Source organism: Tenacibaculum agarivorans (assembly GCF_001936575.1).
Lineage (GTDB): Bacteria > Bacteroidota > Bacteroidia > Flavobacteriales > Flavobacteriaceae > Polaribacter > Polaribacter agarivorans.
On record NZ_MSMP01000001.1, the window covers coordinates 288358 to 346028 of the forward strand.

General features: G+C 30.5%; 55 protein-coding genes and 1 tRNA gene (2 of these 56 only partly in view). 31 read left to right on the top strand and 25 right to left on the bottom strand.

The genetic code is table 11. The features are described 5' to 3' along the window. Positions 1-1090, top strand: the 3' portion of a protein-coding gene (locus BVC87_RS01300; RefSeq protein ID WP_075340530.1) for a deoxyguanosinetriphosphate triphosphohydrolase. It extends 245 nt beyond the left edge of the window; the window shows 1090 of its 1335 coding nt (coding positions 246-1335); its start codon lies off the left edge, out of view; its stop codon occupies positions 1088-1090. Here BVC87_RS01300 and BVC87_RS01305 read toward each other — a convergent pair. Continuing rightward, a complete protein-coding gene (locus BVC87_RS01305) occupies positions 1083-1652 on the bottom strand; it encodes a DUF3109 family protein (RefSeq protein WP_075340531.1) in 570 nt (189 codons plus the stop codon). The genes BVC87_RS01300 and BVC87_RS01305 overlap by 8 nt on opposite strands. Positions 1653-1728: 76 nt before the next feature. Here BVC87_RS01305 and BVC87_RS01310 point away from each other — a divergent pair, with 76 nt between their 5' ends. From BVC87_RS01310 to BVC87_RS01320, 3 genes are all read left to right on the top strand, one after another. Then, positions 1729-2310 (top strand): MarC family protein, encoded by a 582-nt coding sequence (locus BVC87_RS01310; RefSeq protein ID WP_075340532.1) that lies wholly within the window; start codon positions 1729-1731, stop codon positions 2308-2310. Positions 2311-2312: 2 nt separating this feature from the next. Beyond that, positions 2313-2921 (top strand): FAD-dependent oxidoreductase, encoded by a 609-nt coding sequence (locus tag BVC87_RS01315; protein WP_075340533.1) that lies wholly within the window; start codon positions 2313-2315, stop codon positions 2919-2921. Between the two features lie 92 nt (positions 2922-3013). Then, complete coding sequence (locus BVC87_RS01320) at positions 3014-3379, top strand: T9SS type A sorting domain-containing protein (protein WP_075340534.1); 366 nt, start codon at positions 3014-3016, stop codon at positions 3377-3379. A gap of 1340 nt (positions 3380-4719) precedes the next feature. Here BVC87_RS01320 and BVC87_RS01325 read toward each other — a convergent pair. Continuing rightward, a complete protein-coding gene (locus BVC87_RS01325) occupies positions 4720-5898 on the bottom strand; it encodes an acyl-CoA dehydrogenase family protein (RefSeq protein WP_075340535.1) in 1179 nt (392 codons plus the stop codon). Positions 5899-5967: 69 nt separating this feature from the next. Between BVC87_RS01325 and rnpA the strand changes: the two genes are divergently transcribed. The 12 genes from rnpA to BVC87_RS01385 all read left to right on the top strand — a co-directional run bounded on the left by rnpA (position 5968) and on the right by BVC87_RS01385 (position 19366). Next, positions 5968-6351, top strand: a complete 384-nt coding sequence (gene rnpA / locus BVC87_RS01330) for a ribonuclease P protein component (protein WP_075340634.1) — start codon at positions 5968-5970, stop codon at positions 6349-6351. Beyond that, the gene (locus BVC87_RS01335) at positions 6341-7963 is read left to right on the top strand and encodes a S41 family peptidase (protein WP_099098822.1); all 1623 of its coding nucleotides are present in this window, start codon (positions 6341-6343) and stop codon (positions 7961-7963) included. Before rnpA ends, BVC87_RS01335 begins: the two co-directional genes overlap by 11 nt. A gap of 8 nt (positions 7964-7971) precedes the next feature. Next, positions 7972-9651, top strand: coding sequence for a DUF6909 family protein (locus BVC87_RS01340; protein WP_075340536.1), 1680 nt, complete (start codon positions 7972-7974; stop codon positions 9649-9651). Between the two features lie 9 nt (positions 9652-9660). Next, positions 9661-10710 (top strand): hypothetical protein, encoded by a 1050-nt coding sequence (locus BVC87_RS01345; RefSeq protein WP_075340537.1) that lies wholly within the window; start codon positions 9661-9663, stop codon positions 10708-10710. 2 nt (positions 10711-10712) lie between these two features. After that, positions 10713-11441: a class I SAM-dependent methyltransferase gene (locus BVC87_RS01350; protein WP_075340538.1), complete on the top strand. Its 729-nt coding sequence runs from the start codon at positions 10713-10715 to the stop codon at positions 11439-11441. A 28-nt stretch (positions 11442-11469) separates the two neighbouring features. Continuing rightward, positions 11470-12699 (top strand): oligosaccharide flippase family protein, encoded by a 1230-nt coding sequence (locus BVC87_RS01355; RefSeq protein ID WP_075340539.1) that lies wholly within the window; start codon positions 11470-11472, stop codon positions 12697-12699. Then, complete coding sequence (locus BVC87_RS01360) at positions 12686-13753, top strand: hypothetical protein (RefSeq protein ID WP_075340540.1); 1068 nt, start codon at positions 12686-12688, stop codon at positions 13751-13753. The genes BVC87_RS01355 and BVC87_RS01360 overlap by 14 nt, the downstream gene beginning before the upstream one ends. Beyond that, on the top strand, positions 13750-14838 hold the full coding sequence (locus tag BVC87_RS01365; RefSeq protein WP_075340541.1) for a glycosyltransferase family 4 protein: 1089 nt from the start codon (positions 13750-13752) through the stop codon (positions 14836-14838). The genes BVC87_RS01360 and BVC87_RS01365 overlap by 4 nt, the downstream gene beginning before the upstream one ends. Further along, positions 14801-16156: an O-antigen ligase family protein gene (locus BVC87_RS01370; protein WP_075340542.1), complete on the top strand. Its 1356-nt coding sequence runs from the start codon at positions 14801-14803 to the stop codon at positions 16154-16156. Before BVC87_RS01365 ends, BVC87_RS01370 begins: the two co-directional genes overlap by 38 nt. Further along, on the top strand, positions 16131-17243 hold the full coding sequence (locus BVC87_RS01375; protein WP_075340543.1) for a glycosyltransferase: 1113 nt from the start codon (positions 16131-16133) through the stop codon (positions 17241-17243). Before BVC87_RS01370 ends, BVC87_RS01375 begins: the two co-directional genes overlap by 26 nt. A 3-nt stretch (positions 17244-17246) precedes the next feature. Then, positions 17247-18605: an undecaprenyl-phosphate glucose phosphotransferase gene (locus BVC87_RS01380; protein ID WP_075340635.1), complete on the top strand. Its 1359-nt coding sequence runs from the start codon at positions 17247-17249 to the stop codon at positions 18603-18605. Positions 18606-18745: 140 nt separating this feature from the next. Continuing rightward, positions 18746-19366 carry a glycosyltransferase family protein gene (locus BVC87_RS01385; RefSeq protein WP_394331623.1) on the top strand — a complete coding sequence of 207 codons (621 nt, stop codon included), beginning with the start codon at positions 18746-18748 and terminating at the stop codon, positions 19364-19366. Between the two features lie 787 nt (positions 19367-20153). Here the strand turns inward: BVC87_RS01385 and BVC87_RS01395 are convergent. Both BVC87_RS01395 and BVC87_RS01400 read right to left on the bottom strand, forming a co-directional pair. Beyond that, positions 20154-20762, bottom strand: a complete 609-nt coding sequence (locus BVC87_RS01395) for a response regulator transcription factor (RefSeq protein ID WP_075340546.1) — start codon at positions 20760-20762, stop codon at positions 20154-20156. Then, positions 20755-22641, bottom strand: a complete 1887-nt coding sequence (locus BVC87_RS01400; RefSeq protein WP_075340547.1) for a tetratricopeptide repeat-containing sensor histidine kinase — start codon at positions 22639-22641, stop codon at positions 20755-20757. The genes BVC87_RS01395 and BVC87_RS01400 overlap by 8 nt, the downstream gene beginning before the upstream one ends. Before the next feature lie 88 nt (positions 22642-22729). On the opposite strand from BVC87_RS01400, the gene BVC87_RS01405 reads away from it, so the two are divergent. The 5 genes from BVC87_RS01405 (at position 22730) to purD (ending at position 30292) form a co-directional block, all read left to right on the top strand. After that, positions 22730-23314 (top strand): T9SS type A sorting domain-containing protein, encoded by a 585-nt coding sequence (locus BVC87_RS01405; protein WP_075340548.1) that lies wholly within the window; start codon positions 22730-22732, stop codon positions 23312-23314. 13 nt (positions 23315-23327) lie between these two features. Further along, positions 23328-24179, top strand: a complete 852-nt coding sequence (locus tag BVC87_RS01410; RefSeq protein ID WP_075340549.1) for a tail fiber protein — start codon at positions 23328-23330, stop codon at positions 24177-24179. 217 nt (positions 24180-24396) lie between these two features. Beyond that, complete coding sequence (locus tag BVC87_RS01415; RefSeq protein WP_075340550.1) at positions 24397-27084, top strand: zinc-dependent metalloprotease; 2688 nt, start codon at positions 24397-24399, stop codon at positions 27082-27084. Continuing rightward, positions 27081-28058, top strand: a complete 978-nt coding sequence (locus BVC87_RS01420) for a hypothetical protein (protein WP_075340551.1) — start codon at positions 27081-27083, stop codon at positions 28056-28058. Before BVC87_RS01415 ends, BVC87_RS01420 begins: the two co-directional genes overlap by 4 nt. A gap of 959 nt (positions 28059-29017) precedes the next feature. Beyond that, positions 29018-30292 carry a phosphoribosylamine--glycine ligase gene (gene purD / locus BVC87_RS01425; RefSeq protein ID WP_075340552.1) on the top strand — a complete coding sequence of 425 codons (1275 nt, stop codon included), beginning with the start codon at positions 29018-29020 and terminating at the stop codon, positions 30290-30292. A 10-nt stretch (positions 30293-30302) separates the two neighbouring features. Here purD and BVC87_RS01430 read toward each other — a convergent pair. Next, positions 30303-30386: transfer RNA gene (locus BVC87_RS01430), tRNA-Leu, on the bottom strand. Positions 30387-30497: 111 nt separating this feature from the next. On the opposite strand from BVC87_RS01430, the gene BVC87_RS01435 reads away from it, so the two are divergent. Further along, positions 30498-31439, top strand: a complete 942-nt coding sequence (locus BVC87_RS01435; RefSeq protein WP_075340553.1) for a ribose-phosphate pyrophosphokinase — start codon at positions 30498-30500, stop codon at positions 31437-31439. Between the two features lie 64 nt (positions 31440-31503). Then, positions 31504-32079 (top strand): 50S ribosomal protein L25/general stress protein Ctc, encoded by a 576-nt coding sequence (locus tag BVC87_RS01440; protein WP_075340554.1) that lies wholly within the window; start codon positions 31504-31506, stop codon positions 32077-32079. Positions 32080-32156: 77 nt separating this feature from the next. Here BVC87_RS01440 and BVC87_RS01445 read toward each other — a convergent pair whose 3' ends face one another. Next, a complete protein-coding gene (locus tag BVC87_RS01445) occupies positions 32157-32543 on the bottom strand; it encodes an ankyrin repeat domain-containing protein (protein WP_075340555.1) in 387 nt (128 codons plus the stop codon). Positions 32544-32880: 337 nt separating this feature from the next. On the opposite strand from BVC87_RS01445, the gene BVC87_RS01450 reads away from it, so the two are divergent. Then, the gene (locus tag BVC87_RS01450; protein ID WP_234974609.1) at positions 32881-33717 is read left to right on the top strand and encodes an OmpA family protein; all 837 of its coding nucleotides are present in this window, start codon (positions 32881-32883) and stop codon (positions 33715-33717) included. 11 nt (positions 33718-33728) lie between these two features. Beyond that, positions 33729-34457, top strand: a complete 729-nt coding sequence (locus BVC87_RS23910) for a hypothetical protein (RefSeq protein ID WP_075340557.1) — start codon at positions 33729-33731, stop codon at positions 34455-34457. A 51-nt stretch (positions 34458-34508) separates the two neighbouring features. Here the strand turns inward: BVC87_RS23910 and BVC87_RS01460 are convergent, their stop codons facing one another. The 6 genes from BVC87_RS01460 to BVC87_RS23285 form a co-directional block, all read right to left on the bottom strand. Beyond that, entirely contained in the window at positions 34509-34871 is a 363-nt protein-coding gene (locus BVC87_RS01460; RefSeq protein ID WP_075340558.1) for a cupredoxin domain-containing protein, read from the bottom strand. A gap of 41 nt (positions 34872-34912) precedes the next feature. Further along, complete coding sequence (locus tag BVC87_RS01465; RefSeq protein ID WP_075340559.1) at positions 34913-35470, bottom strand: carboxymuconolactone decarboxylase family protein; 558 nt, start codon at positions 35468-35470, stop codon at positions 34913-34915. A 644-nt stretch (positions 35471-36114) separates the two neighbouring features. Beyond that, positions 36115-36279 carry a hypothetical protein gene (locus BVC87_RS23270; RefSeq protein WP_159439293.1) on the bottom strand — a complete coding sequence of 55 codons (165 nt, stop codon included), beginning with the start codon at positions 36277-36279 and terminating at the stop codon, positions 36115-36117. Positions 36280-36454: 175 nt separating this feature from the next. Beyond that, positions 36455-36619: a hypothetical protein gene (locus tag BVC87_RS23275; RefSeq protein ID WP_159439294.1), complete on the bottom strand. Its 165-nt coding sequence runs from the start codon at positions 36617-36619 to the stop codon at positions 36455-36457. Between the two features lie 65 nt (positions 36620-36684). Then, entirely contained in the window at positions 36685-36837 is a 153-nt protein-coding gene (locus BVC87_RS23280; RefSeq protein WP_159439295.1) for a hypothetical protein, read from the bottom strand. Positions 36838-36877: 40 nt separating this feature from the next. Next, entirely contained in the window at positions 36878-37033 is a 156-nt protein-coding gene (locus BVC87_RS23285; RefSeq protein ID WP_159439296.1) for a hypothetical protein, read from the bottom strand. Between the two features lie 646 nt (positions 37034-37679). On the opposite strand from BVC87_RS23285, the gene BVC87_RS23290 reads away from it, so the two are divergent. Further along, positions 37680-37952, top strand: a complete 273-nt coding sequence (locus BVC87_RS23290; protein WP_075340561.1) for a hypothetical protein — start codon at positions 37680-37682, stop codon at positions 37950-37952. Positions 37953-38528: 576 nt separating this feature from the next. Here BVC87_RS23290 and BVC87_RS01480 read toward each other — a convergent pair. The 4 genes from BVC87_RS01480 to BVC87_RS01495 form a co-directional block, all read right to left on the bottom strand. Next, entirely contained in the window at positions 38529-38855 is a 327-nt protein-coding gene (locus tag BVC87_RS01480; protein ID WP_075340562.1) for a hypothetical protein, read from the bottom strand. 164 nt (positions 38856-39019) lie between these two features. Next, a complete protein-coding gene (locus tag BVC87_RS01485) occupies positions 39020-39865 on the bottom strand; it encodes a helix-turn-helix domain-containing protein (protein WP_075340563.1) in 846 nt (281 codons plus the stop codon). A gap of 181 nt (positions 39866-40046) precedes the next feature. Then, the gene (locus BVC87_RS01490) at positions 40047-40454 is read right to left on the bottom strand and encodes a phage holin family protein (protein WP_234974616.1); all 408 of its coding nucleotides are present in this window, start codon (positions 40452-40454) and stop codon (positions 40047-40049) included. Positions 40455-40458: 4 nt separating this feature from the next. Continuing rightward, positions 40459-40890: a TIGR02594 family protein gene (locus BVC87_RS01495; protein WP_075340565.1), complete on the bottom strand. Its 432-nt coding sequence runs from the start codon at positions 40888-40890 to the stop codon at positions 40459-40461. 321 nt (positions 40891-41211) lie between these two features. On the opposite strand from BVC87_RS01495, the gene BVC87_RS01500 reads away from it, so the two are divergent. Continuing rightward, positions 41212-41850 carry a peptidase associated/transthyretin-like domain-containing protein gene (locus tag BVC87_RS01500; protein WP_075340566.1) on the top strand — a complete coding sequence of 213 codons (639 nt, stop codon included), beginning with the start codon at positions 41212-41214 and terminating at the stop codon, positions 41848-41850. An 82-nt stretch (positions 41851-41932) separates the two neighbouring features. On the opposite strand, the gene BVC87_RS01505 is transcribed toward BVC87_RS01500, so the two are convergent. The 8 genes from BVC87_RS01505 to BVC87_RS23150 all read right to left on the bottom strand — a co-directional run bounded on the left by BVC87_RS01505 (position 41933) and on the right by BVC87_RS23150 (position 52203). Continuing rightward, the gene (locus BVC87_RS01505; RefSeq protein ID WP_075340567.1) at positions 41933-42865 is read right to left on the bottom strand and encodes a hypothetical protein; all 933 of its coding nucleotides are present in this window, start codon (positions 42863-42865) and stop codon (positions 41933-41935) included. A 2-nt stretch (positions 42866-42867) separates the two neighbouring features. Then, positions 42868-43539 (bottom strand): hypothetical protein, encoded by a 672-nt coding sequence (locus BVC87_RS01510; protein ID WP_075340568.1) that lies wholly within the window; start codon positions 43537-43539, stop codon positions 42868-42870. A gap of 373 nt (positions 43540-43912) precedes the next feature. Beyond that, on the bottom strand, positions 43913-44308 hold the full coding sequence (locus tag BVC87_RS01515) for a hypothetical protein (RefSeq protein ID WP_075340569.1): 396 nt from the start codon (positions 44306-44308) through the stop codon (positions 43913-43915). Positions 44309-44586: 278 nt separating this feature from the next. Next, positions 44587-44949, bottom strand: a complete 363-nt coding sequence (locus BVC87_RS01520) for an immunity 22 family protein (protein ID WP_075340570.1) — start codon at positions 44947-44949, stop codon at positions 44587-44589. Positions 44950-44957: 8 nt separating this feature from the next. After that, positions 44958-45275, bottom strand: a complete 318-nt coding sequence (locus BVC87_RS01525; protein WP_075340571.1) for a hypothetical protein — start codon at positions 45273-45275, stop codon at positions 44958-44960. Between the two features lie 52 nt (positions 45276-45327). Further along, a complete protein-coding gene (locus tag BVC87_RS01530; RefSeq protein WP_075340572.1) occupies positions 45328-45570 on the bottom strand; it encodes a hypothetical protein in 243 nt (80 codons plus the stop codon). Positions 45571-45577: 7 nt separating this feature from the next. Then, on the bottom strand, positions 45578-48253 hold the full coding sequence (locus BVC87_RS23745; protein ID WP_234974610.1) for an ADP-ribosyltransferase: 2676 nt from the start codon (positions 48251-48253) through the stop codon (positions 45578-45580). Between the two features lie 146 nt (positions 48254-48399). After that, on the bottom strand, positions 48400-52203 hold the full coding sequence (locus BVC87_RS23150; protein ID WP_099098823.1) for a hypothetical protein: 3804 nt from the start codon (positions 52201-52203) through the stop codon (positions 48400-48402). Positions 52204-52499: 296 nt separating this feature from the next. Between BVC87_RS23150 and BVC87_RS01545 the strand changes: the two genes are divergently transcribed. Beyond that, positions 52500-53297, top strand: coding sequence for a LexA family transcriptional regulator (locus BVC87_RS01545; RefSeq protein ID WP_075340573.1), 798 nt, complete (start codon positions 52500-52502; stop codon positions 53295-53297). Positions 53298-53329: 32 nt separating this feature from the next. On the opposite strand, the gene BVC87_RS01550 is transcribed toward BVC87_RS01545, so the two are convergent. Continuing rightward, positions 53330-54409 carry an aromatic ring-hydroxylating oxygenase subunit alpha gene (locus tag BVC87_RS01550; protein WP_075340574.1) on the bottom strand — a complete coding sequence of 360 codons (1080 nt, stop codon included), beginning with the start codon at positions 54407-54409 and terminating at the stop codon, positions 53330-53332. 217 nt (positions 54410-54626) lie between these two features. Between BVC87_RS01550 and BVC87_RS01555 the strand changes: the two genes are divergently transcribed. The 3 genes in view from BVC87_RS01555 to BVC87_RS01565 are tightly spaced (at most 12 nt apart) and all read left to right on the top strand, a layout consistent with a single transcriptional unit that may run on beyond the window. After that, positions 54627-55301: a succinate dehydrogenase cytochrome b subunit gene (locus BVC87_RS01555; RefSeq protein ID WP_075340575.1), complete on the top strand. Its 675-nt coding sequence runs from the start codon at positions 54627-54629 to the stop codon at positions 55299-55301. Between the two features lie 12 nt (positions 55302-55313). Then, positions 55314-57329, top strand: a complete 2016-nt coding sequence (locus BVC87_RS01560) for a fumarate reductase/succinate dehydrogenase flavoprotein subunit (RefSeq protein WP_075340576.1) — start codon at positions 55314-55316, stop codon at positions 57327-57329. Between the two features lie 10 nt (positions 57330-57339). Continuing rightward, positions 57340-57671, top strand: the start of a protein-coding gene (locus BVC87_RS01565; RefSeq protein WP_075340577.1) for a succinate dehydrogenase/fumarate reductase iron-sulfur subunit. 415 nt of this gene lie beyond the right edge of the window; the window shows 332 of its 747 coding nt (coding positions 1-332); the start codon lies at positions 57340-57342; its stop codon lies off the right edge, out of view.

A 57671-nucleotide genomic window follows, 5' to 3' on the forward strand; every position in this document is an offset into this window, starting at 1 on the left:
AGGTAAAATACTATTAGAACGCCACGCTAAACTAAGAGAACTAGGATATACTTTTAATGATTTTGGAGCTATTGTGGCTGCTGCTTCTGTGATGCACGACATAGGAAACCCTCCTTTCGGTCATTCTGGTGAAAAAGCTATTGGTGAATACTTTAAAAATGGAAAAGGCGCTCATTTTAAAACGTTACTTACCAGTACTCAATATCAAGATTTAGTTGACTTTGAAGGAAACGCAAACGGATTCAAGATAGTAACTGAAGACAAAGGTGGAACACCGGGTGGTTTACGCTTATCTTATGCCACTCTAGGAGCTTTTATAAAATACCCTAAAGAGAGTATTCCTAAAAAACCAACTAAAGATGTTTCTGATAAAAAATACGGTTTTTTTCAATCTGAAAAAGACGCTTTTTTAGACGTTGCCTCAGAACTTGGTATGCTTGATAAAAAAAGAGATGAAATTGCTTACTATCGTCATCCCTTAGCTTATCTAGTTGAAGCAGCAGATGACATTTGTTATACAATTATAGATTTCGAAGATGGTATTAATTTAGGGGTAATTGATGAAAGCTATGCATTAGAATATATGTCTAAATTAGTATCTAATATCAATCGAGAAAAATATTACTCTTTACAATTTAAGAAAGATAGAACAGCTTATTTAAGAGCAATTGCTATAAACACATTAGTAGGTGAAGCTGTAGATATCTTCTTAACACATGAAAATGATATCCTCGAAGGTAAATTTAACAGGCCACTATTAGATAAATGTAAGTTTGAAGCTCAAATTAATGATATTATCAATATTAGTATTGAAAAAATTTACAAGAGTAAAGAGGTGATCGAAAAAGAAGTATCTGGTTATCGAATTATTGCAGATTTATTAGACGTATTTGTTACCGCGTTAAATAATACCTATACTAATTCTGGATCTAACTACGATAAACTTGTCTTGAATTTACTTCCAGAAGAGTATCAAACTCCCAAAGATGATCTATATGAAAGACTAATGCAAATTTGCAGTTATGTAGCAAGTATGTCAGATGGTTATGCTACTCGATTACATAAAAAAATAACAGGTAATATTATATAGTTTTTTCTTTGGCTACTTTTTCAAGTTCATCATACCAGTGTTGACCAAATTTTCTTACTAGTGCTTCTTTTACAAACTTATAAATTGGCACTTGTAATTCTTTTCCTAAGGAACAGGCATCATCACAAATTTCCCATTTGTGATAGTTCACTGCTGAAAATTCAGCATAATCCTTAACTCTAACTGGATATAAATGACAAGAAATAGGTTTTTTCCAAGGAATTAAGTCCTTATTATAGGCTTCTTCAATAGCACATAAAGCTGTTCCTTTACTATCAAAAATAACATAAGCACACTCCTTTCCGTCAATAAGAGGCGTTTCTAACTCTCCAAAATCACTTGTAACCCAAGTTCCTTGCTTTTCTATAGATTCCACCCCTTCTTTTCTTAAAAAAGGTTTTACTTTCGGATAAATTTCTTCTAAAATTTTTGTTTCGTCTTCATCCAAAGGCGCACCTGCTTCACCTTCAACACAACAGGTTCCTTTACATGCTGAAAGGTTACATACAAACTCCTTTTGTACAATATCTTCTGAAACGATTGTTTTACCTAATTGAAACATACTGCAAAAATAAAGTTATTTTTATTACATTACATCTAATTAATTCTACTTTTGACAAACATAAAACTATAGCAAAATGAATTTTAATTTAAATGAAATTTTTACAGCTTTTATGGTATTATTCGCTGTAATAGATATTGTTGGTAACATTCCTATTATTATAGATTTAAGAAAAAAAGTAGGTCATATTCAATCCGAAAAAGCATCTATCATTGCTGGGTTGATTATGATTTTATTTTTATTTGTTGGTCAACGTTTACTTGGATTCATTGGTATTGACGTGAACTCTTTTGCCGTTGCAGGTTCATTCATTTTATTCTTCATTGCTTTAGAAATGATACTTGGGATCACGCTCTACAAAGAGGAAGAAGATCAAGCACTTAATGCTACTGTTTTTCCTTTAGCTTTCCCTTTAATTGCTGGCCCAGGAAGTTTAACTACATTGTTATCTTTAAGAGCTGAGTTTCAATTAATGAATATAATTATAGCAGTACTTTTAAATGTTCTTGTAATTTATGCAGTATTAAAAACCTCTTCACGTATTGAACGTATGATTGGTAAAAACGGTATTGCCATTATCAGAAAAATATTTGGTGTAATTTTATTAGCAATAGCAGTGAAACTTTTTGCCGCTAATATTAAAATGTTACTTGCTTAATTATGCTTTTTGATGTTTTAATTATAGGTGGTGGTGTAGCTGGTATGCAATGCGCTTTAGTCTTAGGTTCTGCAGAACACAAACCTTATGCTAAAGGAAAAGAAATTGGAATTATAATGCACCAAAGAAATTCTCATTTACAAGATGCTCTTTTTAATAACGTATTAGGTCTACCTCCTAAAACATTAGGAAAAGATATTTTAGTTGAAGGAAAAACACAGTTAAAAGAATTATACCCGCATGTAAAACAGATTGAGACAGAAAAAGTGGAAGCAGTATTAGACGCTAATGAAGGATATAAAATAATCACCAATAAAGGTGAGTATTTTACTAAATGTGTTGTAGTTGCATTAAATTATGCAAAACCTTTTTCTATTACAGGATTAGAACAATATGTTGAAAAACACTCTCGTGCTAACCCTATGAAAGACAGAATACAGCTTAGAAACTTTAATCATCTCATTAAAGATGGATTGTATGTTTGTGGAACCATAGCAGGTTGGAGAAGTCAATTTTCTATTGCTGCAGGAAGTGGCGCTTCGGTTGCTACAGATATCCTTACATTATGGAATGATAACATTTCTACAAAAGTGCATGATAAAGCTACGTAGATTTTCTTTTGTAGCATTAAAGTTTTAATACTACAAAAATTCTTATTATATTCGTAATGAGGGGTGAACGTTAAAATTTTAAATATTATTTTATGAAAAAACTATTACTCTTCTTATGCCTTATCACCACCTTATCATTTACTTGTTTTGGTCAAACGCATCAAGAAAGTAATGAAAAAAGTCCAACTAGTACATCTATTAAAAGTACTGATCTATCCAAAAATGTAAGGATTTATCCCAACCCTATTGTTGATAGAAAAATCCGTTTACGAATAACAGGTCACCAAAAAATCACTGTCATAAGAGTTTATAATATCTTAGGAAAAGAATTATTTTTTGGCAATTACAGAGATCGATCTTTAGAAGAGATAGATTTGTCAGGTTTCAAATCTGGAATTTATTTAGTAAAAATAGAATCTGATAAAACATCTGTAGTTAAGAAAATTATTGTAAAATAAATCTCCATCCATTCGTCCTTCCACAAAAGAAACTGAATACAAGTTACTTAGTAATGATTTTGTGTTTTCAAATTCTACTTTTCGGAAAATCACATTTTTATCTGCGGACATCCCTTTTGGTACATTAAGAATCCTATATACATTTGTAGTGTAACTATTTATTAAGGGATTATTTAAATTACAAATTATGGGACGTATTATTACTTTAAGAGCAAACAAAATTTTAAAAGAGTTTTTACATACACTTGCTGAGTGTGCTAAGGGAGCAAGTTATGCTATTCATAACTAAAAAATAAGGAAACAAACTTTCATAAAAAAGCTGTCAGATTCTGACAGCTTTTTTTGTTTTAAATCACTGTAAGACATTCGCTTACAGGAAAAACACCCGAGCCAAATCACGGAAAACCACATTTTAAAATGCGGAAATCCCCTTTTTAAAATTGAACATCCACCTTACCTTTACAGTGTAACTGCTTAGAACATAAATAACTAGGGATTAGATTATAAAAATATATTTGTGTTCCCCCGAGAGACTGTCAAAAACACACCTTTTTGGCAGTTTTTTTATTTAAAAAGAGAAAGATTACGGAAAATTACATTTTAAGATGCGGCAATCCCTTTGCTAATACTCCTTTCCTGAAATACCTTTGCGGTGTTATTCTTTAATAACAAACACGGGATTATTTTAAACTTTTTTACACATGGGGAAATTACTTACACAAAAAGTTAGTATTGCTATTAGAAAATTTCTAGTAGCTTTAAAAGAATGGGGTAAAGCAGCTAGCTATGCTATACAACACTAAAAACTAACTAACCAAACTCGAAAAGCTATCAAAATTGATAGCTTTTTTTAAAAAATTTACTTTTTCTGTAGGGTATTTATAATCTGAAATGTATTACTAACAGATTACAAATATTAAACAATTTAACCATGAGATTATTTGAAGGGAAATTAAAAGAGTTAATTAGCGGGTTAAAAAACATTGCTAACCTACTTAGTGAACTAGGTAAAGGGGCAGGTTATGCAATCCACCATTAATTAAACTTTTTGATAAGAGGCTGTTTTTTGGGATTAAACGGCCTCTTATTTATTTTATTGATATCATTCACTTAAGAGATAAAATTAGTATCAATAAACTTTTACACTATTCGGTTGTACCATATAAACTACTAAAAGCCATTTTCTGGGGAGAAATAGCGATTTTAACTATACCGAATAGTTCTTATAAACTGATTCTACAATAAGGATCAGTTTTTTTATATTACTTTTTAACTTATAGTTCCATAGAAGTACAAACTACCGAAAACTATAGTATATATATACTTTTAATACCTCTTTTTTATTTAAATGCATTCAAACCTGTTATATCTAAACCGGTTATTAATAAATGTACATCATGTGTCCCCTCATACGTAATTACACTTTCCAAGTTCATTGCATGTCTCATAATAGAGTATTCACCAGAAATCCCCATAGCTCCTAATACTTGTCTCGCTTCTCTTGCAATCTTTAAAGCCATATCTACATTATTTCTTTTTGCCATCGATATTTGTGCAGAAGTTGCTTTTTCTTCATTTTTAAGAACACCTAATCTCCAAGACAATAACTGAGCTTTAGTTATTTCTGTGATCATTTCCGCAAGTTTCTTTTGTTGTAATTGAAATTGACCTATAGGTCTACCAAATTGTGTTCTTTCCTTAGCATAACGAAGTGCCGTATCATAACAATCCATTGCCGCACCAATAGCACCCCAAGCAATTCCATAACGCGCATGATCTAAACACTTCAACGGTGCTCCTAAACCTGATTTGTTGGGTAACAGATTTTCTTTAGGCACCTTAACATTATCAAAAATTAATTCTCCGGTAATTGATGCTCTTAGTGACCATTTATTTTTTGTTTCTGGTGTAGAAAAACCTTCCATACCTCTTTCCACAAGTAACCCATGTACTCTTCCTGTTTCATCTTTCGCCCACACTACAGCTACATTACAAATTGGAGCATTAGAAATCCACATTTTTGATCCATTTAAAAGATAATGATCGCCCATATCTTTAAATTTTGTCTCCATTCCTCCAGGATTAGAGCCATGATTCGGCTCAGTCAACCCAAAACTACCTATCCATTCTCCAGAAGCTAACTTTGGTAAATATTTCTTTCGTTGTGCTTCAGTTCCATAATTGTAAATTGGTCCCATAACCAAAGAGGTTTGCACAGAAGCTGTAGAACGAATTCCACTATCTCCTCTCTCCAACTCTTGCATTATTAATCCATATGAAATTTGATCTAATCCAGCTCCTCCATATTCAGTTGGAATATACGATCCAAAAGCACCAACCTCAGCTAAACCCTGAACCAATTGAGTTGGAAATTCAGATTTTTGTGCGTATTCTTCAATAACTGGAGACAATGATCTTTTTACCCAATCTCGAGCTGCATTTCTAACGAGCTTGTGTTCCTCAGATAATAAATCGTCCACTGAATAATAATCTGGTGCTTGAAATAAGTCAGTTTTCATATGTTAATGCTTTCTTCAAAAATAGCTAAAAAAACAATTATTCATCTTTGATTTACTATGTTTGTTGTAATGAAATTGACCTTAGGAAAACAAGAACGACTTAAAAGCAGAAAGTTAATAGAGCAACTATATACACAGGGAAACTCGGTAAAAAAATTTCCATTGCGTATGGTATACCTACAAACAGAACATGATTCTAATTATCCTGTTCAGTTTGGTGTTTCTGTTCCTAAAAGAAAATTTAAAAGAGCTGTAGACAGAAATAGGATCAAACGTCTTATTCGAGAAAGTTATCGTTTGCAAAAAAAAATAGTCTATTCATCAGTAGATAAACCGTATGTATTTATGATTTCTTATCTTGCAAAAGAAGAGTGGGACTATGCTAAAATAGAACATTCTATGCAGAAGTTACTACAACTGTTTATTGATAAAGTTTCTGAACATGAGAAATAAAAAAATTATATTCCTTTTCTTAGGTGTACTCATTGTTACCTTTTTTTCTTTTCAAGATCGTTTTTTCGAAATCGCTAAGCAAATAGAAATATACAATCACGTATACAAAACTCTCAATATAAATTATATTGATGAAATTAATCCGGGAGATGTTACTACCAAAGCAATCAACAATACGCTTAAAAATTTAGATCCATATACTAGATTCTATAATGAGCAACAGGTAGAAGATGCAAAAATCAGGCGTGAAGGTGAATATGGAGGTATTGGAATTACATCTTGGTATGCTAAACAAGGGATTATAATTACCACAATTAAAGAAGGTTTTTCCGCTGATGATGCCGGACTAAAATCTGGTGATGTCATTACGGTAGTAAATGACCAAAAATTAGAAGGTTTAGAAAACGATAATTTATCACAAGTATTAAAAGGAATTCCTGGCTCTCCTATTAAATTAACCGTAATAAGAGGAAATAAAACTTTAAATTTTAATTTAAAATTAGATAAAATAATAGACAATCCAGTTCCTTTTTTCGACATGATTAATGAAGAAACAGGTTATGTTGTATTAACACGTTTTACGGTTAGAAAATCTACCGACGAACTTAGAAATGCTATTAATGTGTTGAAAGAAAAAGGGATGAAAAAATTAGTCTTTGACCTAAGAAGTAATCCTGGTGGTTCCTTATTTGATGCTGTTAACATTACCAATTTATTTATTCCAAAAGGAAAAAAAGTGGTAGATACCAGAGGAAAAACCAGAAAAAACTCTAGAACTTATACCACAAGTCAACAACCATTAGATACTGTTATGCCAGTAGTTGTCTTAATTAATGGTAGATCTGCTTCTGCTTCTGAAATTGTTTCTGGCGCACTTCAAGATTATGATAGAGCTGTTGTGTTAGGTGAACGTTCTTTTGGAAAAGGTTTAGTACAACGCTATTTTGATTTAACCTACGGAACCCAAATGAAGGCTACCATTTCTAAATACTATACACCTAGTGGACGATGTATTCAGGAGTTAGATTATGCTAATCGTGATTGGAAAACTGGTAAAGTCCCTAAATTTTCTGATGGACCTATAAATACATTTAAAACTGAAAATGGAAGAACTGTATACGACGGTGGTGGTGTAACTCCAGATGTAGCTATTAAACTTTCTAAAAAAACAGAGGAAACCAAAAAGTTATTAGCTTCTAAAGCTATCTTCAATTTCGCTACTGAATATGTAAGAAAAACCCCTAATGCAGAACTAAATTCTTTTACGTTTAATGGGTTTGAAGATTTTAAAAACTACATTAAAACCAAAGACACTGCTTTTGTAACTGAACAAGAAAAATTATTTAAGAACGCATATAAAACTGTTGAAAACGCTAAAGCTATTTCTTCAGATTACAACAATATTCTTAACAAATTGAAAAATTATAAAGTTCAGGAAATAGAAAAAAATAAAGATATCATTACATTAAAAATTGAGGATGCAATTTTAGAACAATACTTTTACAAAAAAGGAGTTTATCAATATCGTCTACAGAACGATAATACTATAAAACAAGCTGTTGATTTATTAAACAACTCAACAAAATACAATAAGATACTAGGAAATAGTTAAATTATACTATGTCAAAAATATATAAAGAACGTACCAGAGCTCAACAATCTACAAACGCTATAGAGAAACTATACATTTCTATGCGACATCTATTTAGTAGAGGTTTTTATAAACCTATGGGTGTGTCTGGTGAAACACTTCGTAAATCTCTCTTATTACTTAGACCAGAAATTTACGGATCTATCGCCGAAGACAAAACAGAGCTGAATGGTTTACAATATGTTATAGAAAGGTTGCCTGAAGGTATAGAAGAATGCCAGTTTATTAATTTGACTGCAGACGAAGGATATAGAAATTCGCATTTTAAAGCTATTGTACCTCCAAAAAGGAGAAGAAACTGTTACAGAATAGATAAAGATCAGATGAATATTGAAATTACAAGAGGTAGATCTGATATCTATGATATTTTAACACACCTGACTTTTTTATTCATCGAATCTCATAAAATTAAAGAGCGAGTTCTAATAAGCGACGGTAAAAAAACTACACGAGAATGGCAAAATCTTGAAAGTATTGTACTTTATAACAAAACACTTTCTCAAAAAGAAAAGGATGTTTTAATGGTGCATTTAGGTAGTATATTGGGTAGAACTTATGACGAAATTTGTCAATCCTATAATTACTTTGCTGCTGAAGAAAATCCAAATCGTTTTTTCCATTTAATTTATTGGTTAGGAAAATTAGCTATTAATGAAGAATTATATGACCACAAAAGATCTGTACGATTTAGTTCTGTATTATCAGAAGAAATCGGTAGGCATTTTCATGGTGAAAAGTGGGCTAATGATATTAAACAAGCTTTATTAGAAAACAACCTAATCGATAGACCTATCCATATTATTAGTGCAAATATGCACAGTGTAATGAATAGCTTATACGCTAAAAATGCTTTACCTGATGAAAATAAGCAAAATGAAGGTTTTGGTTTATATGAAGTATTAAGTAATGCTGACAGTAAAGAAATACAGGTAAAAGTAAAAAATTATGCTTCTGAAAATGGCCTGATTTATTTAAAAGATGAATCTGGAACCAATATCAATGTTCAAATTATAGATACTGATAAAGTACAATTTAATGGCACTGATTTTACACCTAATAGTTCATTTGATAAACCTGTTATTATTGTTATGGATTACGCTTTTGGTGAGCAGGCTTATGAAACTATGGACGAGCTTTTAAAGCCTTATATAACACCAAGTCAAACCATTCATTTAGATGTAAGTTCTGTTTCTATTATGGGTAAAGCAGGAATTTTAGAAGGTGGTAAAGGAGACATTATGATTCCATCAGCACATATTTTTGAAGGTACTGCTGATAATTATCCTTTTGAAAATGAATTACAAAAGGAAGACTTACAAGGTTTTGGGGTAGAAGTTTTTGATGGCGCTATGATCACAGTTTTAGGAACTTCTCTTCAAAATAAAGATCTTTTAAAGTTTTTCCACGATTCAACTTGGAACGTAATAGGTTTAGAAATGGAGGGAGCACATTACCAAAAAGCCATTCAATCCGCTTCTAAAATCAGAAGAACTATTAGTGAAAATGTAAAAGTACGTTATGCCTACTATGCTTCTGATAATCCATTAGAAACTGGTGCTACTCTAGCTTCAGGTGGATTAGGAATGAGTGGTGTAACACCAACTTACGCCATTACACAAAAAATACTGGAACAAATAATAACTCAATAAATCGGAAAGATGTCGAATCAAAAAAATGAGAACGAAGAAGTAGATTTAGGCTCTTTATTTGTTATTATTGGTCAAGGGTTTACAAAGCTCTTTAATTTTATTGGTCGTATTTTTAAAGGTATTTTCAATTTTATAATTGAAATTCTACTTTTTCTACGTGCTAACCTTCTTAAGTTAGGTATAGCAACGCTTATCGGTATTCTTTTAGGTGTTCTTGTAGAGCATAAATCTGGAGATCGATTTGAAGGAACACTTCATGTAAAACCTAATTTTAATAGTTCAAGACAGCTCTATAATAACATTCAATTTTATAATGATTTGGTAAAACAAAAAAACTCACGTTTACTGAGTCATATTTTTACTATTAATCCTAATGAAGCAGAATCGTTAAAAGGGTTTAAAATTAAACCTGTGATTAATGAAAATGATATTTTAACTTCTTATGATGAATTAATTCAGGCTATAGACACCTCTACTGTAAAAAGTTATTCTTATGAAAAGTTTAAAGATGCATTTACCAAATTTGATTATCAGATTCATGAAATCTCGGTAACTTCTAGTACAAATGATGTGTTTGCTAAACTAAGCAATGCTATTATTGCCTCAATTGTAAATAACGATTACTTTAAAAATCTAAAACGAATCAATAAGCAAAACCTATTAAGAACTGATTCACTACTAAGAAAAAATTTAAAAAAGGCAGATTCACTACACTTTATATACAAAAAAGTATTATTAGAAGAAGCTAAAAATGCCAATGCTGGAACAAGAATAGATTTAGGCGGACAGAGGCAACCTTCTAATAAAGAATTACAGCTTTTTGAAACAGATCTTGAGCTTAATAAAAGCTTAGTAGAAATTAATGAAGATTTATCTCAAAAGTCAGAGATCATAAACATTGTCTCTAACTTTCAACCTGTAGGCCATAAAGTTAAAGAAATTGAAAAGAACAAAGCTTTTCAGTTTGGTGTTTTAGGGTTTGTGGCTATGGTATTGTTTTTATTATTGATACAATTAAATAATTATTTAAGAGCATATTCTAATAAAGCCAAATTATAGATATGTTAACAAAGCAAAATATTAGTTTTCCTAATTTTTTAGAAGATGAATTTACATATGAATGGCATATGAGCAGAAATGAACGCTATGCTTTCATAAAATTATTAGAAAAGACACGTCCTAAAGTTGCCATTGAAATAGGTTGTTTTAAAGGAGGAAGCTTAGAAATATTAAGTAAATTTTCGGAAAAGGTTTACTCTATCGATATTGACCCTAAGGTAAAAGAAAATTTACATGAAAAATTTGACAATGTAGATATTAGAATAGGACCATCTTCAGAATTAATCCCCAAAATTTTAAAAGAAATAGATAAGAAAGGGGAAGTTTTAGAATTTGTCTTAATAGATGGCGAACATACAGTAAATGGAGTGAAAAATGATATTACACATTTTTTAAATTATATACCTAAAAGAAATGTTCATATTGTATTTCATGATAGTTTTAATCCTCTTTGTAGAAAAGGAATAAAAAAGGCAAACTATAACTCTTCACCTTATGTCCATTATGTAGAATTAGATTTTATTAGTGGTGTTTTTAACCCTGGAAAATTATATCGACAGATGTGGGGTGGTTTAGCATTAGTATTGTTAAAGCCAGAAAAAAGAAGAGGATCAATAAAAATTAATGAATGTCAGAAAAAAATTTTTAACACAGTATACTGGAAGTCTATCCATCCTTTAAGAGATAGACTAATATTTTTAAAACCTCTCGTTAAAAAATTAATTAAATAAAATTATTATTTAAACACAAAGAATCTTTATGAATTCACTATCAAGTAATTTTATATGGTTGTCTTTAATTCGCTTTTTTAATATTTTATCTAAATTCATTATTACCGCATTTTTAATACGTGTTTTAGGAGAATTAAACTATGGTATAATTACTTGGTCAGACGCTGTTTTACAATACTTTATTGTCTTCATTAATTTTGGATTTAATATATATGGTATTAAAACTATAGCAGATTCGAAGGGTGATGTTAAATTACTACAGAAAAATATAACATCAATTTACGTAATAAAAATTCTTCTATTTTTTTTTAGCTTTTTTATTCTAGGTTTATTACAAGTTAGTAATCTTTTAAAAGCTGACTATTTAATCTTGTTTTTGCTTTTAACATCAACTATTGGTGATGTTTTGTTTCCTATATGGTATTTTCAAGGTATTGAAAAGATTAAACCTATTGGTAAAATAGTACTAATTACAAAAACCTTTTTAATTGTATGTGTTTTGCTATTAATAAATAATATAAACGATATATATAAATATATTTTCATTTATACTATGAGTCAAATTATTTTAGGGGCATTAGGATATATACAATTAAAAAAAGAAATTGGGTTTAATCTAAGAAAAACTAACAAAGAACATACTCTTAAAATATTTTCATCAGGAAAGTATTTTCTTTTAGGTAATTTTTCAATGCTTGTATTTAATGCTTTGACTATTTTTCTTATTGGAATATTTAGTTCAATGGAAGATGTTTCTGGATTTGATATTTCATTAAAACTAGTAATGTTTTCTATTATTCCTATAGAAATTCTCCAAGCAATTTCGCTACCAATACTATCTAAAAATAAAAGTTTAGTTTTTTTAAAAAAGATTATACTAATAACCATAAGTTACTCTTTAATAACTTTTATTCTTGTTAGAATTTTTAGTTCCCAATTAATGTTAATCCTAGGAGGCGAAGATATAATCAAGTATAGCTACCTAATAAAGGAATTATCTTACCTTGTTCTATTTGTACCAATGGGCTATATTATAGGACAATGTACTTTAGTGGCTTTTAATGCTCATAAGAGCTATAATTTTTCCTTAGTTCTTGTTGCTATAGTTTACATTATTACGATAGTTTTGCTTTTTTACTTTAAAGCTATTTCATTTCAAATTCTAATACGACTTAGAATTTTTTCTGATTTATTCTTATTTGCAATTCTGGTTCTATTTATTTTTAAACATAAAATATTTGCAAATGCCAAGTTTTAAAATAAGTAGCTCTGAATTTACTTTTTTATTATTATCTTCTATAGGATTATTAATTGCTATGTTGGGTGGTCTAATTTTGCCATTGCGTTTTTTAGCTGATGTTCCTACTATTCTTAAACAAACCCCTGGACTTAAAGGCAGCTATGCATTTACTTCATGGTTTTATAATGTTTTAACCCCTTTAGGTAAATTACCTTTAATAATTGTTGGTTTTATTCAGTTTTTAACTGCTATTTTTATTTTAAAAAAAATAGGAATTCCTAAAAAGTTCCACATTATAAACTTAAAAAATAGCATAACTTATTTCTCATTTTTTATTCTTGGAATTTTTTTATGCATGCCCACAAAAGAGTATATAAACTTCATATACATATATATTATTATTATTTTGTATTTAAAATCAAAAAAAACTCTTCTTAAAAAAAAAATATCGTCATTATGTCTAATTCTTTTCTTTGGTTTCTTTTTTAGGCCTTATTATTTATTGATTGGCTTTTTAATGATTTTCTTTTCATTTTTTAATAAGCTAAAATTAAAGAACAAAAGATTTAACTCCCTTTCTTTTGCTTTGGTTATTATGATTGGAATATCATTAAGCTATGGAGTAATTAAAGGTAAATATATGACTGTTGAAACGAGAGAAGAAGTGAATATAGAGAGAATGAAAAGAGAAAACGTAAATACTGTTATACTATCTCCTGTTAAGGTAGACAATTGGTATGACGAAGGAATAAGTATTCTATATGGTTTTTTTACGGTCAATATACCTTTCAATGGATTTAAACATTTTTTATCACCACATATACTAGGATTCATAATTTGGGAAATATTTTTATTTATTTTACTGTATTTTGAATACAATAAGAGTATCAAAAATGAAATTTTCTATCAAAATAAATGGTTATTCTACTTTTTATTTTCCTTTTTAATTGCTCAAGGGGTTTTTGAACCAGATCTAGGATCAGCAGTAAGACATAAAGCTGGAATATTTCCTTTAATTTATTATTTACTTTATTACAGAAATTTTGATTCTAAAAGATATAATATAAAATGATCATAATACACTTAATTACTGCTTTTGGAATTGGCGGCGCTGAAAAGTTACTGCTAAATACAATAAATAGACAAATAATAAATCATGAAGTTCATTTAATTTATTTAAAACCTATTAATGAATTAGTAACTTCATTAGATAGTAGAGTGAAAAAATCTTACATTCCTTTATCCTTTTCTACCATTCATAGATTAAGAATGTACTTTAAACAAACAAAACCTCAAGTTATTCATACACACTTAAGCCATGCAGATATCTTAGGGATTTTTGCATCGATAGGTAATAAAGCTAAAGTTTTTTGTACAATGCATAATGTTTTTTTTAAGAAAAACATTATGGATCACTTTTTGTTTTTTATTTACAAGTGTTTATTTAAAATAAAGAAAACACATGTAATTTCTATATCCAAATCTGTTGAGGATCATGTAGTAAACAAATTAAAACAATCTTCAAAAAGATCTTATTTATTGTATAATGCTATTCCTTTTGAAGAAGTGTCTTTTCAAGAAGAAAAAAAAGAGAATAACAATTTGATTCATATTTTATTTGTAGGAAGGTTAGTAAAACAAAAATCAGTAGAAACTTTACTAAAAAGTATTGCTAATCTAAAAAAAGAGAAAATAAAATTAACTATTGTTGGAGATGGTATATTAAAAGATAAGTTAGAAAAGATGACAAAACAACTAAACATCAATGATAAAGTTATATTCGTTGGCTCACGAAAAAATGTAAAAACATACTTTAAAAATGCTGACGTTTTTGTTTTACCATCTGTATGGGAAGGTTTTGGCATTGTAATACTCGAAGCATTTAGATCAAAATTAGCTGTCATCGCAACTAATATAGAAGGCCCCTCAGAATTAATTGAACATAAAAAAAATGGAATTTTATTTACGCCAAAAGATGATACTGCATTAACAAAAGAATTAAAAGAATTAATTAATAATTCTGAAATTAGAAATAAATTAGCAACCCAAGGATATATATCTTTTACAGAAAAATATCATATAAATACATATGTAGAACAACTTGAAAAAATTTATATTGATGAATCAATCAATAAAACAAACAGCTCTTTTTCTTAAAGATCCATTTAGAGTTATACTCTTCTTATTAGTTAGTATTTGTTTCCAAAACACAAATACTTTTTGTTTGATTTTATTTGGAGTTATAACATGCCTTCATTTTATTAAATTATTTAAGGGTAAAATATCTGATAACTATTTTTTTTCTACATACTTTCATTTGTTTATTTACTCTATTATTTTTTATGGTAGCATCAATAAAACAATCTTAGTTATATTATTGCTCTTTTTTTTACAATTCTTTCTAAAAACAAGAAACTCCTTTGTTATTCCAGAAAAGTTTAATGAATGGTTATTTATAATATTATTCCTTTTAATAACAATTAATCATTTTATATTTCCTCCTTACTTAATAGGTTTAGATATTTTTATTTATTTATTATTAGTTCCTTTATTTTTTTTAGGGTTGAAAAAGTTAAGCTTCAAAATTTCCTTATTCACTTCTTTAAAGGTTTTTATCATCTCTGTGCTTTTTACTTCTATATTATTAATTATTATAAATCTATTTCAAGGGAAAATCATTGATAACACATACTTCTCCAAGCCAATAGGACTATCTCATGTTTACATGGGGATATTTTTAGGTTTTTCTAATATTTTTATACTCATTCTTTATTCTAAAGAAAAATATTTTTTAAATCTGTTTATAGACCTAACTCTTTTTATTTTCAATATTTCTCTCATAGCTTATATAGGAGCTAGATTAGCTCTTTTAAGTTTATTTTTTATCCTTTTTTTATTCATTTATCAGAAAATTAAACTTAAACCGTTCTTTAAAATAATAATAGCACTGGTCTTATTAACATCTCTTGTATTTTTTGGATCAAAAAACACGAGGTTTAAAAAAGGAACTCAAGAGATAAATGAATTGTATGAATCAATAAAAATTGGAAATAAAAAAAGTATAATTGAAAATTCGGCAAAAAATATGTATTTAAGATATTTAGTTTATAGCTACACTATAAAAGAGTTAAAAACGTCTTGGGTTTTGGGCATTGGTATGCAAAATGTAGAAAAGAAAATAAGTAAAAAAATTGTTGCTGATGGATATAAAAATTTCTGGGGAATTAACACTCATAATCAATATTTACATTTTTTTATAGGAATGGGAGTTTTTGGTTTTTTTTACTTCCTATATTTAATTTTCTTTTTATTTAAAAGTAAAAATATGAACCTTTATTTTATTTTATTTTTTTCCTTAATAATGATTACCGAATCAGCATTAGTCAGAGGAAAAGGAATACTATTATTTACTTTTTTCTCTTTATTATTCTTAAATAAATCTCTTTTAGATGGTAAAAATTGTTCACATAGCTAAGCCTATTGGAGGAGTAGGTGTGTATATAAATTTACTTTGTAAACACCTAAAATCTAATTCATTTCAAAATATTTTACTGTGCAATAAAGAGGATAACCTTATAGAAATTAAAAATGTAAACGATAGTTTAATTAATATTTATGATGTTAATTTAAAAAGAGAGATTAGTATATATAATGATTTCAAATGCTTATTGAATATAATTAAACTTATAAGGAAAATACAACCAGAACTAATTCATTGCCACAGTGCTAAAGCAGGTATATTGGGTAGAATTGCTGGAGCCTATTTAAACATCCCCACATTATATACTCCTCATGCATATTCATATCTAAGTGCCGAAACAAAGATTAAACGAATATTATTTAAAAAAATTGAAAAAATATTTAAATGGTTTCCAGCTAAAACATTAGCTTGTTCAACATCTGAATACAACAGAACTATAAATGATTTAAATTTCAATTCAAAAAAAGTTTTACAATGGAATAATTCTATAGAAAATAATTTTGATTTAGTTAATATTAATTTAAAACTTCCTGAAAATTTTATTTGCTCAATTGGTAGACCTTCATTTCAAAAAAACACACAACTATTAATTAAATCCATATACCAAATAAAAAAAACTATCCCTAATATTAAATTAGTTATTCTAGGAGTAGGGCATTACTCTCCTGATCTGAAAAAAATAGAAGAGCTAATTCATAATTTAGATTTAACTGATAACATAAATTTAATTCCGTGGTTGAATAGAAATGAAACCATTAGTGTACTTAACATGTCATTAATGTATATATCTACATCTAGATATGAAGGGCTTCCTTATGCTTTAATTGAAGCAATGGCACTATCAAAAGCCTGTGTAGTCACAAATGTTGACGGAAATAAAGATTTAGTAATCAATAATCTAAATGGATTTCTTACACAACAAAATAGTTTAGACGTCGCTAGTAAAACTATATCAATTTTAAAAGATGATGGGTTAAGAAAAAAAATGGAACAACAATCTTTCAACTTATATGATCAAAAATTTAATATCAAAAAAAATATTATTGAACTAGAAAATAAATACATGAAAATATTAAGTTAAATGATGAAAAAAAGGTACTCTACATATATCCCCATCCTTTTAATTTGTATTGATTTACTATTAATCAATACAGCCTTATTTTTTATCAATGATAAAGAGTATTTAAACCTTCCTTTTTTAGGGTATATCAATCTATATTGGATCATTTCAAGTGTAATTACACAGTTGTATAAGTTTCAACGCCATTACAATTACTTTAAACTCTTATCCTTATTAATCACTCATTTCTTCATTTTTGTATTAGGTTTCTTTTCTTTCTTTAGCATATTTAGAGAAGGAGAAATAGTAAATAATCAAACCAAAGTATTGGTAACGTTAATCAGTTGCATTACCCTATTTCGATTTTTGTTTCTCTTTGCATTAAAGAAATATAGAGCACAGGGAAATAATTTCAGAAAAGTGGTAATTATTGGTCATGATAAATCTGCTGTAAAATTAGCCGAAACTTTTACCAAAGAAAAAGAGTTGGGTTATGAGTTTCTGGGCTACTTTAGCGATAAAATTACGAGCACTACAGATCAGTATTTAGGCGACTTAAAACGTTATGAGGATTACATTTTGCTTCATGATGTAGATGAAATCTATTGCTCTTTAACAGAGTTAAAAAAGAAACACATAAAGAAAATAAAAAAGTTTGCCAATCGCTATAACAGAGTGGTGAAGCTAATCCCTAACGCTAACGAGTTATACAATAAAAATGTAGTTACCGAATATTACGAAGATTCTTTGCTTGTACTTAAGGTTAAAAAAATGCCTTTTGAATTTGTTGAAAATAGGATAGCAAAGCGTGTTTTCGATATTATTTTTTCCTTTTTTGTTTGTGTTTTTATCATTTCTTGGCTGTATCCTATCATTTGGATCATCATAAAACTAGAATCTAAAGGTCCTGCTATTTTTAAACAAAAAAGAGAAGGTTTAAATGGAAATGAATTTATTTGTTATAAGTTTCGCTCTATGCATATCAATTCACAAGCAGATAAAATTTCAGCTACAAAAAATGATACTAGAGTTACTAAATTTGGTTCTTTTTTAAGAAGAACGAGTTTAGATGAAGTTCCACAATTTTTTAATGTTTTGTTAGGAGATATGAGTGTAGTTGGTCCTAGACCTCATATGAATGAACATTCAAAACAATTTGATAAAGAAGTACTAAATTATATGAAACGAAAATCCGTAAAACCAGGCATTACCGGACTAGCTCAAGTAAGTGGCTACAGAGGTGAAATCAGAAAAAACTCAGATATTGTCAATAGAGTTCGGTTTGACGTGTTTTATATAGAAAACTGGTCTTTAAACCTAGATTTTAAAATAATATTAAAAACATTCCTTCATATGTTTAAAACAGAGGAAAAAGCATATTAAAACTGAATAATAAAGTAAAAATATCAGCATCTATAGTACTTTTTAAAGAAGAATTAGAAGTACTACAAAGGACAATAGATTGTTTCCTCTCTATCCCCTTTTCCAAAACTTTATTTTTAATCGATAACACTGAAGACTCGTTGTATAAAAATTTATACGATAATCATGAGTTTATTAATTATATTGGAAATAAAAAAAATATTGGTTTTGGAGCAGGACATAATAAAATAGTAAACCTCATATCAAATACATCAGAATTACACTTAATTTTAAATCCTGACGTATTTTTTGACAAAAACACTATCAATAGCTTAGCTGAAAAACTTTTAAGTGAAAAAAGTTTAGCCATGATAGCCCCAAGAGTAAAATTCCCTAATGGAAATGAACAATATACCGTTCGAAAATATCCTTCTTTTTTAGACTTATTTTTACGAAAAATAGGTATCGGTACACAACGAATCTATGCGCAAGAGTATAGAGATTTAGATTTATCTGAACCTTTTTATCCTGAAGCTATTCATGGTTGTTTTATGCTGTTTAAAACTGAAGATTTTATCGCATTAGATGGTTTTGATGAACGTTATTTTTTATATATGGAAGATATTGATATCTGTAAAAAAATAGATGCATTGGGTAAAAAGAAACTCTATTATCCTGAAGTAGAAATCACACATGTTTTAAAAAAGGGATCGTCTAAAAACATCATACTTTTTTACCATCATCTATCTTCAGCAATCCGTTACTTTTTAAAATGGAAATAGTTTTTTCAATGATCATTGATCAATTATCAGTGAACAATAATCATTTTCCTTTCGAGTGCCTCAGGGAACGCTTAGAAAATGTTCAAGATATACTCGTAAAGACATTCGACCTTCATCATCACGAAGGAATGAAATGATTAATAGTAAACAGTTTCTAGTATTTCTATAGCAGTATAAATTGTCTCTTTTCTTGGTTCTGGATTCTCTTTTCTCAATAAACAGATTGCTTCGCTACACGGAATTCCGCTCGCAAAGACATTGGCGTTCGTCTTCACAAAGGAATGAAATGAATAATAGTAAACAGTTTCTAGTATTTCTATAGCAGTATAAATTATCTCTTTTCTTAGTTCTGGATTCTCGTTTCTCAATAAACAGATTACTTCGCTACACGGAGTTCCGCTCGCAAAGACATTCGGCGTTCGTCTTCACAAAGGAATGAAATGAATAATAGTAAACGGTTTCTAGTATTTCTATAGCAGTATAAATTATCTCTTTTCTTAGTTCTTGATTCTCTTTTCTCAATAAACAGATTGCTTCGCTACACGGAGTTCCGCTCGCAAAGACATTCGGTGTTCATCATCACGAAGGAATGAAATGAATGATAGTAAACAGTTTCCAGTATTTCTATAGCAATATAAATTGTCTCTTTTCTTGGTTCTGGATTCTCTTTTCTCAATAAACAGATTGCTTCGCTTTCCCTTCGAGAGCCTCAGGGTACGCTCGCAAAGACATTCTATTTCAAGTTATACATTGATCAGTGATCACCGATAATTGATCTCTGAAAAAACTAATTTATATATCCCAGCTTAATCGCTTTTTTCACTAAGCCTGCATTGGTTTTTACTTGTAGTTTGAAAAAAATATTTTTTTTATGTGTTTCCACAGTATGTTTACTTAAAAATAACTGTTCCGCAATTTCATCTACGGTCAACTCTTCCGCTATGAGCTGAATAATCTGTTTTTCTCGCTTAGTCACAATACTTTTAGAAAACGTAAATGAATCCGTATCTGTTATTTCATCATAAAAATAAGTTTCTCCTTTATACACTATTTTTTGTATGGCTAGTATAACAATGTCAATCGTTGCGTCTTTTAGTAAATATCCATGATAAAAATTTCGTTCATTATGCAAAGGCGCAAACATACTGATGGCTAAAACCTTTGTAGCAATACTATTCTTTTTAAGCATTCTAATGAACTCAATACCATTAATTTCTGGCATAGAAATATCAGTAATCACCAAGTCTACAGATTCTTTGGCTATACACTTCAGGGCTAATTGAGGTTTGGTAAAGGTATCGACTATAGTTATAAAATCGTATCCTCCGAGCGAAGCCGCTAAACCTTGTAAAAAAAGTTCATGATCGTCTACCAATATCACATTAATCCTATGCATCTTCTCTTGGTATTTTTATCATAATAGTAGTCCCTTCGTTTTCTTTAGTATCTATAGTAAACTCACCTTTTAGGTACTGAGTGCGTTCTGCCATATTTTGCAAACCAATACCGTCTGGAACAGTTTCAGTATTAAAACCAATCCCATTATCTTCAATCATCAATACAATTTCATCTGCAATAGTTAACGACAATTGCACCCAGCTGGCTTTAGCGTGCTTGTATACATTATTGACTAATTCCTGAATACTTCTATACAAAAAAATCTTTTGAGTATTAGCCAGATTTTTAACCTCTTCTTCAGGAAATATCGAAATTTCAATGTCAAAATGATTTTGATATCGGGCTTTAATAGTTGCTAATAAACTCTCAAAAGGTTGTAACTCACTAAAACTTGTACTTAAACTATGCGATAATAAACGAACTTCTTTGGCTACTGTACCTATACTTTTAGACAATACTGTGGTATCGTCATTCTCGGGTAAACTCATTATCATATGCTGAATACCTGATAACTGCCCCCCTATTCCATCATGTAATTCTAATGCAATTCTATTTTTCTCTTTCTCTTCTCCTTCTACATATCCTTCAATCCGCTTGATTTTTTCATTTTGCTTTAATTGTTCTTTTTCTTGTATAAACAATTGCTGTTCTTGTTCTCGAATTACTTTTTGAGATGTTGCTCGGTAACGATACAAAAAAACTAACAATAAAAGTACAAAAAGCGCCAAGCCACCTGCTCCAATAATTAATTTTCGTTGTTTGGCTTCTAATGCTTGTTTTTCTTCTAAATATGCTATTTGACTATTCTTTTTTTCTACTTCATACTCCGTTTGTAAGCGATCAAAAGTTTTGTTCTTTTCTACATTAAATAGACTATCTTTTAGTATTACATATTTTTCTTGATATAAAAAACCTTCTTTAAACTGATTATCAAAGTACAAAGCTTCAGAGAATAACCAGTATAAATGTGCTATTTCTGAAGCTTCTACGTAATCGCTATATAACTGTAATGTTTTTTTATACAACTCTATCGCCTTCTTATAATTCTTATTCGTATGATAATAAGTAGCTAATGTAGAATTGGTATAATAAAGACCAACATAGTCAAAAATTTTAGAGCTAATTTCTTCTGACTTTTTTATAACCTCTAACCCTTTTTTATAATTATCTTTCTGAATAAAAAGATCTCCAAGATTACTGTAAACAAGAGCTTTATAATATTCATTATCTGTGTTTTGGATAATACGTAATGCCTTTTCATAAAAATAAACACTACTATCTTTATTAATGGTTTGGTATATTATTCCTAGTAAATTATAACTTCTACTTCTATTCTCATCTTCTGTAAAATCTTTGTTATCAATAGCTTTTTTAAGCAATGCTATTGCCTTTCTGTTATTGTTTGTTTTTTTTAGTAAGCGAGAATTTGTGTTCAAAATTCTATGTAGTATTTCATTATTACCTAGTTCTTCAGCATTTTTTTTAGCTTCTTCAATAGCCTGAAGACTCTCAATGTAATCTGCTAATTGATAATTAATTCTACTTAACACATTATACGATAATGATAAAATTTTTAAATTATTAGTTCTTTCTGATAAATCAATTGCCTTTTTTACTACTATTTTAGCTTCTGAAATTTTATTGTATTTAAATAATGCTTCTGATAAATAATAGTTAGAAATCGCATTTAAGGAGTCATTTGTAACTTGATTCCCCAATTCCACAGCTTTGGTTGCACAACCTTTGGCTTTAGCTAAATCCTTATTCTTTACTTCTTCATATTGTTGCTGTAACTCAACTATTTTTTGTTCTTGAGAAAAACAAGAAAAAGAACTCAACACAACAATAAGTAATGCACATATGCTTGATTTTCGCATAAATTTTATCAAAATTTAAGTTACTAGGGCTAAAAATACCATAAATATGGTATTTATTTGCCCCTAAATTCATAACAAATTTGTAACCATGAAAAGAGTATTAATAAGGGGAACACTACTATTCAGTCTTTTTGTGAATGTTTTAGCATTACACTCACAAAAATTTTTAAAATGCCGACTCAATGGAGAAGCACGTATTGAAAGTGGTGAATTAATAGGTATAGATATATCACATTGTGATAACGATCTAACCATAACTACATTAATGGAAAATACAGTAGTGAAAAGTTTTATCCATGTAAAAGCTGGACAGAAAATACGAATTAGGCCTACCCAAAATTATAATATAACTATACGTCATGTAGATCTAGATGGTGATGGAAATCCTCTTAAACCAGGAGACCGAACAAAAGTTCAAGGTCAAGGAAATGGAAGAGACAAAGACGATATAGAAGTAATTATATATCCAAATCCAGCTAATGATATACTCACTATAGAAACGGATGCAACTATACTCAGTTATACAATTATTGATACCTACGGGGTTTTACATCAAGAAGGTACTAGTATACCAAACCAAACTATTTCAGTTGCTAATTTAGCTACAGGACTGTATAACCTAGTACTACACACACAAACAGAAACGATAACAAAAACATTTTATAAAAATTAAAAAACAAGACATTATGAAAAAAGTAAGTTTATTTCTAGCACTAGTAGCAACAAATTTCTTATTTGCTCAATTAAAAAACAATGCTTTCAACTTGGACAATAATTATGGTGACTTAAATATGAGAAACTTTATTGCGAATGATTTGAAATGGAAAAGAGCAATATCTGCAGGCACTAATGATCTAACTATCAACTTTGATGGAGATTTTGAAAACGGAGTTATTGTATCAGGAAAGGGATTAAAAGTAGAAAAGTTTATTCAGATTAATACCGCATCAAACACCAATAATAACTCTGCGGGTATAATTGTAGCTTCATCCGAAGGTGATGATTTTCTATATGATGGAAAATATATAAACCAATACGGTTTTGGTTTCCATGATTATAAAGATAACTCAAGTCCTGCAAATGGCCATAACGCTTATATTTCTAGTTTTTGGGGAATGGATTTTTTCTCAGGCGGACAAAACAGAGTTCGAATTAACCATAACGGAGATGTAGGGATAGGCACTAAAAATCCAGACAGTAAATTAACTGTTAAAGGACAAATACATTGTCAAGAAGTATTAGTAGACTTAACGATACCTGCAGATTATGTGTTTCAAAAGTATTATACCGGAGCATCTAGCTTAAAAGAAGATTATATAATGCCAACATTAGAAGAAGTGGAAACCTTTACCAAAGAAAACCACCACTTGCCTAACGTACCATCGGCTAAAACCATACAAGAGGGAGGATTGCAATTAAAAGAGATGACGAATGTCTTATTACAAAAAATAGAGGAATTAACTCTATACACCATTGAGCAAGAAAAACGCATTAAAGCGTTAGAAACTCAACTACATACTTCGAAAAAGAAAAAGTAAGCTAACGTCATCAACTGCCTAGAAAACTAGGCAGTTTGTTTTTCTATTTACCTCAACACATTTGCTTGGGGGAGAATTTTAATGCCTAAAAATTAAAATCGATAATAATGCCGTTAGAGATCTTTACTCTAATCTTTTTAAAAAGTAAATACTTATTACAGCAAAAAATTATACACAGAAAGAATAGAAAATAGATATAACGCAAAAAATAAAATTCATGAAAAAACTATTACACTCCTTGCTCTTTTTTTTCGTACTTAATTGTTCATATTCACAAATTTGTGGCTTTGATAAATATCTAGAAAATTCGATAAAAACCAATCCAGAATATGAAAGAAATTTAGTAGAAAAAGTCACAAGGTTAACTAGAACTAAAGAAAGGGGAATTAGAACAGATAATATCATTACAATTCCGGTTGTGTTTAATTTAGTGTACCCCGCTAACCAATCACAAGGAATAGGTAGTATAACTCTTTCTGACTTAGAAAGAGAAATAGAAAAATTAAATAAAGCATTTAGTGGTGAACTCGGACAACACATTAAAGTAGATACTAAAATTAGATTTTGTTTAGCTAGAAATGATGTCTTTGGAAACGACAGATTAGGTGTAAATAGATATAATGGTTACAGCAGTTATCAGCCCTATATAGATACCGGTACACGCGAAGAACAAATAAACCATTTTGAAAATTTAGATGCAAGATTAAAACAGAACAGAAATGCTAATTTTCCAAGCAGTACTTTTTTAAATGTATGGATAACAGATCTTAAAAGCTCTAATGGCAGTGATGGATTATTAGGGTATTCATCCTTCCCTTTTGATCTAGAAGATATTGACCCACAAGCACCATCTATACCAAAAACTGGAGATGGAATCGTTCTTGATTATACTCAATTAGTAGCCGGTAATAGAAGCTTAACTCACGAAACAGGACATTGGTTAGGGTTATTCCATACTTTTCAAAATTTGAATATACACACATTTGGAATTACGTTTTCATGTGAAGAAAATGACCCTTATACACAAGGAGATTTGGTTTATGACACTGACCCTATGAGCAATAAAAGAAATCCTTTTACTAATATAGTACCTGGTAAAACCTGTATTGGCTATGAATGTAATGAACTAGAAACTATAGACGTACAAAATTATATGTATTACTACAAAAATAGTTGTTATAGTTTTTTTTCTCAAGGACAAAAAGAAAGAATGAGAGATGTACTAAGTGAGTACAGACCTTTTATCGCAAATAGCTTGTCTAATCATTGTGAAACAACAGGTACTGGATCTGATGATAATCCTACATCTGGTGGTAATGGATCCTCAGGATTCATAAATTGTGGAAAGTGTTACACCCCTTCTTTACAACCTACTTTCGATTATACAACTAATTGGGGAGAAGGATATAGAGGTATGTCACAACGATATAAAGGAACATTACATGTTAGGGGTGCTAGGACACAAGACTCTAAAGATATCTCTGAATTAGTATTTAGTAGAAAGTTATGTAATCAACTCGTAGAGGAAGGCTACTTAAACTATTCATCGTCAATAAAATACGGTTCTGCAAATTTTATACTTGATGATAACACATATCTCGTTAATCTATATAAGCCATACAGATCAAACTTTTCAGAAATTAAAATATTTAAAAAAATAAATACTTCTTGGATAGAAACTAAAACAATTAATATTAACGGTTTTCTATTAAACGTAAGAGAAAATAGAACTTACTTACAAAATAAAATTGAAAATAATAGAGGTGGTAATTTGTATAGTTATGATTTAACTACAGAAACTTCCAAATTAATTTTTAAGAGTACCTCGTCTAAAAGAATGTTTCTAACCAATAAAGGATATAATATCGCTTCTGCATCTGGTTTTGAAATTGAAGAATGGATATATAATGATACTAATGATTCCTATTATTTAAAAGAGTCGCATAATTTTCCAAAACCTGCAGAATATTCTCACTACCCAGAAATTTATATCCATAAAAATTATGCTATTACATATGATTATTTTGAAGACACATATGTTTACACCAAAAAAAATGGAGCTTGGACAATTAGTCAAAATCTAGGGAGAATTCCTGTTAAAGACGAAAACTCTCTGATAAATGATAACTATTTTGTCACCGGAAGGGTTCTTAATGGTAATTTTTGCCATCCAAATACATTTTACAAGAAAAACGCCAACGGTATTTTTGAAGCAATAACGGATTATAAGCATATGGATGTGTATTCAAATAAACCTGTAGAGAGATTAGTTGGTTTTTTAAACACGATAAACAAAGATCAAAACGAAATTATATTATCAGACCAGATACTCAAATTATCTGATATTTTACAAGATGATTCTTTCAAAGGTTTTAATAATTCTATTGAAATCTGTTCAGAAGTAATCAGTCCAATAAAAGCTAAAGACGTTAAAATTGGCGGTAATTGTTCATTAACTATAAATAATTCAACTGAAATTATAGCAACCAATAGAATCGTTATAAAGCCCAAAACTCGTATAAAATCTAGTAAACTTTTATTACGTGTGTCAAATTCAAATATAAATGACTGTGGTTTTAATGCTTTTTGTGTTACATCTACATCTGCTCCCACGCCTATTCCTACAACAAGAACACTAGAGAACCTTAGTAGAGAAAGTATATCAAAAGAGATAACTAAAATCAACTATATTTTCCCTAACCCTAATAAAAATAGAATTTTAAACATTAAAAATTATGAGGAAATTGTACATATAGAAATATACAGTTTAGCAGGATTCTTGGAGTTTTCTACCAAAAATATACAATCTCAAATTAGTATCCCTAAGATGAGAAAAGGAATCTTTAATGTGAAACTATATACCGTTAATAATAAGATAATAGATGAAAAATTAATTTTAGAATGATGAAAATAACTGTAATTCTTTTTGTTTATGCTATGAGTCTTCATTGCCAAAGTATTGATAAAAAAATGATCATTGGTAATTGGGGTTATGCACAACATACCAAAAATTACGACAAAATGATACGAGTACATAAAGACTCAACTCAAAAAGTAAGTATTATTTTTTTTGAAGACGGCAAACTTTCGAGGTTTTCTATAGGTGGTCCATATGACGGAGCTCCAAAAACAGAAACAAAACATGAAAAATGGTATTTCAAAAATGATAGTGTTATTTATTTTACATACAAGGATAGAACGTTCAAGACATATAAAATAAAAGAAGTTACAGATTCAACATTATATCTTGAGACCATAAAAACAAAAGAAGAAAAAATAATTGGTCGTTGGAAACACGTAGATGCTAAAAAAGGGCATGAAAAAATGATACGAATATACAGGTATCCACGTCTGCTAAGGCCAGGTATTATTTTTTTAAGAAGTGGCAGACTTGCGAGGTTTCTTTCAAGTCAATCAGATCCGAATAAGTATAGAGAAACACAACATGAAAAATGGCATTTTAAAAACGATAGTATTCTGTATTTTACACATAAGGATAGCATCTTTGCAACCTATAAATTGAAAAAATTAACAGAAGCAGAGTTACTTCTCGAAAAAATAAATAGTCAGAAAATTTCTGATCCTAAACTAGTAGGAGTCTGGTATATAACTCATGCAAATGGAAACAAGTTTTCTTTACAAAAAAAAGATACTGTAAATCGGAATTATGTATACTACCAATTTAAAGAAAACGGCCTCCTTGAGGCTAACCTTTTAAATCATTTATGGGATAACCCTGCTCAGCCATTACTATACAACAATAAAGGTTTCTGGAAAAAAAATCTAGATACCATTACATTGGAATTTGATAAAAATGAAGAAATCTGGCTCATCAAAAAAATGAGTTCTACCACCCTTGAAATAACTAAAAATGAATAGTAATCCGTTGTGCATTTGGAGTGAAATCCTGTCAATTCGAGATGATCCTCAATAAAAATTTTGTGAAACGGTGTAATGACATTTAAGTAACTAAAATTGGATCTATTGATAAGAATTACTAAAAATCAAGGTAGCAGAGTTGGAATAGAGATGAAAAGCTGTTTGAGCGATAGCGAGTTCTTTTCATCTGTGGCTGATGATACCGTAGTATTTTTTAATTTTTATCATAAATCTTGATTTTTGCTCCTTTGTATCAAGACAAAGGAGGGAGTAAATCATCAATTCAAAGGTTATTATAAGCAGCTTATTTTCAACACAAAAAAGACATCAATAGTAGTTATTTTCCCGAATGAAATGAAGAAAAATGGTACTGAATCAAGTTCAGCAAAGCTATAGAGAACAAAAATTTTAACTCCAAAATAGTTCTCGATGCACTTTTTCGTACCTCAAAAGTACTCGGACTGACAATTTAAGATTGTTTAAGTTCCTAAGTATATAACGAGTAAATAATACTGTTAAGACTACATTCGAATATTAATTTTCTACTTGGGTTAAGTATAGTTGTATTCAATGTTTTTTAGAGGCAAACTTGTCACTTGCCTCTTTTTCTATTTAACGTGAATTTCTATGTAAGAATACATTTTTTTGACTGTAAATCAATAAATTATATCTTTACGATGAATGAAACGTAGTGAAGTGAAGAAGTAATCTGTTAATTTAATAACGAAAATCTCGTTTTTAAGATAGGGATTGCTTCATCCGTTGCACTCCTTCGCAAAGACCTGTTTATTTACAAGGATTTAAGGTTAAAACTTCATCAAACTCACGTTATTTAATGTCACCAACGTAAATTTTATCCTTTTACTGTATCTTAATAAATAGCTTCAATACAAGCCTTGGCTATCTTGCGATTAAAAGTAGCAAATACCTATATTTGCCCCAAATAACACAACAACACCATGAATATTTTAATTTTAGGATCAGGAGGAAGAGAACACGCCTTTACCTATAAACTTTCACAAAGTAAAAAACTAGACACTATTTTTGTTGCACCAGGTAATGCAGGTACAGCTGAAATTGCAACAAATGTTGCTATTAACCCTACAGATTTTGATGCGGTAAAAAAGGTAGTTTTAGACAACAATATAACCATGGTGGTGGTGGGTCCAGAAGCGCCTTTAGTGGAAGGAGTTCACGATTTCTTTTTGGCAGATGATGCGCTAAAATCGATTCCTGTTATTGGACCTAAAAAAGATGGTGCATTATTGGAAGGAAGTAAAGATTTCTCTAAACAATTTATGGAGAAACATAACATTCCTACCGCAAAATATAAATCTTTTACACAAAAAACTTTAACAGAAGGATATGCTTTTTTAGAAACATTACAACCTCCTTTTGTTTTAAAAGCTGACGGTTTAGCTGCTGGAAAAGGAGTATTAATCTTGGATAACATAGATGAAGCTAAAGCAGAGTTAAAAGAAATGCTAACAAACCAAAAATTTGGTGCTGCTTCTGCAACTGTAGTTATTGAAGAATTTTTAAAAGGAATAGAGCTTTCTGTTTTTGTACTTACAGACGGAAAAAGTTATAAAGTGTTACCTTCTGCAAAAGACTATAAAAGAATTGGCGAAGGTGATACTGGATTAAATACCGGTGGAATGGGAGCCATCTCTCCTGTACCTTTTGCTGATAATGCGTTTTTAACTAAAGTTGAAGAACGAATTATAAAACCTACTGTGGATGGTTTACAAAAAGATGGAATTGATTACAGAGGTTTCATTTTTATTGGCTTAATGAATGTTGCTGGAGATCCTTTTGTAATTGAATACAATGTAAGAATGGGTGATCCTGAAACAGAAGTGGTATTACCTAGAATAGCATCTGATCTTTTGGAGTTATTCGAAGGTGTGGCGAATCAAAATTTAAATGAAAAAAGCTTTGAAGTAATTGCTCAAACAGCTACAACTGTCATGTTAGTTTCTGGTGGATATCCTGAAGCATACGAAAAAGGAAAACAAATTTCTGGAGTAGAGTTTGTAGAGGATTCTATTGTTTTTCATGCAGGTACCAAATTAGAAAATGATACGGTAGTAACTAATGGAGGAAGAGTAATGGCCATTACTTCATTTGGTGATACAATCCAAGAAGCATTACAAAAATCATACAAAAATATCGATAAGATTTCTTTTGAGAAAATGAACTTTAGAAAAGATATTGGATTCGATTTACAATAGAAAAGTCTAGTACCAAAGGTGGGACTCGAACCCACACGCTCTTGCGAGCATCGGATTTTGAATCCGACGTGTCTACCAATTCCACCACTTTGGCTATTAGTGAATGCAAATCTAATTATTTTTTGTTGAATTCAATTAAATCTCTTTATTACTGTTCAAAATAATTTTACTTTTGCCGAAACACAACAATAAACACAACTGATAAATGTCTTACAGTCAACTTACTCCAAAATTGTTTGCTTGCAGACAAAGTATGGAGCTAGCAAAAAAAATAGCCGCAGCTTATGGTGAAGAGTTAGGAAATGTGAAAATTACTCCGTTTAGCGATGGAGAATTTCAACCTGCTTTTGAAGAATCTGTGAGAGGAAGAAGAGTTTTTATTATTGGCTCTACTTTTCCTACTGCTGATAATCTAATGGAAATGCTTTTAATGCTTGATGCCGCTAAAAGAGCTTCAGCAAGACACATTACTGCTGTTATGCCTTACTTTGGTTGGGCCAGACAAGATAGAAAAGATAAACCTAGAGTTGCTATTGGTGCAAAATTAGTAGCCAATTTATTACAAGCCGCTGGTGCGACTAGAATTATGACCATGGATTTACATGCAGATCAAATTCAAGGTTTTTTCGAAAAGCCAGTAGATCACTTATTTGCTTCTACCATTTTTATGGAGTATATAGAAAGCTTAAAACTTGAAAATGTTACTATTGCTTCTCCAGATATGGGAGGTTCTAAAAGAGCTTACGCCTATTCTAAATACTTAGCTAGTGATGTAGTTATTTGTTACAAGCAAAGAAAGAAAGCCAATGTAATTGAGCATATGGAATTAATTGGTGAAGTAGAAGGTAAAAATGTAATTCTTGTTGACGACATGATTGATACAGGGGGAACATTAACCAGAGCTGCAGATTTAATGGTAGAAAGAGGTGCAAAATCTGTACGAGCAATCTGTACGCACCCAATACTTTCTGGTGATGCTTATGAGCGAATTCAAAACTCTAAGTTAACAGAGTTAATTGTCTCAGATACAATTCCTTTAAAAAAGGATATTTCTAAAATAAAAGTTGTATCTTGCGCGCCCTTATTCGCTGATGTGATGCACAAAGTGCAGAGTAACACCTCAATAAGTGATAAGTTTTTAATGTAGTTTCAGCTACACTCAACCACCAGAATGGTTGTTGAATAATTTTTAATATATAAATAGATAAGTAATGCAATCGATTACAATCAACGGATCTCAAAGAGAAAGCGTGGGTAAAAAAGCAACAAAAGCCCTACGTAATGCTGGAAAGGTTCCTTGCGTATTATACGGAGGAGATAAACCTGTACACTTTTCAGCTGAAGAAAAAGCGTTCAAAAGTTTAGTATATACTCCAAACGTATATACAGCTTCGATTGAACTAGACGGTAAAACTTATGCAGCTGTTTTACAAGATATTCAATTCCACCCTGTAACTGACAAAATTTTACACATTGATTTTTATCAGTTATTTGAAGACAAGCCTGTTACCATGGAAATTCCTGTTAAATTAGTAGGTAGTTCTAAAGGGGTTATGATTGGTGGTGCTTTACGTCACAACATGCGTAAAGTAAAAGTAAAAGCTTTACCAGCTAACTTACCTGACTTTATTGAAGCAGATATTACTGAGTTAGAAATTGGTAATAAGCTTTACATTACTGAATTAGCAAACGAGAACTTTACTTTCTTACACCCAGATAACACTGTGGTTGCTCAAGTACGTATGTCTCGTAATGCCGCTAAAGCTGCAGCAGAAGCTGAAAGTTAAGAATAACATTCATACAATAGAAAAGACCGACAATTATGTCGGTCTTTTTTTTGATTCAAACAATTTACAAATGAAGTTTATTTCTTCATTGCTTTTTCAATAATTTCAACTGTTTCGTTAGCCTTAGCTATCTTAGCCCATTTTAAAGCAGTTAATCCTCTTTTAGATCTTGTTTTAAGCTTTGCTCCGTTATCAATTAGCAATTGAGCAATTTTAGCTCTGTTATAACGTGCTGCAAACATTAATGGAGTTAAACCTGTAGATGTTTTATTTACGTTTTCACCATTATCTATCATAGCTTTTACAGCATCAAAATTTCCTTCTCTTATTAACTTGCAAAATGTAGTAACAGCATCGTATTTTGCTGTAATACTATTAATTTCATTCTTTGGTAATTCAGTAGCGTTAAGTGTTCCTGTATATGCTCCAAATGCTAAGGCGATGGTTAAAATGATTGTTCTCATAGTATAAAAAAATTAATTATGTTGTTGTTTGCTTAAAAGACGCCGCTAATTTTAATTTGTTTCACTAAATACCAATAATTAACAAAATCCTAACTTTAATAAGATTTTCTTAACATTTCTGAAAATCAAACCCTTATAAATAAAAACTGTTAAAAAAGTTAAAAACACAACAGGTTTTATCATGTCTTTTGTTAAAATTTTCAAAAAAAAGTAATAAATTCACAATCAGTAACATAAATCAAAAAATATGAGTAAAAGACTGATGTACCTCTTAGGTATTTTGCTTACCATAGTCATAGGAACCTTCCTTTGTTGGAAGCTCTGTTGTCAACAAAGTATGGACGAACAAAATCCTATTACTTCTAAAGAAACTAAAGAAAACACTACTAAAATTGTGAAAACCCCAACTTCATTCCCTTTTGCAATTAAAGATCCTAATGATGATTTTTCTTTAAAGGTGAATGATAATTTTAATTTTGAATCGTCAAACCTTAGTTTTTTAAAACCTATTTCTTCTAATTTAGATTTAGAAGTGGACAAACTAAAGGACTATCTAACATCTAACAGTAACAAATCATTAGCCATAACTGGTTATTATACTAATGAGGAGAAAAACAATTCTGCTTATCCAAATTTAGGACTGGCTAGAGCGAACTCTATTAAAAACTTTTTAACCTCTAAAGGAGTTCCTTCTAAAGTAATGAACACTTTTGGTGAAGTCAAGAATGATATGGTTCCAGATTCATTACATGTATTCCATGGACCTATAGCTTTTAACTTATCTGAACTAAAAGATGATACTGAAGAAATGGACAAATTAGCTGAATATATTAAAGCTCATGCTATTGAATTACACTTTGAAACTGGTCAATCTAAAATTGATTTGAACGCAGAAGAGCGACAAGAAATTGCAGACATTGCTAAATATCTTGATAAAGTTGATGGGGCTACTTGTTTAATCACTGGACATACGGACAATACTGGTGATTCAGCAAACAATTTAGTTTTAGGTCAGAATAGAGCAAACTCAGTAAAAGAGTATTTAATAAAGAATGCTGCCATACCTGAAAATAAAATCATAGCAACCTCTAAAGGCGAAACAGAACCTATAGCGGATAATACTACCGAAGAAGGAAAAGCAAAAAATAGAAGAACAATAATAACAATTAAATAAAATTAAAAAATATGAATTGGTGTATCATCATACCTATTTTAGTAGGACTTATATCGGCTTTATTAGGATATTTATTGGGTAGACATATTCTTAAAGAATCACAACAAGGACATGCAACTGAAGGTGAATTATTAGAATTAAAAAATAAAATAACTAATTTAGAAGGAGAACTAAAAACCTGTAGAGAGAGTAAATTAGGTTTAGCTTCTGATTTAAAATTAGCAAGAGAATCTGCTAGTACTAATCTTGGCGCGGCAGCTTCTTTAACTGGTAACGCTGATGCGGATACTGAAGAAATACAAAAGTTAAAAACAAAAATTAATACATTAGAAGCTGATTTAAGCGCATGCCAAGAAAGTAAATTAGGATTGGCATCTGACTTAAAATTAGCAAGAGAGTCTGCTAGCTCACTTACCGCAACTAGTGATGTGAAGCTGATACCTTTTGATGCTGATGCGGCTAAGACAGCCTTTGGTAAGAAAATTAAACAAGATGATTTGAAAATTGTTGAAGGAATAGGTCCTAAAATAGAAGGATTATTTCACAGTTTTGGAATTAAAACTTGGAAAGCATTAAGTGAAACTTCAATAGAAAAATGCCAAGAAGTGTTAGATAGCGGTGGAGAACGTTACAGAATCCATAAGCCAGATACTTGGCCACAACAAGCAGGATTAGCTTACGAAGGCAAATGGCAAGAGTTGAAAAAATGGCAAGATGAACTAGATGGCGGAAAAGCATAAAACAAAAAGCGCGACAAATTTTGTCGCGCTTTTTTTATGAAGCTATTAACTTTATTCTACAATTAACGTATACTCCGGTGTTTTGTTCAACGGACAAAAGTAAGTATACTCCCCCTTTGTTAATGTTACTTGCTTAGAAGTAGACTTAGAGTTATTCTTCACTAAAGATGTTACATAAGCTTCTTTGATGTGATTTTCCTGACTTGTTTTTCCTTTAGGAGTTAATACAAATCCTACATCTTTTCCAACATTTGAGTTTGAAATTTCGAAAATGTATGTTCCTTCTGATAAAGTCAATGACTTTTGAGTGAATTCTCCTTTAGTTTGCTCTAAAGCTACTGTTTTAACTTCTTGAGCGTTTAAATTCATAGTTACACCAAATACTACGGCTAAAATTGCAATTACTTTTTTCATGATTACTTGTTATATTTATTAAAATTAAAGGATTATAAAAATTATGAGTTTACGGTAAACTTACCTGCTTCTACTTTTGGAAAATCTACTTCCGTTTCTGCAATGTGGTTTACATAGTTTGTTAATGTGTTTGATACTACGTTAAGTACTATTTCTAAAATATCTCCATCATTGTATCCTGCTGCTTTTACTGCTTCAATTTCTTCAGTACTAACGTTACCTCTGTTCTTAGTAATGCTTTGTGCAAACTGTAAACCTGCTGCTACCTTATCATCTGAAGAACGTCCTTGTCTGTTTTCCTCAGTTTGTTCGTCTGTTAAACCATTCATCTTTCCGATTGCAGTGTGAGCAGATAAACAGTAGTTACAACTATTTTCTTCTGCAATAGCTAAAGCTAATTGCTCTCTAAATTTGTTTGAAAAATTACCACTAGCCGTTAAATCTCCTAACGTTAAGTAACTTTGTAATGTAGCTGGTGAATTTCCAAATACTTTAATTAGGTTTGGAATGAATCCTAATTTGTTTTGCACTGCATCAAATAATTCTTTTGACTTACCTGTTGTTGTGTCTGGATTTAAGGTTTGAATTCTTGTACTCATCTTTTTAAGGTTTTAGTTGTTATTATTTTTTTCTTGTTTATTTATTAATTCGTTTTGCTCTTCGTATTCTTGGTACCCCCAGCAATTTGGGCATTGGTATGTATTTAAATTCATATTCGTATCGTTTAAATAGGTTTAATTAATATTTCTGATACAAAGATGCGACGAGAATAGACCTTAAAAAATGGACAAAAGTTCCTATGCCTTGTACATTTGGGTTTTTAGCTAGGAACAACCTAAAAATAGTGGTGATTTTCGAGTAATATTGAACAAATTATAACATACTAGTTCAATTTATTTTAAACCTATGTAATGGTTATTTAAATCAAAATATGTGACCAGAGAATTAAACATAAAAGGTTTTAAAAAAAACAGGAATGTAAATAATAATGAGATGCATTTAGATTATAATAAAAACTACATATTCTGCATGGCTTTACTTTAATAGTTTAGCTCCAAAGAGATTTTATAGTATCGCTAACTGCTTCTAAACATATATTTAGTGTGGTCCAATTCAGTATATGTAAGTTATATAATCTTAATAATTATTAAACCAGTGAAAACCGTTATCAAAAAAAATTCGGACAGGAATTGCAAAAAAATAAAGCTCTCGATTTAACGAGAGCTAAAAGCATTAAGATAAATTAGAGAATGCTACTTAATGTTGAGCAAGGGTCATAACTAATATCACAAGAGAGGATATATCGATCTCCATTCTTACAGGTATACTTACAGCTACCACCTCCAGCAATAGTTTTTTGTTCCGTTTTACTAAGGGTTTTACCCAAATTTGAAATGTTTTTTAACATGATTAAATTTTTAAGGTTAATAATTAATTAAAAATAACGATAAAAATAAGAACGGAATATGGAATATCTAATTAGCTGTATTAACGTGTACATTAGCATAAATTAATAACAGAAAAAGAGTAGGAATCATGAGAGGTAAAAAAGAAGAAAAAAGCGACCCGAAAGCCGCTAGTAATTAGCATGCTTCTCCACATGCTTCTACTCGATCTGTACCACATCCGATAACAGTTTCACCTGTTAAGCAATGACAGTAATAGCATCTATAACTGCCACCTCCTGAAATAAGACGTTGTTTCGTTTTAGATAATTCAATTCCCAATTTAGAAATGTTTTCTAGCATAATAAAAAATTTAAAAGGTTAATACAGTAAAAAGATACAAAATAAAAAACTCATTAAAACAGTAGTTAGAAGTCATCAAAAAAAGTAATGTCATCACCAGGATCAGATGATCGACCATCATTATCTCCATTACCTCTAAACAGTGAAATGATAAAAGCTACAACGATCAAAAAAATGATAACAAACCAAATACTTACTTCTGTCTCTTCTTGTACCATGAAGTAAAACTAGTAAAAACAAAATAACGTAAAAGAGTAGTTAGTCAATATCAATGTCTATATCATCATCAAAAGTTTCTATATATTTTTTTACATCATCTTCTTTACCAAAGATGATCACTTTAAAAAATTTCCAGATTTTAACTAATAAAAGGAGAGCTAAAAAGATAAATAAAACAATATGATACCATTCCATATTTCAAAACTAGAAAAAATAAAAGAGTAGTTATTCCTTTCTCTTTCCGAATAATATCACATAAGTGAGGAAAAGAAATACTATTGAAATGAACAACAAAAATGGTCTAAGATTACAAAACGTCAAACTATCCTCACAACTAATAAATAACATTGGAGAGGAAATTAAAAAGGATAAAACAAGATAGAATTTCGCTCTTAAATTAAATTTATTCATGGAGCAAATATAGATAAACGATTAACCGTAATTATTGAGATTGTTTCTTTTTGAAAAATAGAAGTTTTACACCTAGGTAAAAACATAAAAAGATTATTAAATATAGAATTATATGAAATATTATAAACCTGTACCCTCCTTTGTCAATCGGTGAACCACTAAAAACTAATCCAAAGGTGTATATGATTTTAGAAATAATCTCAGCTAGTTCTATATTCAATAGGTATAGACCAAGAGTTAAAAGAATTAAACCAGAGACTTTCTTAAGCATAAAAAATAATAAAACAAAATAAAGTAATAGAGTAGTCAATCGACACTACTAAATATAGCTGATAAAGTTCTTTAATACAATTAATAGTAAGTTAAAATGGGGGAAAAACCTGTTTGAATTAATTAAATATATTTTAATTTTAAGGTTAAAACTCATAATATGAAAATTTTTACCTACCTATTTATTTTTTTTCTAGCGTTTCATGTTTCAGCACAAGATCATGATTCTCAAAAAGAAGCACAACAAAAAATTGATAAATCACTGCCGAAAGAAAAGACAAAACTTAAAACAGAAAAAGATATAAACAAGACAACAAATAATCTTAGTAAAGAAGCAAGTACTAAACCAACACCAGTACAAAAACCAAAAGCAAAAGAAGTAACAAGAGCAAAAGGAAGATCAAGGCATACTGAAGTAAAGAAGAAAAAATAAATAGAAGTACCATCTTATAAAGCAGCAACTAAGAAAATTAACCTTAATTGAAATATTACAAGCACCTACGTTAAGGTGCTTTTTTTATTGTCAAAAATTTAACCGATAACTCAAGTTCTCAAAATATCTGTAATTAGAAGAAATAAGAAACGATAAAATATATGATAACAGCTATTAAAAGTAATACATAAATAACTGCACCAAATTTAGTTCGGTTCACAAATACATTTGTTAATACTTCTAATATTACTTCCCAAATTGAACTCATACTCCATTAGTACTCAATAAACAGAAAATGTTACAAATAGATAAAAACTGTAATTAAATGAAAATCTTACTTATTAAAGACAATAAAAAATAAGAATAAATTTATCTCGTGAGTCGATTAATGAATCATAAAAAGAACTAGTGGAATTAACATAATAGCAATTAAAAAGTCTTTTATTTTTTCATCAGTGAAACACAGCAAAAACAACGAATAAAAAGCAGTAGATTTTTAGTTCAGGGCCAATTATATGTCAAATTTTATACTTACAATTGGCCCTGTCAACTATTTCAATAAGTTAATCTGTAGAATTAACTCGCACACCATCTTGCTGGAGCAGGAATTGATGCTCTAAGTGCTGCATAACTTGTAAAACCATATCTAGCAAAAGCTGCAGCTGGATTAGTTGCATAAAGATTTTTAATTCCTGCTGTAAAATTTCTAACAGCGATACATCCACCTGTTGCCAATAATGCAACAATTACCAAAACAATAGCGGCAATTACTGTAGGTGTTAGAGCAGCGTAAATAATAAATACTGAAGTTAGCATTAAAATAAACGCACTTAAAAACATTTTCTGTATACCTTTAATTAGGCTTATAGCATAAAAACTATAATTATCTTCTTTAGTGTCCATTATATTAAAATTTTTGAACAAAGGTAGTTTCGAAGACTTATCTTTTTTCTAGGTAATCAACCTTGAAACAAGGAGGTAAAACCCTCATTTTAATAATTATAAATAAGAAAATTTTAAACAGACGTATATTAATAAAATACAGATTTAGATAAGAAATAAAATGATTATACTTTTTGAGTTTTTTTAAAATGTGCAGGTGAAGTACCTGTTGCTTTGGTAAAAAAACGAGAGAAATATGCAGGATCATTAAATCCTAAGTCAAATGCTATGTGTTTTATTGCTTCATTCGAATACAATAACAGTCTTTTAGCTTCAGTAATAATTCTATTTTTGATAAAATCACTTGGTGTTTCTGTCCCAATCTTTTGAAAATGCTTAGTCAATGATTTTGGAGAAATTCCTAATCGGTTCGCATAATCTGTTACACTATGGAGTTTTCTAAAGTTTTGTTCTACCAATAAACTAAAATCTTTGAAAAGCTTAGTTTCTGTATCTTCTTTCACATTTGAATACTCTTTTTTGATGCGAACAGAATATATAATAAATTGTTTTAAGAAGGATTGTAACATGTCATATTGAGCTGTTTCTTCTAACTCAAATTCTTCAATTAAGTTTTCTAGAATGAAGTTCAACTTTTGTGTATCCTTTTTAGAAGGAGCTACAAAAGGAGTTTCATATACATTGTTAAACAATACTCCATTACAAGCAATTTCTGTATCATGAGTTTGGATACAATAAAAATCTCTAGTAAAACTTAATTGATATGCTTCTTTGATCTTTTCAGAATCCACGGTAAAAACCTGACCTGGTGATAGAAAAAACAAGACACTCCCGTCAAATGAGTAACTTTTAAAATCAATATTATAAGTTCCTTTTCCTTCTTTGATCCAAAAAATATTGTATTCAGAAATTTGTTTGGGTTTATTAACTACACAAGCTTTTTCAAAATCGACTAACTGTATTGAAAAAACATCTTTAAAGGTATACGTTTTAATTTCTTGAATTGCCATAAACCAAATTTACTAATTGGTCGTAACAAAAAAAATTACTGACAAAATCAATGGGGTCATTTTTTAGTGACTTTCACAATAAACAAACTTTAATCAAAGCTTAAAAAGTAACAACTTTAGTTCTTAGTATTAAAACAAAAAACGCAACACAAAATTATGCTGCGTTTTATCATAAAAAAGATTACACTTTCTCTTTCTTCTCTTCATCATAAACTTGTTTAATAGCCTCTCTAAAACCATACTGATGTAATAAACCTCTTAATACTTTAAAAATGTTTACTCCATAAATACTATTGTAATTTTCTAGAATAGACTTTATTTCTGTAATTGCTATAAAACCAGCAATTATTTTTAAAAAAGGAACTTCGTTCACAATGTGTTTTTCGATAAAATAAGCTGAAACGATAACTAAATTGTAAATAAAAAACTTAGAAATTGTATTGGCTATTTTTTCACTTCTAATCATTGTTCCTGATTTTAATGCTGCATAAGTACCAGTAATAAAATCAACTACAATAAGAAACATAATTGTCGTTAGCACACCACTCAGTGGAGAAAGCATGGTGAGCAACCAAAAAATTAAATGCATCACTCTATCCATTTTTTCTTAATTTTCTATAATCTAATATTCTACTTTTAGGATATGCTTTTATACTCACACTATTTCCTTGATTACCTCCTATAAGGTATACATAACGTTTAGATTCTTTAACCAAAAAACCAACGTGTCCTTCATCACTACTTGGATATCTTTTCCACAACACAACAACATCACCTTGCTTTGGTGCATCTGTTGAAGTTCCTACTGTTAACCAGCTTCTTGCCGACAACCCTTTAGATGCTTCATAACCGGCTTCATTTGCTACCCAATTTGCAAAGGCGCTCGACCAAGTTAATTCGTTTCTATACTTCATCCTGTCAAATCCCATGGAAGTGAAATAATTAATTATTTGTGGGTGATCTTTAGACCCTTTCACTTCCTTAACTCCATATTGCGATAACGCTATTGATATTAATTTACTCATATATATAATTTTAAAGCGTTAGCAGACATAACACACTAATACAAACTCTTTTGTTTTTCTTCTTACACCAGAAGGGGGTTAATCTATATTATAATGTTTCCACTTAACATGAAAGGTTAATATTTATTTACATTTTAATAGGACTGCAAATATACAAACATATTACAATTAATTAAAACTTTTTTTGTAATATGTTTTTATCAAAACCAATAAAAGACCTTTTTAACTTTCTTTTATACCTCCTCCAATTCTTTATTTAAAGAAATATCTTTATTTTGTACTAGTTTAAAAATTCTTAAAAAAGAACTAAAAACATCTATTATGAAATTAAAAACTATACTATTCTCAGTAGCTTTTTTATTGATTGCTGCGCAAACTGTTTTTGGTCAAAGCAAAAAGCTTTCTGGCATAATAACCGATTATAAGAATAAGCCGATTAAAAATGTTCGTATTTTTGTTGATTCAACTAAAACTTCAGCAAAAACAAATAAAAAAGGAGAGTACACTCTTACCGTTTCAAAAAAGAATAAATTAATTACAGCATTTTCTAAAAATCATGGGGTAATTGATATCGAATATACTGGACAGGATAAAATTAATTTTATTTTCCCTGAGGAAAGTAAAAAATTATCTAAAAGCGATTTTTATAGGCTAGGATACAATAAATCAGCGGCATCAGATAACTATTCAAATTATACTGATATGTATTCATTACTGAAAGCTAAATATCCTAATTTAAGGTTTATTGGAGAAGACAAAATAGTAATACCTGGAGGTGGGGCTAGTTTATCTCAGGGAGGATTATTAGGTGCTGCATTCTTTGTTAATAATACACAAGTAAACAGCATTAGAAGTATTGATCCTGCTAATGTAAAAAAGATTTCTGTTCAAAGAAACACCAGTAGTATTTACGGATCTAGAGTTGGGTCTGGCGGTATCATTAAGATTACACTTAAATAACTATATATAACAATTCAATAGGAGCAGCTGCAATAACAAGGCAGCTGCTTTTTTATTTGCTATAGTTTTATAGTTTATAACATTACGGTGTATAAACATTAGTTACATATGTGCCTACAATTCTTATTCCTCCTTCCGTAAAAATTACTCCAGATATAAAGTTTGTTATACCTGTTTCTACATCAAAAGCACCTATTTCAATTCTATTAAGGTCATTCCGAGAACTTATCCATATAGTTAAATCTCTTACCTCGTTTGACGGAAGATTGGTTCCATGAATTTCTAAGGTATTATTATTGGTTAAAGTAGCACTATTTGCAGGCGGAAATGGCAGGCCTGATATGTTAAAATACCCCGGAGTTCCTGCAGTACTATCTATAGTATAAAACATTTGATAATGTACTAAATTTCCTAATCTAAGATATGTTCCAAATCCTGTACCTGAATAACTAGACTCACTAATAACAGGTGTCCAATTTCCTTCATCATAAAAGCCAGCCTTCATTAACCCTGCTCTATCTTTATCTGCCACAGGAATTACTGCGTTTTTGCCCGTACTTGATTCAATAGTTCCTTGAGCAGGTGAACCTTTAAAAGATAAATCTGTGGGTGTAGGCACACTACCACTATTCAGTAAACTACTAAAATCAACCGTAAAAGTAGAATTGTCATCTCTTTGAAAAGTTGCTACACCATTTACATCCAAAGTCCCAGAAACTAAACGAGCCAAATTAGTGTCGTCAACATAATTTGTTAAATCAATTTCTTTGACTACATTTCCATCCTTCAACAATGAAAGTTTATTAGCTACTATATCTGAAAGATTATACTCTGGTAAAGTACTTTCTAAACCTAAACTCACTTCTCCATTTTCATCAATTACAAATCTTCTATTCGGCTCTCCCACAGATTGCTTGGCATCAATATAACTATCAATTAAATTAGCATACTGTTCTTGTGTAGGTTTATCACCTGTTTCAAAATATGTTTTTACTACTTCTTTACTTTTTTTCATATCTAATTTATTTGAATTAACAAAACAGCAAAAAACTCATTAAAACCTTGAAGCGGTAATGCACTTCTCAATACTGATGAATTTGCCGGAACAAAATAATCTTGCATACCCGCTGTACCTCCTCCTCTAAAAAACTGGGTACTTTGAATTTTAAAAGGTAAATTTGATGTTATCACATTATCTGAAGAAGAACCACTCACATTAGAACCTTGAATAATCAAAAACTTACCTTCAATTTTAACACGTAAAAAAGAGGCAGAATAACCATCATTCAAAGGAACGTCTTGCCATTCAGTATACATATCTTCAAAAACTTCATTTGTAGTTTTGTTTATCACTACATCATGAAAACTAGGTCGATAACTAGAGTGATAGCCTCTTTTCCCTACAATATTATCTCCTGAAAATTGTGTTAAATCAATTTCCTTAACTGGCACATCATCTTTCAATAATGACATCTTATTATTTACAACTTCTGAAAGTGAATACTCAGGAATGGTTTCTTTTACAGCAACATTCACTTCTCCATTTTCATCTATTACAAATCTTCTATCAGACTCTCCAGCAGCCTGCTTAGCATCTATAAAACTATCTATTAAATCTGCATACTGCTGCTGCGTTGGTTTATCTCCTGTTTCAAAATATTCTTTTAAAATTTCTTTACTTTTTTTCATATCTAGTATTTTTAAATTATATATATGTAACTGTAGCTCCAACTTTCTAAAACAACATTAGAAGTTAGACACCACATATTGGTCAGTAATTGATTTAATTATAAAGTAAAGTTGATTTCACATAAACAAATTGAACGGGCGTGTAAGTATACACCATTTTACAAAATGACATATAAAAAACACCGAGCATCACGATTATGTTAACATGTAAACAGACAAATAAAAATTGGATTATTAACCTCACTGGGTTTTGAAAATCTTTTTCATTTTTCTGCAACACTATTATAGTTCTAAACTATTAGAAAAGCACTGCAAATATACCAACATATTACAAATTACACAAATAAAACGTCAGTTTTAACGTATCTTTAAATTAGGCTACCTGTTTGTGAAAATTTATACTACCCTCTTGTACAGTTGGGGTATTTATAAAACTACTGTTAATAGTATCAAATTGAATAGAAAAATCTGATGCATAGTTTAAAATTGTAAAATTCATACCACAACCTTCTATATGTATTTGCAATTCTTTTTTTAAGTTCTGTACATCTATTTCACAAAAGCATTCATTAGCATTGACTAACATACTATACTGCAAACTTTTATTGTTCAACTGAGTTGTGAATGTAATTTGAAAAGCTTCTCGCTCAAAATATGCTTCAGAAGCAATATTATTAACTACCGCAATGGAACCTGAAAGATCTATAGTATTATTAGTTTTAGCAATTTTGAACCAGCGCTCATAGCTGTTTATTTTCTCTTTATTCATATAACATATTTTTTGTTTGAATATAAAAAATAAAAATGACACAAATGTTTAGTTTTTGTTAAACGTTATGCAGTAATAACAATTTAAAAAGCTATAAAATCAAAGTGTTTATACTCTAATTTTATAGCTTACTCTTTATACAATATAGTTCACTTAAAGAACCTCATTGTAGAATTAGAATTGTTCAACAATTCTTATTTCTTTATTTAAACACGAGTTTCTAAACCATAAAATAAATAGTAGTATCTCACGGATCACAAAGCCGCTTCATTTAGATTTTAGTCTTCCACATAATCATAAACATCGATAAACTGAATTTTTCCTTTTTGTCTTCTTAAAGGCGTATACTCAAAATTATAAATAAGAATAATACTATTGTTATTTTCCCAATCTAAATCAGGAATACTTTTAATAAATGATTCTACATAAGAAAACCCTTCAAAAACCTCTTGTTTAGTTGACAAACCTTGGTAAAAATCAACTTCCTGAAATTGATTATCTAAAAATTCTACTTTCAAAAAACTCATAAATTCCGAACTAACATCTCCTTCTTCATCATACTTTTCTTCGATAAAACTATTTAAATCTTCTTTAGATTTAAAATTCCCGATCCACAAGGATACTTTACCTAACTTTATCATTATTAAACTTAGCCATTAAATGCTTCTCTAGCTTCTTGAACTTCATTTTTAAACCCATTTACATTTGGGGAAAACTTTTCAAGTAAACCATCCAAACATTCTACTAATTCTTTACTTTGTAATTCATAAGATATTTTTTCAAAAGTTGAACTAATCCATTCTATAGACAAGAGATTCAGCTCTTTCAGGACCTCTATTGTAACCTTAGAGTCTTTAACTAACAATCTTTCTATCTCATCAAGTATAAAATCAATATTTGGATCATTTACATGTGTGTTCTCCATGTAATCAACATCTTTCTCTATTTTAACTACTAATTCATTCATACCTTTACTTAAATGGGTTACACTTCGCTAAATCTGCCCCTCCTTGATTTTACTACGAATATTTATCTTTATACTGTTTTTTCTCCTCATCAGTCTTAAAATTCCATTTTAATTCACCAATCTTTTTGATTATATGAGACAAACGCTCTATTTCTTCTTTATTCTCACTTATAAAAATCTTTTTTTGATCTTCAGACAATAAAAAAGGATCATTGTAAAGGTTTTCAATTATATATTGATACTTTTTCTTTTCTTCTAGTAAATTATCTAGCTTCTTTCTGTTATTATTATCCATAATATTATTATATTTCTTTGATAATTATCGTTTTTACTTTATCTCCAAAAGGATCAATTGGGTTAATACTTTCTGTCACTCTCTCTACCAAAAACCTAGTCTTACTTTTAAACAAAACTTCAGCTTCTTCTTTAAAGGTTGATAAGGGCTCTATTAACTTACCTGTCTTACTTTCTATTCTAATTAAAACCGTAAAAGGTCTTCTTTGCATTGCTTCTCCAATGGCAAACATATCGTATGTAGTTGATGTAAAATGCTTATTTAAAATTTCACTACCCACCTTATACACATCTCGAATCTGAGCTTCTGTCAAATTTTCAATTCTATATAATAATCCTTCAGATTTAAAGTTCGGCAGTTTATCAAGTCCTTGATTCATTAATTTTTCTTGTTCAAAGAAAAAATCTGTCATCGGAATTTCACCTCTTAAAGCTTTATTAAAATCTTTATAACCCAAATTAGTTGTATAAAATTTTAACATTGCTTCTTCTCCTACTGTAAGAAAGCCTTCAAATACTCTTTTAGCTATACCATTCTTTAAATCTTCCAGATATTTTTTAAAACTACCCCGTTTTTCTAACAAAGTCTCAATCAAAACATCAAAATACCTCTTAATAGCCTCATCTTTTTTGTTTTTAATACTCGAAAATAAACCTTTTAAAAACTCTTCTGCTTGACTTTTGGTTAAATTTTCAGCAATATTAGTACCGTTATAGAAAAAGGCATAACTACCATCTTCATTTTTTAACATGGCAACACCTATAGTTTTTAACTTATTCCATGCATTGGTTCTAGCAACATTAAAAAAACTTTTTCCTAAAGCGGTTATTGGGTCTACAAAACTATACGCAACATTATCCACTAAAATAATTCTAGCTTGTAAACTCGCCACAAACTCATCTATCAAACTTTTTAAGGTATCTAAATGTTTAGGAATATTTTTGGTAAAAGCTATTATGGCATCCCAAAGTTTAGTAAACGTATTGATGGTAAATTGTACCGTGTTTTTTGCGATTTTAGCTGTATTTGCGGCTACTTTACTTGGTATAGTTGCCATCGCTTTATATGATTTCAACACCGTTTGCAGTGCTTTAGCTACATTTCCTGTTCCTCCTGTAGCAAAAAAGGTTACTACTTCTGAGGCTACAAAACCAACACTAAAACCTAAATAATACCCAATAGCTCCCGGATCTATAGTAATATTAATAGGTGTGTTTATTAGGTTTACTATTGCAGTATAGGCCACTTTAGGCAATGATGCTAATAAAGACAGAAACTTTTTAAGGTTTGTAAACGTAAACACATTCACAAAAGCATCTACTAAGTTCTCAAAGTTTTCAGCAAAAAGACTTAAATAACTTCCTGGATTTTTAAAGAACGTGGTGCTTTGCACAAGACCGTTTAATACATCAAACAGCATGGCTAAAATATCAAAAAAAGATTTTACAAAATCTATAATGCTATTAATTAACCCCACTAATAAACCGTTGATAAAATAATAGAGATCCACTAAATTATCTATAACTGCATCAAAAAAATCGTGCAATAACTCTGGAATACTTTGAATTACCTGCAGTACTTTTTCTAAATTAAAAGGTACTAGTTTAGCAATAATCTTATTATCCAAAATAGATACTGTTGCCTTAGTAGCTTTTTCTGTAATTGGAAACAAATACGTTTTATAGATTGCCTTTACCTGTGTTTCTATATCTACACCCTTTTCATCATCTTTAAGCTCTGGAAGCAACGGGTCAAATTTTGGATTCTCTTTACCGTCTATTTGAGTTTTCCAATAGGTGTTATTTAATTTTAAGTCATTAATTTCGGTACTAATTAATTTTAAGCCATCAGAAACCCCAGTAAAAATCTCATCTGTAGTCCAACGTATAACATTTCCTCCATAGGATAATGTTTTACTGGCTATTAAATAAAATTGACTTTCTTTTTTATCTTTAAGCTCTTCTTTTATCATGGTAGAGAGTTCATTGGTAGCAATATCTACTCCAAATACTCTAGCCACTTGCGCTATGGTCAATCTATCTACTTCAGGTAGTGTACGTACATTTTTTCCCTTTTTAATTCTAAAAACTGTACCTAAAAAGTTAGTGTCTTCACTTGTTTCTATAAATAGCACCACTTGATGTGCATTTACATCTGTTATGCTCTGAAAAGCACTTTCCAATTTAGCCCCATTACCAGAAACCAACAAGGTAACAAAAGCATCTAATTCTACACTCGGTATTTTTTGTGGTTTCGGTTCTAAACCTGCTTTTACTTTAATATCTAAAAAAACTTCCTCTAGCTCTACGCTACTATCTAAACGTATGTAAAATTTCTCATTAATTTCATAGTACGAAATTTTATCATCACTATTTAAATCTAACATATGCTCCTGTAAAAAAGCTATACTTTCTTCATCTTCTTTATATTCTAGCGCGTCTGCTTCTCCTGCTGGAGGGTTATTTTCGATATAAAAATCACCATATTCTCCAGAAAGCCTACTGTTTAAATGAACAAACCATTTATCAGAACTTTCTACTCCTTTTTCAATTTCTATATAAACATTAGTACTAGGAGGTTCTGTTTCTTCTATTTGATTTTGTTGTGTATCTGAAAACACTACCAAATTTTTAAAATTGGTTTTGTGTTTAAAATTTCTCAATCCATATTCGTGTGCGTACATAGCTTTTTTTTAATTACTAATACTTTTTTTATTCTCTTTTTATCTCAAATGCAAAACTTATTTTTACCTGAAGGAAAAGTAATTGTACTAAGTACAATTACCCTCCTTACATTTAAAAATGTTAGTTATCACATTTTACTTAAAAACTATCGCACATCATTATCCTGACCTACTGTATCAAAGCCTACACCTTCAAGATCATTTGAAGTATTACCTCCCAAAGTATTTTTAGACGTTCCAAACTCACTTGTATCATCACAATTTAGATTGCATGGTAATCCCCCTTCATCTAACACAACAGAATCTGCTTGTAAAATAGTTAAGGCTGTAGGCACACGTGTTTCCCAAGTACCTTCTACTTCTCCAATTGGATTTAACATTTCTTCTGCAACAGATACATATAGTTCATCTTCTGTATCAGTAACCATACCTTGTCCATTCCAAATTTCACCCGTATTCATAAACCAGTTCACTGCTTTTTCAAATCCCGGACGTACAGGCACTACAGCTCTAGCCATTCCGCTTTGTAAGAAAGCTTTAAAAATAGGATCGTTACTATTTTCGTAGTCGAAACTTTTTACCCAAGCCTCTTCACCTGCTTTATAAAAATATGGATAGAAGGTGTAGGCCATGATTTCCCAATCGAAAGCTTGTTCAAAAAATTTCACTACTTCCGCATGGTTTTGGAATTCTTTGTTTCTATTTACAAATGCACTTGAATCCTTATAATTTGACTTACTTGTTGTTAAACCAAACGGTTTGGTCATTAAATCAACAGCAATACGTTTGATTTCACGTTTTTCAATACCACGATTCAATTGCGAACTAAATTCTCTTTGTTTTTCTGCTTCTTCACCTTCTAAAGACTGTCCTTGCATAAACTCATTATACTCTCGCACTCGCTCATTATAAGCATTTAGTATTGCATTATAGGTTTCGTTTTGCCATTGCTCATAGTACTCTCTTGTTCTGGAACACTCTGCAGAAACAGAAATTGCAATAGTCCCTGTATCATATGACTCATAAGCTATAGCTAATTTTCCTTGTACACCCCCTAAATATTCAAATCTTATATTTTGCTCATCTTCTCGTACTCCTTCAGAAGAAGAACTACTACGGTTAAAATTTTTGTGATGACTTTTCCCTCCTATTTGGATAGAGTAAGAAGGATATTCTTTATCATTATGATGAAAATTATAACTTACACTAGCAAAAGCTGTATTAACTTCATAACCTTCAGGTATATCCATTTCACCTACTTCACTTGTAAGCCAGCCTAATTCTTTCCCTCCTTTATAATAGTTAGATCCGAATCCTGTAGTAATTCTCTTTATTGGAAGCGGCTCTGGTTTTACTTCTGCATTATACAATGCTGCTATATCTTGATAATTATCCTTATGTAAATTAACAGGACTTAACAAACCTTGCGGAAGTAAAAGCCCCATTCTAAGCTCACTAGGGTGTTTTGGTTTTTGTGGCGCTATTATACTACCATTATTCACTGTTGATTTTTTACTATCTCCATTTAAATAACAATCAATATAAAACTTTGCAGGTTCAGGTATTGCAAATTCATACATTAAACGTTTACCATAATTTACCATGCTATTCTTATAGATAATATCTACCCAGCGATACACTCCGGTTACGTGCTTATCTCCTTTTCTATTATCAAAACCATGAGTATTATTTTCTTCAAATTCCTTAACAATACGTGAGGTACGTTTGCGACTTACTTTTTCCACTACACGCTCTAAAGCACGTTCTGTAACTTCTTGGGCATAGGTTTGTGCTTGTAAATTAGAATCTGACCTGGAACTGCTAGAAGAACTATTATAATTTGTACCCGCAGAAAACATTGTATCTGCAAATCCAAGTTTTCCACTTACACTGGCATTCGCTCCAAAACTAGTGACATTGTCTTCATTTACCACAGAAGAAGCCTCACTTTGTAACTCGTTGCGTTCTGTAGTAGTAGTATCCGTTAAGTTTTCCGTTTCGCGTTCCCTACTCTGTTCTGTAGTAACATCGCTAATTCTAAGATTTCTTGTTGAACGCTCTTTATATTCGCGTGCCATTATATTTTCAATATGTGACACTTCTCCAGGCACATAACAGCACACTTCTTGCTCTACACGTCTAAAATCTGCAATTCCTAATTGACTTACCCCGTAGATCACGCCATCAGGAGCTTCTGTATCTTCATCTTTATGTTCAGTTCCACTATCTGAATCCACTACTTTAGCTATACCCACAACGGTTTCCTCTAAAGTAAAAGTATTAAACTTAGGTTCTATTTTAGAACTAAAACTTAAAACCGTGTTATCAGATAGCGTAATCTCTCCTTCAATAGTATACGAACTCTGTCCTACTAAAATTCCTAGTGGGAAGATTTTTACTTTTTCATAAGATGATATCTGTGATGCTAAAGCTCTAAACGCATCAGCAGATACAATTTCTACTCCTTTATCATCTAACATTTTGTAGGACATCTCTGTGATTTTTCTAAAAGAATCTCCAATATGTATATTGATATCAAAAGTAGACGAGGCCTGAAACATAACATTATGCAAACTTATAGAGTATACATACGGCACACTATCCGCCACATCTACAGTAATCCCTTCAGTATTAATAGTATCATTAATAACACCCACAGGCGTGTTATCTACAATTGTTAAATTCTCCTCCTCTATTCTATCTTCTAATACTGATGTTACCTCAGCAAACGTATCAAAAATCTCGAATTCCGTAGAATTAAATAAACCTATCGTTTCTGGTGATAGCTGAGCCAAAATTCTTGCTTCAGAAGCTGTAGGAGCTTCGGTAGATCCATCAGGAATTCTAATAATCTCTGGGCTTTTTGTATACGCTAAAGTAATATCAGTGATTTCCTCTGAAGGTGTAGTTACTGTTTGAGCGTCTACACTATCTTCATTTGATACAACCGTTTTTTCAGTTACAGCTGTTTCCTTTGTTAATTGAGCTTGACTTTGTGATTCTCGTACTTTAGCTTCATACTCTTGTAGTGCAGCTTCACGTTTTTTTACTTCTTCTTTATTATATACAATCTCTGCACGTTTTAGCTCTTTTAATGACGCTTTATACTGCGCTAATCTCAATTGTGCTTTATCCACAATAGCCTGCTTTCTTAAATATTCAGAAACTCTAGAAGACAATCCAGCATCAGTAACTGATTCCTCAGTTTTTGGCGCATATAATACTTCTTTAGGTATCACCACACTAGCGTTAGCTCTAAGCGTAAATTCTCTCAACTCTTCTGAGGTAAACTCTAATGCTTCTAAAGGGTTTCCAGCACCTGCTTCACTTCCTGGAGTAAAATCTTTAGGAACACCTGAACCAGGCTCAGTTCTTCCTCCCCCGACACTACCTCCCGGTGTCATAGCATTAAAATTTACTTCCACATATGTTTTAAATGCTTTTAAAAACTTATTTGCAATCAACATTTGAATGATCGTTTCACGAACTGCAGTGGAAGTTTTGTGAATAGTTTGGTAGTATAAATTCTCCCAAAGTTGTGGCTCCTCTTTATCTGATAAAATAACATCGTCAAATGAAGGGAATATAGGCGCTGCAGTTGGACCACTAATATCATCTGCAAAAAGTACTGCTAAGTTTTGCATAATACTTAATGGTGATAAGTAATTTTTATTACGCATTAACCAACTAGAAAACTGATATAGTTTTGTTTTTCTAAGTTCCAGCGCATTTTCTATTGGTAAAAATTGCATTGGATCTTTATATGCTTGTTCCAACGCTGTTTGTTTTTGCTTCTGATCTGTGATGCCTTGAGTTGCCCTATGTGCAATACTCACATCTTTATTTTCTAAAGCTACAAACGCAAATTCTTTACTTTTTTCATCTGGTAATTGCGGACTGCGTAGTGTTACAAACCTGAACAAGTTTGATTTGATTGGTTTTTTTTCCATTTCCTTTTCTTTTAATATTATTAATTTGCTTTTAAAAATGTATTCTATTTTTTTGCTTTTCTAATAGCTTACACACTTCTAAACAACTAAACTCAATAATTTATCACGAAAAAACATAGCATAACAGACTAGTTTTAAACACATTAAAACCTAGACCTTATTTATCTTTTACATAACACAAATGTTTGATTTTGTAAGATTTTATGTATCTTCGCAATCAATTACAGGTCAAAAATAAAAACATTTTACAAAAAACAAAAACTTTTTTGTGTGTTTTGTGTTAAAATAATCACAAGATGGATATTTCTAAAAAAATAGCTGAAATTCGAGATTTTCATAAACTCAACAACCTATCTTTCTCTAAACGCATTAACGTTACAGGAACTACAATAGATAGTATTGTAAATGGTAGACCTCAGTCTGATGGTAGTAGAAAAAAAACAAAACCAGGTTATGATGTATTGACCTCTATTATTAATGAGTTTAAAATTAATCCTGATTATTTATTTGGCTTAAGTCAAATTATGCTTCGTAAAGATTTGCCGAATAGCAATTATACTGGAACTCCACAAGTAGTATCTACAAATGATTCTGGACATGAAAACATCATTTTTGTCCCGACACAAGCTCGAGCTGGATATTTGAGTGGTTATGGTGATACTGAATACATTCAAAATTTACCATCTTTCCATATGCCGCATTTACGTCATGGATCATTTCGTTGTTTCGAAGTACAAGGCAATTCTATGGTACGCACTTTTTTTGACGGTGATTTAGTTTTTGGTCAATATGTTGAAAATCTTAATGATATTAAAGATGGTAGAGTATACGTTATTGTAAGTAAAAATGATGGTATTGTACTAAAACGGGTAATTAATAGAATACTGGAACGGGGAAAGTTGATTTTGAAAAGTGATAATAAAGATGGAAATTATCCTACTTACACTATTAATGTTGATGAAATTATGGAGGTATGGTATGTAACTATGTATGCTTCAAAACAAATGCCAGAACCTGTAGATGTTTACGATAGACTTCACGATTTAGAAAGTCAAATCACAGAACTTCAAGAACAGATAAAGTTTAAAAAATAAGGATTTGCAGTAATGCAAACCCTCGAAATATATTAACTCAAATCTTTCTTTAACAAATTATGAAAATGATGCACTCCAGTTTCTCGAGTCGTAGAAAATCGCCCATCAGTATAAAATCTTGATTTTAATCCTTTTTGAACACCTTCTACCACCCACTCATCTTCTTGCTGTGTTTTTTCTCCTAGCTGCTCACCACTCATGCGTTCCCAAATCGTTCTATCTTTAATATAATATAGAAACTCTACTTTGGTAAAATTCTCAGTGTAAGGCCTCACTATATTCAATTGTACCCCCCAAGGATAAAAATTCAGCATGAAGTTTGGATAAAACCAGTAATAATATGCAGAAATATTTTTCCCATAATCTGGATGATCTTCAGGAAAATCAAATGTTTCTGCTCCACCTTCAGCATACCCAACTTGCAATACCATATTTTTATCACAAATGGTATCATAGCTTCCATAATCTAAAATGCTATTTAAAGCAGGATGCACAAAAGGAATATGAAAACCTTCTAAATAATTATCGATATACAATGCCCAGTGCGATTGTACATTGTAGGTTTTAGAATATTCTGGAGCAAATTCAAATTCTTCAACATTTAAAAAACCAACCTTCTTTTCTAATTCCTCAGATATTTCAGAAAAATCCATCTTCGGGTCTAAGCTAGTGAATAAAAATTGTTCCCATTTTTTTAAGAGTAATTGATGTAAATGATCACATGGTCTTGGAAAGTTTTCTACTTCTTTAAACTCCGGCATAAATTCAAATTTTCCTTCTAAATTGAATCGTCTACCGTGATAAGAACACACTAATTTCCTGTTTTTCCCAGGGTGATGTGATAATAAAAAACCTCTGTGTGTACATACATTTGATAAACACCTAACCTCCTCTTTTTGCTTAGTTAACACTAAAGGTTCATCAATATATTTATCTAACAAGTTAAAAGGATACGTATTTATAGCTACATTAAAAATTTCTTTTTCATCACCTATGTATTGCCAACTTTTAGCAAATACTTTCTCTTTCATGGCTTCCCATATTTCTTTATCGAAATAGAAATCTGCTGGTAGCGTTGAAGACTCCGAAATACTAGTAGTCACTTTTTCCATATTACGAATAATTAAGTCTATTGTTTATAAAAATGCTGTATTGATAACAAAATAAGCTATTTTGTGATGAATAAAAAACAACATAGTTTTATGATGGATATCCAATAATCTATTTAAACCCATTCTAAATATAAAGTAAAACGAAGTACAATGTTTGTACAAGTAAGCCTTAGATCTTAACTTTGTTCACAATTATATAATTCAATAATAAACGACAATGAGCGGATTATTAAAATCTTCTATAGGAAGAAAGTTTGCGATGGCACTTTCAGCACTCTTTCTTATGATTTTTTTACTACAACATTTTGCAATTAACATCTTATCAGTATTTAGCGCAGATGCTTTTAACAAAGCTTCTCACTTCATGGGTACTTTCTGGGCTGTACAGTATTTATTACAACCTGTACTAATATTTGGTGTGATTTTTCACTTTGCGATGGGTTTTGTATTAGAAATCAAAAACAAAAGCGCACGAAATGTAAAGTATGCTAAGAATAATGGGGGTGCAAATTCTACATGGATGAGTAGAAACATGATCTACAGTGGATTATTTATTTTAATCTTCTTAATCATTCACTTCATCGATTTCTGGATTCCTGAAATGAATACTAAGTACATTCAAGGTGATTTTTCTGGAATGCACAATGGAGAATTTAGATATTTCCATGAATTACAAGAAAAGTTTGTTCCAATGTGGCGTGTAGCTTTGTATTGTTTAGGTTTTGTGTTTTTAGCACTTCACTTATTACATGGTTTTAATTCTGCTTTCCAATCTGTAGGAGCAAATAACAAATACACTAAAGGATTGAAAACTTTTAGTAAAATTTATGCAATTGGTCTTCCTTTAGGATTTATCATCATTGCATTATTTCACCATTTCAATCACCATTAATAATAGTATCATATGGCAACTTTAGATTCAAAAACACCAAAAGGTCCTATTGCTGATAAATGGACTAATCATAAAAATAAAATCAACTTAGTTAACCCAGCAAACAAACGTTTAATTGATGTGATTGTTGTTGGAACTGGTTTAGCAGGAGGTTCTGCTGCTGCAACTTTAGCTGAGTTAGGATATAATGTAAAAGCGTTTTGTTTTCAAGATTCTCCTCGTAGAGCACACTCTATTGCTGCTCAAGGAGGAATTAACGCTGCAAAAAACTACCAAGGAGACGGGGATTCTACTTACAGATTATTTTACGATACTGTAAAAGGTGGTGACTATCGTTCTCGTGAAGCTAACGTTTACCGTTTGGCTGAAGTATCTGCAAATATTATCGACCAATGTGTGGCACAAGGTGTACCTTTTGCACGTGATTATGGTGGATTATTAGATAACCGTTCTTTTGGAGGAGTATTAGTATCAAGAACTTTCTACGCAAAAGGACAAACAGGGCAACAATTATTATTAGGAGCGTATTCTGCAATGAACCGTCAAATCGGTCGTGGAAAAATCAAAATGTACAACCGTCATGAAATGTTAGATGTTGTAGTTGTTGATGGTAAAGCTCGTGGTATTATTGCTCGTAACTTAGTTACTGGAGAAATTGAGCGTCATTCTGCTCATGCTGTTGTATTAGGAACTGGAGGTTACGGAAACGTATTCTTCTTATCAACTAATGCAATGGGAAGTAATGTAACAGCTGCTTGGAAAGCTCATAAAAAAGGAGCTTATTTTGCAAACCCATGTTATACACAAATTCACCCAACTTGTATTCCAGTATCTGGAGATCATCAGTCTAAATTAACGTTAATGTCAGAATCATTACGTAATGATGGTCGTATTTGGGTTCCAAAGAAAATGGAAGATGTAAAAGCAATTCGTGAAGGAAATTTAAAACCTACACAAATTGCTGAAGAAGATAGAGATTATTACTTAGAGCGTCGTTATCCTGCATTTGGTAACTTAGTACCTCGTGATGTTGCATCTCGTGCTGCTAAGGAACGTTGTGATGCTGGTTTTGGTGTTAACGCTACAGGAGAAGCTGTATATTTAGATTTTGCTTCTGCTATTCAACGTTACGGAAAAGAGCAGGCTACAATCAAAGGTTTAAATGTAAACGATGCTGCTTTAGTTAAAAAATTAGGTCAAGAAGTTGTAAAGAATAAGTACGGAAACTTATTCCAAATGTATGAGAAGATTGTAGATGAGGATCCATATGAAACTCCAATGATGATTTATCCTGCAGTACATTATACTATGGGAGGAGTTTGGGTAGATTATAACTTAATGACTACTGTACCTGGATTATATGCAATTGGAGAAGCAAACTTCTCTGATCACGGAGCTAACCGTTTAGGAGCCTCTGCTTTAATGCAAGGTTTAGCTGATGGTTACTTTGTATTACCATATACTATTGGTGATTATTTAGCTGACGATATTCGTACAGGACCAATTTCTACGGAAACTCCTGAGTTTGATGAAGCAGAGAAAAATGTTCGTGCAACTATCGATAAGTTTGTGAATAACAACGGAACAAAATCTGTAGATTATTTCCACAAACGTTTAGGTAAAATTATGTGGAACAAAGTAGGAATGTCTCGTAACGAACAAGGTTTAAAAGAAGCAATAGAAGAAATTTCTGCTTTAAGAGCTGAGTTTTACAGTGATGTTAGAGTTCCAGGTGGAGCAAATGAATACAATGAAGAATTAGCAAAAGCTGGACGTGTAGCGGACTTCTTAGAGTTAGGAGAATTATTTGCTAAAGATGCATTGAACAGAACAGAGTCTTGTGGAGGGCACTTCCGTGAAGAATCTGTTGAATTAGACGGACCTCAAAAAGGTGAAGCTTTACGTAATGATAAGGAGTTTGCTTATGTATCTGCTTGGGAATATAAAGGAGAGCCTAAAGATGCTGTTTTACATAAAGAGGAGTTAGAGTTTAACGATATTGAATTAAAACAACGTTCATACAAATAAGGAAAGAATTATGAATTTAACGTTAAAAATTTGGCGTCAAAAGAACGCAAGCGATAAAGGAAAAATGGTTGATTATAAAATCAACGATGTATCGCCAGATATGTCTTTCCTTGAAATGTTAGATGTGTTAAACACACAATTAATTGAAAGTGGTGATGAACCAGTAGCTTTCGATCATGATTGTCGTGAAGGAATTTGTGGAATGTGTTCATTATACATTAATGGTGAAGCTCACGGACCAGATAGAGGAGTAACCACTTGTCAGTTACACATGCGTAAGTTTAAAGATGGTGACACTATTTATATTGAGCCATTTAGAGCTAAAGCTTTCCCTGTAATTAA

Excerpts from the sequence above, each read along its gene's own strand:
- BVC87_RS01525 (WP_075340571.1), bottom strand. The coding sequence starts at position 45,275 with ATGAATGAATTAGTAGTTAAAATAGAGAAAGATGTTGATTACATGGAG.
- BVC87_RS01375 (WP_075340543.1), top strand. The coding sequence starts at position 16,131 with ATGGTAAAAATTGTTCACATAGCTAAGCCTATTGGAGGAGTAGGTGTG.
- BVC87_RS23910 (WP_075340557.1), top strand. The coding sequence starts at position 33,729 with ATGAATTGGTGTATCATCATACCTATTTTAGTAGGACTTATATCGGCT.
- BVC87_RS01395 (WP_075340546.1), bottom strand. The coding sequence starts at position 20,762 with ATGCATAGGATTAATGTGATATTGGTAGACGATCATGAACTTTTTTTA.
- BVC87_RS01320 (WP_075340534.1), top strand. The coding sequence starts at position 3,014 with ATGAAAAAACTATTACTCTTCTTATGCCTTATCACCACCTTATCATTT.
- BVC87_RS23150 (WP_099098823.1), bottom strand. The coding sequence starts at position 52,203 with ATGGAAAAAAAACCAATCAAATCAAACTTGTTCAGGTTTGTAACACTA.
- BVC87_RS01380 (WP_075340635.1), top strand. The coding sequence starts at position 17,247 with ATGAAAAAAAGGTACTCTACATATATCCCCATCCTTTTAATTTGTATT.
- BVC87_RS01355 (WP_075340539.1), top strand. The coding sequence starts at position 11,470 with ATGAATTCACTATCAAGTAATTTTATATGGTTGTCTTTAATTCGCTTT.
- BVC87_RS01405 (WP_075340548.1), top strand. The coding sequence starts at position 22,730 with ATGAAAAGAGTATTAATAAGGGGAACACTACTATTCAGTCTTTTTGTG.
- BVC87_RS01450 (WP_234974609.1), top strand. The coding sequence starts at position 32,881 with ATGGACGAACAAAATCCTATTACTTCTAAAGAAACTAAAGAAAACACT.
- BVC87_RS01555 (WP_075340575.1), top strand. The coding sequence starts at position 54,627 with ATGAGCGGATTATTAAAATCTTCTATAGGAAGAAAGTTTGCGATGGCA.
- BVC87_RS01365 (WP_075340541.1), top strand. The coding sequence starts at position 13,750 with ATGATCATAATACACTTAATTACTGCTTTTGGAATTGGCGGCGCTGAA.
- BVC87_RS01440 (WP_075340554.1), top strand. The coding sequence starts at position 31,504 with ATGCAATCGATTACAATCAACGGATCTCAAAGAGAAAGCGTGGGTAAA.
- BVC87_RS01315 (WP_075340533.1), top strand. The coding sequence starts at position 2,313 with ATGCTTTTTGATGTTTTAATTATAGGTGGTGGTGTAGCTGGTATGCAA.
- BVC87_RS01465 (WP_075340559.1), bottom strand. The coding sequence starts at position 35,470 with ATGAGTACAAGAATTCAAACCTTAAATCCAGACACAACAACAGGTAAG.
- BVC87_RS01445 (WP_075340555.1), bottom strand. The coding sequence starts at position 32,543 with ATGAGAACAATCATTTTAACCATCGCCTTAGCATTTGGAGCATATACA.
- BVC87_RS01340 (WP_075340536.1), top strand. The coding sequence starts at position 7,972 with ATGTCAAAAATATATAAAGAACGTACCAGAGCTCAACAATCTACAAAC.
- rnpA (WP_075340634.1), top strand. The coding sequence starts at position 5,968 with ATGAAATTGACCTTAGGAAAACAAGAACGACTTAAAAGCAGAAAGTTA.
- BVC87_RS01360 (WP_075340540.1), top strand. The coding sequence starts at position 12,686 with ATGCCAAGTTTTAAAATAAGTAGCTCTGAATTTACTTTTTTATTATTA.
- BVC87_RS23745 (WP_234974610.1), bottom strand. The coding sequence starts at position 48,253 with ATGTACGCACACGAATATGGATTGAGAAATTTTAAACACAAAACCAAT.
- BVC87_RS01515 (WP_075340569.1), bottom strand. The coding sequence starts at position 44,308 with ATGAATAAAGAGAAAATAAACAGCTATGAGCGCTGGTTCAAAATTGCT.
- BVC87_RS01415 (WP_075340550.1), top strand. The coding sequence starts at position 24,397 with ATGAAAAAACTATTACACTCCTTGCTCTTTTTTTTCGTACTTAATTGT.
- BVC87_RS23285 (WP_159439296.1), bottom strand. The coding sequence starts at position 37,033 with ATGGAATGGTATCATATTGTTTTATTTATCTTTTTAGCTCTCCTTTTA.
- BVC87_RS23275 (WP_159439294.1), bottom strand. The coding sequence starts at position 36,619 with ATGCTAGAAAACATTTCTAAATTGGGAATTGAATTATCTAAAACGAAA.
- BVC87_RS01400 (WP_075340547.1), bottom strand. The coding sequence starts at position 22,641 with ATGCGAAAATCAAGCATATGTGCATTACTTATTGTTGTGTTGAGTTCT.
- BVC87_RS01420 (WP_075340551.1), top strand. The coding sequence starts at position 27,081 with ATGATGAAAATAACTGTAATTCTTTTTGTTTATGCTATGAGTCTTCAT.
- BVC87_RS23270 (WP_159439293.1), bottom strand. The coding sequence starts at position 36,279 with ATGTTAAAAAACATTTCAAATTTGGGTAAAACCCTTAGTAAAACGGAA.
- BVC87_RS23280 (WP_159439295.1), bottom strand. The coding sequence starts at position 36,837 with ATGGTACAAGAAGAGACAGAAGTAAGTATTTGGTTTGTTATCATTTTT.
- BVC87_RS01460 (WP_075340558.1), bottom strand. The coding sequence starts at position 34,871 with ATGAAAAAAGTAATTGCAATTTTAGCCGTAGTATTTGGTGTAACTATG.
- BVC87_RS01410 (WP_075340549.1), top strand. The coding sequence starts at position 23,328 with ATGAAAAAAGTAAGTTTATTTCTAGCACTAGTAGCAACAAATTTCTTA.
- BVC87_RS01335 (WP_099098822.1), top strand. The coding sequence starts at position 6,341 with ATGAGAAATAAAAAAATTATATTCCTTTTCTTAGGTGTACTCATTGTT.
- BVC87_RS01550 (WP_075340574.1), bottom strand. The coding sequence starts at position 54,409 with ATGGAAAAAGTGACTACTAGTATTTCGGAGTCTTCAACGCTACCAGCA.
- BVC87_RS01325 (WP_075340535.1), bottom strand. The coding sequence starts at position 5,898 with ATGAAAACTGACTTATTTCAAGCACCAGATTATTATTCAGTGGACGAT.
- purD (WP_075340552.1), top strand. The coding sequence starts at position 29,018 with ATGAATATTTTAATTTTAGGATCAGGAGGAAGAGAACACGCCTTTACC.
- BVC87_RS01560 (WP_075340576.1), top strand. The coding sequence starts at position 55,314 with ATGGCAACTTTAGATTCAAAAACACCAAAAGGTCCTATTGCTGATAAA.
- BVC87_RS01500 (WP_075340566.1), top strand. The coding sequence starts at position 41,212 with ATGAAATTAAAAACTATACTATTCTCAGTAGCTTTTTTATTGATTGCT.
- BVC87_RS01495 (WP_075340565.1), bottom strand. The coding sequence starts at position 40,890 with ATGAGTAAATTAATATCAATAGCGTTATCGCAATATGGAGTTAAGGAA.
- BVC87_RS01530 (WP_075340572.1), bottom strand. The coding sequence starts at position 45,570 with ATGGATAATAATAACAGAAAGAAGCTAGATAATTTACTAGAAGAAAAG.
- BVC87_RS01305 (WP_075340531.1), bottom strand. The coding sequence starts at position 1,652 with ATGTTTCAATTAGGTAAAACAATCGTTTCAGAAGATATTGTACAAAAG.
- BVC87_RS01370 (WP_075340542.1), top strand. The coding sequence starts at position 14,801 with ATGAATCAATCAATAAAACAAACAGCTCTTTTTCTTAAAGATCCATTT.
- BVC87_RS01545 (WP_075340573.1), top strand. The coding sequence starts at position 52,500 with ATGGATATTTCTAAAAAAATAGCTGAAATTCGAGATTTTCATAAACTC.
- BVC87_RS01350 (WP_075340538.1), top strand. The coding sequence starts at position 10,713 with ATGTTAACAAAGCAAAATATTAGTTTTCCTAATTTTTTAGAAGATGAA.
- BVC87_RS01345 (WP_075340537.1), top strand. The coding sequence starts at position 9,661 with ATGTCGAATCAAAAAAATGAGAACGAAGAAGTAGATTTAGGCTCTTTA.
- BVC87_RS01480 (WP_075340562.1), bottom strand. The coding sequence starts at position 38,855 with ATGGACACTAAAGAAGATAATTATAGTTTTTATGCTATAAGCCTAATT.
- BVC87_RS01310 (WP_075340532.1), top strand. The coding sequence starts at position 1,729 with ATGAATTTTAATTTAAATGAAATTTTTACAGCTTTTATGGTATTATTC.
- BVC87_RS01490 (WP_234974616.1), bottom strand. The coding sequence starts at position 40,454 with ATGCATTTAATTTTTTGGTTGCTCACCATGCTTTCTCCACTGAGTGGT.
- BVC87_RS23290 (WP_075340561.1), top strand. The coding sequence starts at position 37,680 with ATGAAAATTTTTACCTACCTATTTATTTTTTTTCTAGCGTTTCATGTT.
- BVC87_RS01435 (WP_075340553.1), top strand. The coding sequence starts at position 30,498 with ATGTCTTACAGTCAACTTACTCCAAAATTGTTTGCTTGCAGACAAAGT.
- BVC87_RS01520 (WP_075340570.1), bottom strand. The coding sequence starts at position 44,949 with ATGATAAAGTTAGGTAAAGTATCCTTGTGGATCGGGAATTTTAAATCT.
- BVC87_RS01505 (WP_075340567.1), bottom strand. The coding sequence starts at position 42,865 with ATGAAAAAAAGTAAAGAAGTAGTAAAAACATATTTTGAAACAGGTGAT.
- BVC87_RS01510 (WP_075340568.1), bottom strand. The coding sequence starts at position 43,539 with ATGAAAAAAAGTAAAGAAATTTTAAAAGAATATTTTGAAACAGGAGAT.
- BVC87_RS01485 (WP_075340563.1), bottom strand. The coding sequence starts at position 39,865 with ATGGCAATTCAAGAAATTAAAACGTATACCTTTAAAGATGTTTTTTCA.